The 57671-nt window shown below is 48.2% G+C and carries 58 protein-coding genes, 1 tRNA gene and 1 other annotated feature (1 of these 60 running past the window's edge); of the genes, 19 read left to right on the top strand and 40 right to left on the bottom strand.

Annotation, left to right across the window (positions count from 1 at the left end):
* Both N836_RS51100 and N836_RS74575 read left to right on the top strand, forming a co-directional pair.
* A protein-coding gene (locus tag N836_RS51100; protein ID WP_235071086.1) for a pentapeptide repeat-containing protein crosses the window boundary here: on the top strand, positions 1-1831 show its 3' portion. The gene continues 323 nt to the left of window position 1, outside the view; 1831 of the gene's 2154 nt are visible here — the last part of the coding sequence; its start codon lies beyond the left edge, outside the window; it ends in the stop codon at positions 1829-1831.
* 3 nt (positions 1832-1834) lie between these two features.
* A complete protein-coding gene (locus tag N836_RS74575; protein WP_071789043.1) occupies positions 1835-2167 on the top strand; it encodes a DUF565 domain-containing protein in 333 nt (110 codons plus the stop codon).
* Here the strand turns inward: N836_RS74575 and N836_RS51095 are convergent.
* The 3 genes from N836_RS51095 to N836_RS51085 form a co-directional block, all read right to left on the bottom strand.
* Positions 2108-2851 carry a bifunctional 4-hydroxy-2-oxoglutarate aldolase/2-dehydro-3-deoxy-phosphogluconate aldolase gene (locus N836_RS51095; protein WP_023072542.1) on the bottom strand — a complete coding sequence of 248 codons (744 nt, stop codon included), beginning with the start codon at positions 2849-2851 and terminating at the stop codon, positions 2108-2110. The genes N836_RS74575 and N836_RS51095 overlap by 60 nt on opposite strands.
* A 252-nt stretch (positions 2852-3103) precedes the next feature.
* Positions 3104-4948, bottom strand: a complete 1845-nt coding sequence (ftsH3, locus tag N836_RS51090; RefSeq protein WP_023072541.1) for an ATP-dependent zinc metalloprotease FtsH3 — start codon at positions 4946-4948, stop codon at positions 3104-3106.
* Between the two features lie 118 nt (positions 4949-5066).
* The gene (locus N836_RS51085) at positions 5067-5882 is read right to left on the bottom strand and encodes an aminotransferase class IV (RefSeq protein WP_023072540.1); all 816 of its coding nucleotides are present in this window, start codon (positions 5880-5882) and stop codon (positions 5067-5069) included.
* 123 nt (positions 5883-6005) lie between these two features.
* Between N836_RS51085 and N836_RS51080 the strand changes: the two genes are divergently transcribed.
* The gene (locus tag N836_RS51080) at positions 6006-6860 is read left to right on the top strand and encodes an alpha/beta fold hydrolase (RefSeq protein WP_023072539.1); all 855 of its coding nucleotides are present in this window, start codon (positions 6006-6008) and stop codon (positions 6858-6860) included.
* On the opposite strand, the gene cax is transcribed toward N836_RS51080, so the two are convergent.
* A complete protein-coding gene (gene cax, locus N836_RS51075) occupies positions 6811-7908 on the bottom strand; it encodes a calcium/proton exchanger (protein ID WP_023072538.1) in 1098 nt (365 codons plus the stop codon). The two genes, N836_RS51080 and cax, sit on opposite strands and share 50 nt — an antisense overlap.
* A gap of 268 nt (positions 7909-8176) precedes the next feature.
* On the opposite strand from cax, the gene N836_RS51070 reads away from it, so the two are divergent.
* The 3 genes from N836_RS51070 to tsaB all read left to right on the top strand — a co-directional run bounded on the left by N836_RS51070 (position 8177) and on the right by tsaB (position 10676).
* The gene (locus N836_RS51070; protein WP_031292621.1) at positions 8177-9163 is read left to right on the top strand and encodes an endonuclease/exonuclease/phosphatase family protein; all 987 of its coding nucleotides are present in this window, start codon (positions 8177-8179) and stop codon (positions 9161-9163) included.
* A 71-nt stretch (positions 9164-9234) separates the two neighbouring features.
* Positions 9235-9945, top strand: coding sequence for a hypothetical protein (locus N836_RS51065; protein WP_023072536.1), 711 nt, complete (start codon positions 9235-9237; stop codon positions 9943-9945).
* A gap of 59 nt (positions 9946-10004) precedes the next feature.
* On the top strand, positions 10005-10676 hold the full coding sequence (tsaB, locus tag N836_RS51060) for a tRNA (adenosine(37)-N6)-threonylcarbamoyltransferase complex dimerization subunit type 1 TsaB (protein WP_235071085.1): 672 nt from the start codon (positions 10005-10007) through the stop codon (positions 10674-10676).
* Between the two features lie 15 nt (positions 10677-10691).
* On the opposite strand, the gene N836_RS51055 is transcribed toward tsaB, so the two are convergent.
* Positions 10692-11021: a hypothetical protein gene (locus tag N836_RS51055; protein WP_023072534.1), complete on the bottom strand. Its 330-nt coding sequence runs from the start codon at positions 11019-11021 to the stop codon at positions 10692-10694.
* Positions 11022-11197: 176 nt separating this feature from the next.
* Positions 11198-11788: a L,D-transpeptidase gene (locus tag N836_RS51050; RefSeq protein WP_023072533.1), complete on the bottom strand. Its 591-nt coding sequence runs from the start codon at positions 11786-11788 to the stop codon at positions 11198-11200.
* 212 nt (positions 11789-12000) lie between these two features.
* Between N836_RS51050 and lipA the strand changes: the two genes are divergently transcribed.
* Entirely contained in the window at positions 12001-12888 is an 888-nt protein-coding gene (gene lipA, locus N836_RS51045; RefSeq protein ID WP_023072532.1) for a lipoyl synthase, read from the top strand.
* On the opposite strand, the gene mdh is transcribed toward lipA, so the two are convergent.
* From mdh to N836_RS51010, 7 genes are all read right to left on the bottom strand, one after another.
* Complete coding sequence (mdh, locus tag N836_RS51040; protein WP_023072531.1) at positions 12885-13877, bottom strand: malate dehydrogenase; 993 nt, start codon at positions 13875-13877, stop codon at positions 12885-12887. The two genes, lipA and mdh, sit on opposite strands and share 4 nt — an antisense overlap.
* A 240-nt stretch (positions 13878-14117) precedes the next feature.
* Positions 14118-14333, bottom strand: a complete 216-nt coding sequence (locus tag N836_RS51035; protein ID WP_023072530.1) for an NAD(P)H-quinone oxidoreductase subunit O — start codon at positions 14331-14333, stop codon at positions 14118-14120.
* Positions 14334-14379: 46 nt separating this feature from the next.
* On the bottom strand, positions 14380-15225 hold the full coding sequence (locus N836_RS51030) for a DNA-formamidopyrimidine glycosylase (protein ID WP_023072529.1): 846 nt from the start codon (positions 15223-15225) through the stop codon (positions 14380-14382).
* A gap of 59 nt (positions 15226-15284) precedes the next feature.
* A complete protein-coding gene (locus N836_RS51025) occupies positions 15285-15470 on the bottom strand; it encodes a photosystem I reaction center subunit IV (protein ID WP_023072528.1) in 186 nt (61 codons plus the stop codon).
* Between the two features lie 273 nt (positions 15471-15743).
* Positions 15744-16565 carry a hypothetical protein gene (locus N836_RS51020; RefSeq protein ID WP_023072527.1) on the bottom strand — a complete coding sequence of 274 codons (822 nt, stop codon included), beginning with the start codon at positions 16563-16565 and terminating at the stop codon, positions 15744-15746.
* 65 nt (positions 16566-16630) lie between these two features.
* Positions 16631-17425, bottom strand: coding sequence for an RNA polymerase sigma factor SigF (locus tag N836_RS51015; protein WP_023072526.1), 795 nt, complete (start codon positions 17423-17425; stop codon positions 16631-16633).
* A gap of 427 nt (positions 17426-17852) precedes the next feature.
* A complete protein-coding gene (locus N836_RS51010; protein WP_031292620.1) occupies positions 17853-18686 on the bottom strand; it encodes a photosystem II manganese-stabilizing polypeptide in 834 nt (277 codons plus the stop codon).
* Between the two features lie 354 nt (positions 18687-19040).
* Between N836_RS51010 and N836_RS51005 the strand changes: the two genes are divergently transcribed.
* Together N836_RS51005 and N836_RS51000 are read left to right on the top strand one after the other, a co-directional pair.
* A complete protein-coding gene (locus N836_RS51005; protein ID WP_023072522.1) occupies positions 19041-19361 on the top strand; it encodes a hypothetical protein in 321 nt (106 codons plus the stop codon).
* Between the two features lie 239 nt (positions 19362-19600).
* Positions 19601-21112, top strand: a complete 1512-nt coding sequence (locus N836_RS51000; RefSeq protein WP_023072521.1) for a hypothetical protein — start codon at positions 19601-19603, stop codon at positions 21110-21112.
* Positions 21113-21706: 594 nt separating this feature from the next.
* Here the strand turns inward: N836_RS51000 and N836_RS50995 are convergent.
* Positions 21707-25702 carry a magnesium chelatase subunit H gene (locus N836_RS50995; RefSeq protein WP_023072520.1) on the bottom strand — a complete coding sequence of 1332 codons (3996 nt, stop codon included), beginning with the start codon at positions 25700-25702 and terminating at the stop codon, positions 21707-21709.
* Between the two features lie 523 nt (positions 25703-26225).
* Between N836_RS50995 and N836_RS50990 the strand changes: the two genes are divergently transcribed.
* The 3 genes from N836_RS50990 to N836_RS77870 all read left to right on the top strand — a co-directional run bounded on the left by N836_RS50990 (position 26226) and on the right by N836_RS77870 (position 29480).
* Entirely contained in the window at positions 26226-27143 is a 918-nt protein-coding gene (locus N836_RS50990; protein WP_023072519.1) for an NAD-dependent epimerase/dehydratase family protein, read from the top strand.
* 145 nt (positions 27144-27288) lie between these two features.
* Positions 27289-29199, top strand: a complete 1911-nt coding sequence (gene dnaK, locus N836_RS50985; protein ID WP_023072518.1) for a molecular chaperone DnaK — start codon at positions 27289-27291, stop codon at positions 29197-29199.
* Between the two features lie 146 nt (positions 29200-29345).
* A complete protein-coding gene (locus tag N836_RS77870; protein WP_268744308.1) occupies positions 29346-29480 on the top strand; it encodes a hypothetical protein in 135 nt (44 codons plus the stop codon).
* 26 nt (positions 29481-29506) lie between these two features.
* On the opposite strand, the gene N836_RS50980 is transcribed toward N836_RS77870, so the two are convergent.
* Positions 29507-29731, bottom strand: a complete 225-nt coding sequence (locus N836_RS50980) for a hypothetical protein (RefSeq protein ID WP_023072517.1) — start codon at positions 29729-29731, stop codon at positions 29507-29509.
* Between the two features lie 59 nt (positions 29732-29790).
* A complete protein-coding gene (locus N836_RS77025; RefSeq protein WP_023072516.1) occupies positions 29791-29940 on the bottom strand; it encodes a cab elip hlip-related protein in 150 nt (49 codons plus the stop codon).
* A 224-nt stretch (positions 29941-30164) separates the two neighbouring features.
* Between N836_RS77025 and ald the strand changes: the two genes are divergently transcribed.
* The gene (gene ald, locus N836_RS50970) at positions 30165-31244 is read left to right on the top strand and encodes an alanine dehydrogenase (RefSeq protein ID WP_023072515.1); all 1080 of its coding nucleotides are present in this window, start codon (positions 30165-30167) and stop codon (positions 31242-31244) included.
* A gap of 10 nt (positions 31245-31254) precedes the next feature.
* Here ald and N836_RS50965 read toward each other — a convergent pair whose 3' ends face one another.
* Complete coding sequence (locus tag N836_RS50965; RefSeq protein ID WP_023072514.1) at positions 31255-31947, bottom strand: lysophospholipid acyltransferase family protein; 693 nt, start codon at positions 31945-31947, stop codon at positions 31255-31257.
* A 172-nt stretch (positions 31948-32119) separates the two neighbouring features.
* On the opposite strand from N836_RS50965, the gene N836_RS50960 reads away from it, so the two are divergent.
* Both N836_RS50960 and N836_RS50955 read left to right on the top strand, forming a co-directional pair.
* Positions 32120-32800 (top strand): HEAT repeat domain-containing protein, encoded by a 681-nt coding sequence (locus N836_RS50960; protein ID WP_023072513.1) that lies wholly within the window; start codon positions 32120-32122, stop codon positions 32798-32800.
* Positions 32801-32915: 115 nt separating this feature from the next.
* The gene (locus N836_RS50955) at positions 32916-33773 is read left to right on the top strand and encodes an inositol monophosphatase family protein (protein ID WP_023072512.1); all 858 of its coding nucleotides are present in this window, start codon (positions 32916-32918) and stop codon (positions 33771-33773) included.
* A 475-nt stretch (positions 33774-34248) separates the two neighbouring features.
* Here the strand turns inward: N836_RS50955 and N836_RS50950 are convergent, their stop codons facing one another.
* A complete protein-coding gene (locus tag N836_RS50950) occupies positions 34249-35238 on the bottom strand; it encodes an aldo/keto reductase (RefSeq protein WP_023072511.1) in 990 nt (329 codons plus the stop codon).
* A gap of 208 nt (positions 35239-35446) precedes the next feature.
* On the opposite strand from N836_RS50950, the gene N836_RS50945 reads away from it, so the two are divergent.
* Positions 35447-36370, top strand: a complete 924-nt coding sequence (locus N836_RS50945) for a ChaN family lipoprotein (protein WP_023072510.1) — start codon at positions 35447-35449, stop codon at positions 36368-36370.
* Positions 36371-36403: 33 nt separating this feature from the next.
* Here N836_RS50945 and N836_RS50940 read toward each other — a convergent pair whose 3' ends face one another.
* The 9 genes from N836_RS50940 to rplS all read right to left on the bottom strand — a co-directional run bounded on the left by N836_RS50940 (position 36404) and on the right by rplS (position 42204).
* The gene (locus N836_RS50940) at positions 36404-37831 is read right to left on the bottom strand and encodes an ABC transporter substrate-binding protein (RefSeq protein ID WP_023072509.1); all 1428 of its coding nucleotides are present in this window, start codon (positions 37829-37831) and stop codon (positions 36404-36406) included.
* Between the two features lie 338 nt (positions 37832-38169).
* Positions 38170-38559, bottom strand: a complete 390-nt coding sequence (gene rplL / locus N836_RS50935; RefSeq protein WP_023072508.1) for a 50S ribosomal protein L7/L12 — start codon at positions 38557-38559, stop codon at positions 38170-38172.
* 54 nt (positions 38560-38613) lie between these two features.
* On the bottom strand, positions 38614-39153 hold the full coding sequence (gene rplJ, locus N836_RS50930; protein ID WP_023072507.1) for a 50S ribosomal protein L10: 540 nt from the start codon (positions 39151-39153) through the stop codon (positions 38614-38616).
* Positions 39154-39220: 67 nt separating this feature from the next.
* Positions 39221-39351: a sequence feature (ribosomal protein L10 leader region), on the bottom strand.
* Positions 39352-39418: 67 nt separating this feature from the next.
* Entirely contained in the window at positions 39419-40138 is a 720-nt protein-coding gene (gene rplA / locus N836_RS50925; RefSeq protein ID WP_023072506.1) for a 50S ribosomal protein L1, read from the bottom strand.
* Between the two features lie 85 nt (positions 40139-40223).
* The gene (rplK, locus tag N836_RS50920; RefSeq protein ID WP_023072505.1) at positions 40224-40649 is read right to left on the bottom strand and encodes a 50S ribosomal protein L11; all 426 of its coding nucleotides are present in this window, start codon (positions 40647-40649) and stop codon (positions 40224-40226) included.
* A 3-nt stretch (positions 40650-40652) separates the two neighbouring features.
* Positions 40653-41285 carry a transcription termination/antitermination protein NusG gene (gene nusG / locus N836_RS50915; RefSeq protein ID WP_023072504.1) on the bottom strand — a complete coding sequence of 211 codons (633 nt, stop codon included), beginning with the start codon at positions 41283-41285 and terminating at the stop codon, positions 40653-40655.
* Positions 41285-41521 carry a preprotein translocase subunit SecE gene (secE, locus tag N836_RS50910; RefSeq protein ID WP_023072503.1) on the bottom strand — a complete coding sequence of 79 codons (237 nt, stop codon included), beginning with the start codon at positions 41519-41521 and terminating at the stop codon, positions 41285-41287. The genes nusG and secE overlap by 1 nt, the downstream gene beginning before the upstream one ends.
* A gap of 169 nt (positions 41522-41690) precedes the next feature.
* Positions 41691-41763, bottom strand: a tRNA-Trp gene (locus N836_RS50905).
* Between the two features lie 60 nt (positions 41764-41823).
* Positions 41824-42204, bottom strand: a complete 381-nt coding sequence (rplS, locus tag N836_RS50900; protein ID WP_023072502.1) for a 50S ribosomal protein L19 — start codon at positions 42202-42204, stop codon at positions 41824-41826.
* Between the two features lie 226 nt (positions 42205-42430).
* On the opposite strand from rplS, the gene map reads away from it, so the two are divergent.
* Positions 42431-43264, top strand: a complete 834-nt coding sequence (map, locus tag N836_RS50895; protein WP_023072501.1) for a type I methionyl aminopeptidase — start codon at positions 42431-42433, stop codon at positions 43262-43264.
* 54 nt (positions 43265-43318) lie between these two features.
* On the opposite strand, the gene N836_RS50890 is transcribed toward map, so the two are convergent.
* The 6 genes from N836_RS50890 to N836_RS50865 all read right to left on the bottom strand — a co-directional run bounded on the left by N836_RS50890 (position 43319) and on the right by N836_RS50865 (position 49270).
* Positions 43319-44317, bottom strand: coding sequence for a hypothetical protein (locus N836_RS50890; RefSeq protein ID WP_023072500.1), 999 nt, complete (start codon positions 44315-44317; stop codon positions 43319-43321).
* Between the two features lie 240 nt (positions 44318-44557).
* Complete coding sequence (locus N836_RS73235) at positions 44558-45514, bottom strand: hypothetical protein (RefSeq protein WP_023072498.1); 957 nt, start codon at positions 45512-45514, stop codon at positions 44558-44560.
* Positions 45515-45676: 162 nt separating this feature from the next.
* On the bottom strand, positions 45677-46630 hold the full coding sequence (locus N836_RS50880) for a PstS family phosphate ABC transporter substrate-binding protein (RefSeq protein WP_023072497.1): 954 nt from the start codon (positions 46628-46630) through the stop codon (positions 45677-45679).
* A 349-nt stretch (positions 46631-46979) separates the two neighbouring features.
* A complete protein-coding gene (locus N836_RS50875) occupies positions 46980-47240 on the bottom strand; it encodes a hypothetical protein (RefSeq protein ID WP_023072496.1) in 261 nt (86 codons plus the stop codon).
* Between the two features lie 30 nt (positions 47241-47270).
* Positions 47271-47852 carry a pentapeptide repeat-containing protein gene (locus tag N836_RS50870; RefSeq protein ID WP_023072495.1) on the bottom strand — a complete coding sequence of 194 codons (582 nt, stop codon included), beginning with the start codon at positions 47850-47852 and terminating at the stop codon, positions 47271-47273.
* Entirely contained in the window at positions 47849-49270 is a 1422-nt protein-coding gene (locus tag N836_RS50865; RefSeq protein ID WP_023072494.1) for an HD domain-containing phosphohydrolase, read from the bottom strand. The genes N836_RS50870 and N836_RS50865 overlap by 4 nt, the downstream gene beginning before the upstream one ends.
* 353 nt (positions 49271-49623) lie before the next feature.
* Here N836_RS50865 and N836_RS50860 point away from each other — a divergent pair, with 353 nt between their 5' ends.
* A complete protein-coding gene (locus N836_RS50860) occupies positions 49624-49851 on the top strand; it encodes a hypothetical protein (protein WP_023072493.1) in 228 nt (75 codons plus the stop codon).
* A gap of 85 nt (positions 49852-49936) precedes the next feature.
* Here the strand turns inward: N836_RS50860 and N836_RS50855 are convergent, their stop codons facing one another.
* From N836_RS50855 to N836_RS50840, 4 genes are all read right to left on the bottom strand, one after another.
* Complete coding sequence (locus N836_RS50855; RefSeq protein ID WP_023072492.1) at positions 49937-50377, bottom strand: SRPBCC family protein; 441 nt, start codon at positions 50375-50377, stop codon at positions 49937-49939.
* Between the two features lie 79 nt (positions 50378-50456).
* Positions 50457-51671 carry a ferrochelatase gene (locus tag N836_RS50850; RefSeq protein ID WP_023072491.1) on the bottom strand — a complete coding sequence of 405 codons (1215 nt, stop codon included), beginning with the start codon at positions 51669-51671 and terminating at the stop codon, positions 50457-50459.
* 155 nt (positions 51672-51826) lie between these two features.
* Entirely contained in the window at positions 51827-52933 is a 1107-nt protein-coding gene (locus N836_RS50845; RefSeq protein ID WP_023072490.1) for an aldo/keto reductase, read from the bottom strand.
* A 30-nt stretch (positions 52934-52963) separates the two neighbouring features.
* Positions 52964-53461: a bifunctional nuclease family protein gene (locus N836_RS50840; protein ID WP_023072489.1), complete on the bottom strand. Its 498-nt coding sequence runs from the start codon at positions 53459-53461 to the stop codon at positions 52964-52966.
* A 365-nt stretch (positions 53462-53826) separates the two neighbouring features.
* Here N836_RS50840 and N836_RS50835 point away from each other — a divergent pair, with 365 nt between their 5' ends.
* Positions 53827-54483 (top strand): riboflavin synthase, encoded by a 657-nt coding sequence (locus tag N836_RS50835; RefSeq protein WP_023072488.1) that lies wholly within the window; start codon positions 53827-53829, stop codon positions 54481-54483.
* A gap of 91 nt (positions 54484-54574) precedes the next feature.
* On the opposite strand, the gene N836_RS50830 is transcribed toward N836_RS50835, so the two are convergent.
* From N836_RS50830 to psbD, 3 genes are all read right to left on the bottom strand, one after another.
* Positions 54575-55009, bottom strand: coding sequence for a pentapeptide repeat-containing protein (locus N836_RS50830; RefSeq protein WP_023072487.1), 435 nt, complete (start codon positions 55007-55009; stop codon positions 54575-54577).
* A gap of 228 nt (positions 55010-55237) precedes the next feature.
* On the bottom strand, positions 55238-56617 hold the full coding sequence (psbC, locus tag N836_RS50825; RefSeq protein WP_023072486.1) for a photosystem II reaction center protein CP43: 1380 nt from the start codon (positions 56615-56617) through the stop codon (positions 55238-55240).
* Positions 56601-57659, bottom strand: a complete 1059-nt coding sequence (psbD, locus tag N836_RS50820) for a photosystem II D2 protein (photosystem q(a) protein) (protein ID WP_031292578.1) — start codon at positions 57657-57659, stop codon at positions 56601-56603. The genes psbC and psbD overlap by 17 nt, the downstream gene beginning before the upstream one ends.
* Between the last annotated feature and the right edge of the window lie 12 nt (positions 57660-57671).

Here is a 57671-nt window from a genome sequence, read left to right as displayed (position 1 = left end):
AGGAATTCAGGTGATTTCAACCGTTGGTGGTCAGCTGAGCCTGCTGCAAGTTGTGACCCGTGAGACTGTGCGTTGGGGGTTGCCTGTGGCAGTGGTTGGGGGCGGCACTATGGTCACCGGCATTTCTTTAGGAGTTTGGACTCCGGTGGCAGTTAGCTTTTTCGCGTTAGTTGAAAGCGCAACGATGCTCACATCTGCTCGGCGGGCCTGGCACGATCGCATTGCTAAGACCCAGGTGACGATAATACCTGCCGGATATTTACCTATTTCTGGTGAGTCTCTGCGTTATTCTTTGCCCATGAGTAGTGCACCTATGTCAGAGGAAATCAGTTCGATTCAACTTTATGGTGAAACTGCTAATGATGATGATGATTGGTGGTTGACCGAGGCCGAGGGAAATTTGACCTCATTGGTGCTACCCCCGCGCTCACTGCAGAATGGCGGCAGTCTGACACTGTCGCCGCTGGCGAATCGCTCCTCTAATACGAATAGATCACTATGGCTGGTGACGAGTGGTTTGGTGCTTGCTTGCCTAGTTGGTTTTGGTATGGGGCGTGTATTTCAGCCCCGTGCGGCGGCTCAGTCTGAGAATGATGCTTTTTTGCAGACGGCTCAGGCTTTGATGGCTAAGACACAGGCCGGTGGAGATTATAGAGCGGCCATCTTAATGTTGGCTCAGGTCGATGATCCTCGTATGGCTGATTATTTGGCAGATCTTTTGAGTCAAAGTTCGCAGCCAGAAATGTTGGCGACCATCCAGCAGGCGTTGGTTAGTCAAGGGTTGGATAGTTTGCCATCTTTGTTGACATTGAGTCGTGTCCTAGAGAATGATCTGCAACAGTCGCTAGATGGTGACACTCGCCATATGCGATTAGAGCAGCGTCATGTAGTGCAAGGTGCGATCGCAAAAATACTCACGACCCACAGCAACGGGTTAGCCGGTATTAACCTGGACCGCGTCAACCTAGGTCGGCATCATGATGCTGACCGTTCTTTTCGTTTGATTCAGCCCGGATTATTAGCAGCCGGTACCAGCTGGCAAGGTGCAAACTTAAGTCAGGCGAATCTAGCAGGTGCTAGTTTCTTTGATGTGGGTGCCGATGGTAAACCTGATTCCTATGACGATATTATTAGCGATCTCAGCGGCGTAACCCTGGTTGCTGCCAGTTTAGAGGACGCCAATTTACAGGGAATACAGTTAAGTCACGCTAATCTAAGACGTGCCGATCTAAGGGATGCAAATTTAACCTACGGCAATTTGGCCAGAACCCAGTTAACCAATGCCCGACTAGTGCATGTCAATGCGCCCCAGAGTCAGTGGCAGGGAAGTAATTTAGTTGGTGCTGATCTGACTCAGGCAATATTTGAGCAAGCCGATCTGAGTCGAGCCAGGCTCAATCGCATTGAAGCGGCCCATAGTCGTTGGACCAAAGCGACGCTTCCCCAAACGGAGTGGGTGGGGGCTAATTTAATTGGTGCTGATTTTAGTCACGCTAATTTAACAGCTGCAGATTTTCAAGATGCACAGCTAGATGGTGTCGATTTTACTCAAGCTGATTTGCGGCAGGTTAATTTGCGAGATGCCGACTTGAGACAGGCAACCTTGACTGGCAGCACCCTGACCGATGCTGATCTGGCGGGGGCCATTTTTGATGATGGTATGGGTGTTACTGGCAGTTTTATTACTCCGAATGCCCAATTAAATGCGGTCAATCATCTCCAGGGGGTCAATTTCAGCCGCGTGCGTAACTTGGATGGTCGCCAGTTAAACTACATTTGTGCCCAAGGAGGAATTCATCCTGCCTGTCAGCAAGTGCTGGATGCTGAGTAAGCCATGCAACGGACTCGATTAAGTACATTAGTAGAACAAGCCGGTCAACGCTTTAGTCAGTGGGTATTCAATCCTTGGCGGCGGATTTCTTTGGCGGTTATTAGTTTATTGTTCGGGAGTTTCTTTGCTACAGCCATTTCGGCTACAGCCGGACAAACCGCAGAGATTGATATTTTGATTGCAGCCATCCTATTAGTGATGGTAGAAGCCATCAGCTGGCTATATTACCGGTCTCGCTCTAACGAACGGCGTACGGTGTTACTGGAATTACTTAACTCATTTAAACTGGGCATGGTTTACGGGTTGTTTGTTGAGGCCTTTAAACTCGGTAGCTAAAGGCATGGATTCAATCCCTTGCATCAATCGGGTAGCTCGCTGCGTAATGGCTGACCAGTTTTGATGTCGTACGTGTTCATGGCTAAATAATCCGCTGGAAATTCCTATTGCCGTTGCACCAGCTGCTAATAAAGCGGTCGCGTTCTTAGGAGTGACGCCTCCAGAGGGAATCAGGGGAATATGCTCCAAAGGACCTTGTAAACATTCAAGATAGGTGGCTCCACCCAGGGCTTTAATTGGGAATACCTTTACACTGCTTGCCCCGGCTTCCCAAGCGGTTAATATTTCTGTCGGTGTCATTGCTCCTGCCACTGTGGGAATGTGTACGGTACGACCATGGCGTAGCAATGCCATCGAAGTATGGGGGCTAAAGCAAAATTGAGCACCGGTTGCGATCGCAACCCGCAAATCCTCTTCCATCAAAATTGTCCCAACACCTACGGTGCAGTGGGTTAACGCCTGTTGAATTGCTTGCAACAAGGCCACGGGCTGATAACTATTCCAGGTAACCTCAATCAGCTGGATACCTCCTTCAGCCGCAGCTAGAGCCATATTTAGTCCACTCTCTACTGTTTCAGCCCTAATGACAGCAATCACCCGATGGCGGCGCAATGTTTGCAGCCATCGTTGTTGATATTCCAAAGAGTGTTGTAAATGATGATGGGCTGAATGTATCACTGTCATAACTTGGTCATAATCTGAAGGGGCGGCCTAGTGCTACGCCTATTGTGCAGGCGTAATCGTATCTGTTTTCAGCTCTTAGGCTTTTAGACCAATTTGCGATACAGAAGATGTTGCTTTTGTAAGCCCTGCTAACAATTTGCCAAACCTTGTAACAAAAACTCAATCGTTAATCAAACAAAAAGCCGCCGGAATTCCGGCGGCTTTGAGTACCAAACTCTTCAGGAACAAGTCTGGGAAACGCTTGCTATAGCTTTAAGCAATGCTTGCCATACTGACATTATTGTCAATCAACAAGCGTTGCAGTTCATCAGAATCAACCGTTTCCTTGTCTACTAGCATCTCAGCTAGCTGATCAAGGACCTTACGATTTTCAACTAAAACCTGCTTAGCCCGGCTGTAAGCAACATCCACAAGGCCCCGAACTTCTGCATCAATTACAGCAGCCGTTTCCTCAGAGAAATCACGCTCAGTGGCAATATCACGTCCCAAGAAGGGGTTACCTTGTTGACGACCCAGAGCAACTGGACCTAGCTTTTCGCTCATCCCAAAGCGAGTAATCATTTGGCGAGCTACTCGGGCGACCTGTTGCAGGTCGTTAGAAGCCCCTGTTGTAACTTCCTCGTCGCCAAAGACAATCTCTTCAGCCAAACGACCGCCCAGAGCCACAGCCATCTGATTTTTCAGATAAGAGCGAGAGTATAGGCCAGACTCTAAACGCTCTTCACTGGGAGTAAACCAGGTCAATCCGCCTGCTTGACCACGGGGAATGATGCTGATTTTCTGTACAGGGTCGTAATCTGGCATTAATGCACCCACGAGGGCATGACCCGCTTCGTGGTAAGCCACAAGAGACTTGCGCTTTTCGCTCATGACCCGATCTTTCTTTTCGGGGCCTGCCAAGACACGGTCAATAGCATCATTGACCTCATCCATGGAAATTTCAGTCAGATTGCGACGAGCAGCCAGAATAGCCGCTTCATTCAACAAGTTGGAAAGGTCAGCACCAGTAAAACCAGGGGTACGACGGGCAATCTTCTCAAGATCAACGTCCTTGCTAAAGGTCTTGCCGCGTGAGTGAACCTTCAGAATTTCCAGGCGACCGGAGTAGTCGGGACGGTCGACCACGACCTGACGGTCAAAACGACCAGGACGTAGCAGGGCAGCATCTAACACATCAGGGCGGTTAGTTGCTGCAATGATAATGATGCCGGTATTGCCCTCAAAACCATCCATCTCGGTGAGCAGCTGGTTTAAAGTTTGCTCTCGCTCATCGTTACCACCGCCGAGGCCAGCACCTCGCTGTCGACCAACGGCATCAATCTCGTCGATAAAGACAATGCAGGGAGCATTGCTCTTAGCTTGCTCAAACAGATCACGGACTCGGGAAGCACCGACACCGACAAACATTTCAACAAACTCAGAACCGGAGATTGAGAAGAATGGCACGCCAGCTTCTCCTGCAACGGCCTTAGCCAATAAGGTCTTACCAGTACCTGGAGGACCCACCAGCAACACACCCTTGGGAATTTTGGCTCCAACAGCAGTAAAGCGGTCGGCATTTTTCAAGAAATCAACCACTTCGGTCAGCTCTAGCTTGGCTTGATCAATACCAGCCACATCACCAAAAGTGACTTGAGTTTGGGGCTCCATCTGCACACGAGCCTTGGACTTACCAAAGTTCATGGCCTGACTGCCAGGACCATTTTGGGCGCGTCGTAGAACAAAAAACAGTACGACTAGCAGCAAGATAGGAATCAGTAGCGTACTGAGTACCTGCAGCAGTCGGTTTTCTTCAGCCTGACGCTGGACTTCGATATCTACAGAGTTTTCGGTGAGAATATCAACAAGACCAGGGTCGCTGGGTAGGTTAACGACAACCCGACGCTCTTCACCACTCGGATCGGGAAAACGAGCCTGGGTGCGATCAGCGCTAATATAAACTTTTTCAATGGCACGGCTTTCAACTTGGTTGATAAAGCGGCTGTAACGCCATGTTTCAGTTTCAATTCGGGGCTGTTCAAAGAATGCGGTAGCCAGTGCGATAACGACAACTACCAGAAGTACATAGAGTCCTGCGTTTCTCCAGCGCTTATTCACAGGGAGTAAGCCTCCTAAAGTTCTTAATTGTCAGCATTTTTAGCGAGTTCGCCGATGCTGAACTGAGATTTATTAACTTATGTTAACGCATTTCAGGATTCTGCATGGCCTACTCCGCTTAGCAGTTGGGGTCGTAAAGCGAAGGCCTGTAAAACATTTGCCTGAGGGCAGTTAGACCTTCATGGGTAGAACTATAGTTTAGTTTAATATTCTCAAGCAGAACTGTGTGAATTGGGAGCAGCTCAATCACGCAGTTGCTGTAGGCTAAACATTCGAATTGTGTGACGATGTCACTGGTCCAGCAAACATCAGTTATGGCCTGATGTTTCAGGTTTTTGATTAATCTGGAGCGGCTGATACCTGGCAGCAATCCTGAGGTTAGAGGTGGTGTCCACCAACGGTCATCGCGATATCCCCACAGATTGCCAGTACTAGTTTCTAGCCATTCTCCAGTCGCTGTGGTCAAAATGGCATCGCGGGCTCCGTGGGTTTTAGCGGTTTGCATGGCTAACCAGCATGGCAGATAGTTGCTGGTTTTGTGGCCAGGTAAACTGCGCTGATATGTGGGGGCTGCAGCAACCCAGGCTGTGACTCCTTGCTGTTGTTGCTGTTCTAGATTTTGAGGTAGCGGTCGGCCGGTAATCAGTTCACGACCATCGGCCAGAATCGTTAGTCTGAGAACTGGATATTGGTTGAGCAATGCTTGACAGCCTGTGATGGTGCGCTGCCAGTTGGGTGAGGACCAAGCGAAGTAATGCAGAGATTGGGAAATGCGATCGCGATGCCAGTCCCAGGCGGTAAGCGGATGCGTCAGACTATTCTCATAAATCCGCATTGTGGTAAACACACTGGCCCCGTACGCTATAGCCGGATCATTCGCTGCTATCGTTACTTGCTCGCCTTGATATAACTGGCCTGCAAACCAATACGTCATATTTTGCTCTTACCCAAAAAAACTAGGAGTCAATCAGTATTTTCTGACCTGAATCTTCTGACCTGAACTCCAAAGTGGGCTGCGATCTTAGAAGATGAGAACAGTTATACCAGGAGACGAGGGGTGCAAAAATCAACGGTTCAGCTTAGTCAATATCAAGCGGCCTACCTAGACTTTGGGACCGAATCTGGCACACAGGAGTCCCCTGTCTTACTGTTTCTTCATGGTTTTCTGGGGGAAAGCAGTCTGTGGCGTTCCTTGATGACAAGGCTAGCTGAGCGCTATCGCTGTATTGCTCTAGACTTGCTAGGGTTTGGCGGCTCCTCTAAGCCCAAGCTCAAATACACCATCTGGCATCAAACTGCATTTTTAAGCGAGTTTATTGCTGCATTAGGACTCACCAATGTGGCGCTAATAGGGCATTCCTATGGGGGGTGGACCAGTGCTGCCTTTGCTATTGAGCAGGCTGATGTAAATCCATCCGTGCTCAGCCAGCTGATTTTGATCGCCCCGGCCGGGATTCGTGATGACAGTTTTGTGGGACGCTACAACTATATGCGGCCAATTTTGTGGGAAACCCCTGTGGTGGATTGGGTGCTCACTGGTATTAAACCCATTGCTCAAGTCACGGGTCAGCAAAAGACTTATGAACAGGTGGCCATGGCCCGACGGGAGTTTGGCAAACAGCCCGTCGCCAAATCCTTTATCGTTGATCGGCTACGCCCCGAGGATGCCATTGACACGGTTGAGAAAGATATTCACAAAATCAATAGGCCTGCTTTGGTAATTGCCGGTGCCCAGGATACGACCATTCCGCTATGGCATTGTGAAACCTATGGTCAAGGGATACCAGGTGCAAAGTTTGAGGTGCTCCCTGAGGCCGATCATGACTTAACTCAGACGGAATGCGATCTCATTGCCACCTTAATCAACCAATTCCTTCAATCATGGGATGGAAAAAGAAGGCCAGACCAATAATGGTGTAGGTTGCTAGCAATAATGTCCCCTCTAACCAATTGGAACTACCATCGCTGCTAATGGAATTGGCAATCAAAATTGAAACGGCCACGGCGATTAGCTGAAAATTATTAAAGTCAAGGTCCATGGGTTTACCCATTAACCAGCCAGCAATGACCAGCACTGGAGCCACAAACAAGGCAATCTGCATACTGGACCCAACTGCAACAGATAGAGATAGGTCCATCTTGTTTTTCAAAGCTACGGTGATAGCCGTGGCATGCTCTGCTGCGTTACCAATGATGGGCAGCAGAATCACCCCGGTGAATAGTTCCGATAGTCCCAGCTGCTCAGTGGCCACTTCTAAAGAACCCACTAGCCACTCGGACTCCACGGCCACAACCAGGGTGGCTGCCAAAAGCACCCCAATCCAAAGGGGAAGGTTAGGCTGTTCATGATGTTCTTCTTCTGCTAACCCTTCCTCTTCAGCGGTGCCCACATCGTAGAGATAGGCGTGGGTTTTCATCGAAAACAGCAGTGTGAGACCGTAAACCAGAATTAAAACGATAGCTACGGCTACAGATAGGCGCTGTAGTGTGGGCTCAGTGATGGAGGGTGAAGTAAAGTCTACCGCCGTCGGTAATAAAATCGCGATGACCGCTAAATTCATAGAAGATGCGTTCATGCGGGCAATCACTGGCTGGAAGGCCTGCTCCTTAAACTTGATGCCTCCCAGCAGCATCGATAGGCCCATCACTAGCAGTAAGTTACCGATAATTGAGCCAGTGATGCTGGATTTAACTACATTGATCAGCCCGGCATTGAGTGCAATCAGGGCAATAATCAATTCTGTAGCGTTGCCGAAGGTGGCGTTGAGTAGCCCCCCCAAGGAAGGGCCTACAACCACAGCAATTTCCTCTGTAGCTTGGCCCATCCAGCCTGCTAGCGGAATGATTGCGATCGCAGCTGTAACAAAAACGGTCAGTTCACCCCAGCCAAGGAAATGGGCAGCGGCAGAAATCGGCACAAATATCAGTAGACCGAAGAAAATTAGGTTTTTTACAGACATGAAGGCCTTAAATCATTGTTTGAACCGCGCAGCAGACAAAAGCGCCCGTTAAATTTGGAAAATGCTTGAATTTAGAAGACATTTGCCCCAATTAAATTAGCCCATTGTCTTGATAGCATCATCAGATTACCCAAAGGTGCATCAAGTTCGGGAATATTGCCATCTATTCTTGGGGTGAACTTAACAAGTTATTCAGGTATCTGAAGACCCGAACGTTCGGGTCTTAGATTGAGTACGGGCATTAAGTACTAAATCCGGTGAGGATGAAATGATGTTGAAGTTAGTTTTGGCGATTTTAGGTTCTTTAGCGCTGGCACTAGTGGTGTTTTATGTCTGGGCTACTGCCGGTAGCTATCCCCGTGAGCAATATACAGATATCCTCACCTATGATGTCGATAGTTCTGAAGCTGACAGTAGTACGTTTTCCTTGGTGTCCTACAACATTGGGTACTTGTCGGGGTTGACTAATCAGGAAGCTGTGGAACGACCTCAGGATTTATTTGAGGGGCATTTGAAAGATGCGATCGCAGCTCTCCGCCCCCTCAATCCCGATATCATCGCTTTTCAAGAAATCGATATCGACTCCAAACGCTCTTACAACGTCAATCAGCTAGATGCTCTAGCCAATGCCCTGGCGCTACCCTATGCCGGGTTAGCCATCAACTGGGACAAAAACTATGTGCCATTTCCCTATTGGCCCATATCAGCCCACTTTGGCAAAATCGTCTCCGGTCAGGCGGTACTGAGTCGCCACCCAATCGTAAAAAATGAGCGTGTCGTGTTGGAAAAAGTAGCTAGCCGTCCATTTTTTTACAACGCTGTCTATTTAGACCGTCTGGCTCAGGTGACTCAAGTCGACATCAATGATCGGCCGCTGATTATTATTAATGTTCACCTGGAAGCCTTTGATAACCCTACTCGATTTAATCAAACCCGTGCCGTACGGGAAATGGCTGAAACCTATGCTCAAGACTATCCGGTATTGCTAGTGGGGGATTTTAACAGTGCCCTCAATCGCCCGGAGGAAGGGGAGCGGTCGATTGAAATTATGGCGGAGTCCGCACTGTTTACATCGGCTGTATCCAGAGACCAATGGACTGAACAGCCCACATTTCCCTCTGAACCCCTTGAACACAAGCTGGATTACTTGTTCTACACGCCAGCAACGATTGAACTGAACGATACCCGCGTGGTGACAGAGGTGGGGACGGCATCAGATCATCTGCCTCTGGTGATGACGTTTACCTTTAAGTGAGGTTAACTGCCTGATTTTGTGGAAAATCAGTTTGATTTGCTGAAGAACCGTGCAGATCGGTATTGCATCCTATGGAACAGCTGAAGTATTCCCTTGGTCCCTTTGAACTATTTGCCGCAATTGTCGGAGGTGCGCCATTCGTTTTGGCGGGGTTTTTGATTTATAACCCGGTGGCTAGCCTGACGGATTTGGTGCCGGTGATTAAGAGTAGTGGAACGCTAGCGATCTCGCTAACGATTCTGTTTCTCAGCTATATCATTGGTGGCACTATTCAGGGACTCAGTTGGAAGTATTTTCTTCGTCTATGCAAGCTTTTCAGATGTGACTACATGTATTTTGGCACTCAGCTAACAGACAGAGACCAAGCACTGCAAAAAATGAAGCCAGATCAGTCCTACTCTCTAGAATTCGAAGATCGACTGGTATTACAGCTACGAGAAAAAATTGGGATACCGAAAAACCTAGACTGGATGGATAGTCGCCTCAAAGCCTATCTGCGTGAGCGCAACAGTCCTTCTGTAGCAGCTGCAGATACTCTGATTGCTTCACACATTATGTATCGCAATCTATCCCTAGGCTGTCTGCTCCTAACGATAGTCAGTCTGGTGAATGCCGTTCGTCTAAGTTCCCTGGAATTGTTATTGATTGCTCCTTTGATTGGCTACCTTGCCTATCTGATGTTTTTCAGGGCTGTGAGCTTTAAAAAATGGCAAAACCGGACATTGCTCTTAGGTTTCTATTTTGCGGCGACTCAATCATCTAGTGCTGAAGCCAGTCCCTAGAGTCTGGTAACGTTGATGGGCAGAGTCGCAGCCATAGGGCTGAGGATTCGCTATCAACTGTGCGGTATGACTTAAAAATGTTTGGCTTGGCGCTTCACACATCCACACCTGAACTAGGATTAGCCATCAGCAATTTTGACCAGATGCATCGTTACCAATCCTGGGATTTGGGTCGCGATTTATCCAGTCAGCTCCATGCTCTACTGCAAGAGTTTTTAGCCCCTCAATGCTGGCAGGACTTGAAATTTATTGCCGTATGCATTGGCCCCGGCGGGTTTACCGGCACGCGTATAGGCGTTGCCACCGCCCGTACCCTGGCACAGCAGTTAGACATTCCTCTTTTCGGTATCTCTGCGTTAGCGGCTTTTGCCCACCACTACCTGGCAACGTCCGCCCCAAAATCTGAGTCTGAGATCGCTCAATCATCAGCCACAGATATTGCCATTACTATGCCTGCTAAACGAGGCGCAGTTTATGGTGCGGTCTACCACTGGACTGGAAAAACCTTACTCTCAAAGCTAGAAGATACAGTTTTAGCCGCTGAGGACTGGCAGCTAAAACAGAGCCAATGGTCCCACCCGCTGGTTCAATTATCACTGGAATCAGGTGTAGGCCTAGCTACCACTACATCATCGCTATTGCAACTTGGCTATGAGCAATGGAAAACAAATGAATATCCCAACTGGCGCGAGGTGATTCCGTTTTATGGTCAACATCCCGTCACGTCCTAAATGAGTAGCTGCGCTCTAGTCTTGATTTGCTTGCCCATCACGGCGGCCCAATTCATAAACGCCACTGCCGATGCAGCTAATGATGCCAACACTCAAAGTCCAGCTGCGTCCCATACTGATATCCAAGAGGTAGTTGCAAAGGCCCCCCGCCAAGATAAAGGGCACAATACTCATAACCGACGCGTAAAGCTCTGCTAAGTCAGACGCATTTTTTCTGGATGCTAGCCAGCCCCCTGCCTGCTGTTCCAAAGCACCAACTAGTCGCAGGGCCAGGGGTGAAAACATTAGGTAGAGCGCTAGAGCCCATAAAAACACGCCGGAAATCCAAACTGGATCAAAAGTCATTAGATAAAGAAAAATTGCTGGATATAGGACGCTGCTACTGCAGGTAAGCCCGATTGCCGACTTTAAGAATTTTTATGGATCTTAAAAATCATTCACTATAAATAGGCTAAATGATTTGCTGCGTTCTGTCCCATAGGTCACCTAAATCGTGATCGGTCGCAGCCCTTGAACCTTTTTTATCGCTTCACCATGACTATAGTGCCGAGCTCAACGTAGGTGTACAGATCTTCAATGTCTTCATTTAGCATGCGTATACAGCCGTGAGATATGGCTTCACCAATCAAACTTTCTTCATTAGTTCCATGAAAGCCAATTTCACCATCAGGGCTTGATAAAAAGCCAATCCAGCGTGAGCCTAAGGGGTTATCCTTTCCTGCTGGTACGATTTCCCCGGTAATTGGGTGTTGCCATATAGGGTATTCGTCCTTTTGAATCACCTTGAAACTACCTTCTGGGGTTTCCCATTCTTGCTGACCAATGGCGATGAGATATTCCTTGATGCTTTCACCCCGTCGATACACAGTGACTGTTCGTGTGTTCAACCGTACTACGATTTGAATATCTGACTGCGGCAGGTGCTGTGCTGGCTGAGGTCGGCGACCCTTCGTAATCGAGATGCGAGTGCTGAGGTTATTATTTTCTTCGGTCGGTCGAGCATCGGCGACCTTCCAGCCCAACGGATCATGCCACTCTAAAATGGACAAGGCCAGGGCTGAACCGATGCACAATAGGGCGAAACTGCGAGCTAAGGGATGAAGACCTTGCATTACAGAAAAGACGAGAAGACGTAGGGCAGTTGAGATGTCTTAATTATTGAATATCTTACCCATTTCACTGATTTTCCAGGGATAGGTTTGCACTCTGCCAGGTTTTACTTTGCGCTTTGAAACCGGCCATATCCTTGGCCTGAAGTTGTTAGAATCATTAGTGCCGTTAAATATCTGGCAATCGCAACCCTAATTTATAGAGGTAACGTAGTGTGACCGTTAAACCAGACTGGCTTAGAGTTAAAGCTCCTCAATGGGAAAGAGTTGGTAACGTTAAAGGTATTTTGCAGGATCTGGCTCTCAACACCGTGTGTGAAGAAGCTTCTTGCCCAAATATTGGTGAGTGCTTTAATGCTGGGACGGCCACATTTTTAATTATGGGACCCGCCTGTACTCGGGCCTGTCCCTATTGCGATATTGACTTTGAGAAAAAGCCTCAGGCATTAGATCCAACGGAGCCTTTACGTTTGGGCGAAGCGGTACGACGCATGGGTTTAAACCATGTGGTGATTACCTCGGTCAACCGTGATGACTTGCCTGATGGTGGTGCCAGCCAATTTGTCCGTTGCATTGAAGAGACACGGAAGCTTTCACCCAACACCACTATTGAAGTACTGATTCCTGATTTGTGTGGTAACTGGGATGCCCTTAAGACCATTCTGTCAGCAGCGCCTGAGGTGATGAACCACAATACAGAAACTGTGCTGCGGCTCTATCGGCGTGTGCGTCCCCAGGGTGACTATCAGCGTAGCCTTGAACTACTGAAGCGTACCCGTGAGCTTGCGCCCTGGATTTACACCAAGTCAGGCATTATGGTGGGGTTAGGGGAAACCGATGAAGAAGTCCGTCAAGTAATGGCCGACTTGCGAGCTGTAGACTGCGACATCCTGACGATTGGGCAATATTTGCAGCCCACTCAAAAGCACCTGGGTGTACAAGATTTTATTACGCCTGAGCAGTTCGATCAGTGGCAACGGATTGGTGAGGCTATGGGCTTTTTACAGGTTGTATCTTCTCCGCTGACACGTAGCTCCTACCATGCTGAGGAAGTGCGACGGCTGATGATTGAGTATCCGCGTCTTCGTCCCCAGGCTGTTTAAACTGAAAACATGGGTAGTGCCTTGTCCAGGGTTTTTCGGACTGAGTCAGCCGAGGTCTGAAGTCCCTGCTGCTCATTAGCGGTTATGGACAGTTCGACAACAGAAGCTACACCCTTGCTATTGAGACGGCAGGGAACGCCTAGGTAGATATCTTTGAGCCCATATTGGCCATCCAGATAGGCGGAAACGGGTAGTATGGATGACTGGTTTTGCAGAATGGCTGCAACCATACTAGCTGTAGCGGCTGCAGGTGCATAAAAAGCTCCACCCGTTTTGAGATAGTTCACAATTTCGGCTCCGCCCTGACGGGTGCGTTCTACCAGTTGCTCGATTTCTGCGGCTGGTAGTAGTTCAGTCAGGGGAATCCCGTTGACAGTGGTATAGCTGATTAATGGCACCATCAAATCACCGTGGCCACCCAGCACCATGGTGGCTACGTCCTGGGGTGGAACCTTTAAAGCTTGCGCGATAAATGTACGGAACCTGGCGGAATCGAGTACGCCTGCCTGCCCAAGCACACGGCTGTGGGGCAGGCCACTACTCCTCCAGGCGAGATAGGTCATCACATCCAATGGATTAGTGACCAAAATAAAATAGGCGTTGGGGGAGTGAGGAAGAGCTTTTGCCATTACGTCTAGGATGATACTGCCGTTAACTTTGAGCAGGTCATCTCTAGACATTCCGGGTTTGCGAGGCAGCCCGGCGGTAATCACAATCACTTGTGATCCGGCTGTATCTTGATAGTTGTTGGTTCCAGTAATGTTGTAGCTATACCCTTCTAAGGGCTGTGCCTCTGCCATATCGAGGGCTAGACCCTGAGGACGGCCTTCGATGATATCTAACAGCACAACATGGCCTAAATTTTGGGAAAGCAGGCATCGAGCCAGGCTGGCACCGACATTACCTGCTCCAATGACGGTAATTTTGGGAATTGAGATCGCAGCCTTATTTATAACTGCGGTTTGAAGCGATGGACTGGCGACTACCATAGGACTCCTAACAGACCGCTTCAGGGCATCTGAACAAGCCTGTCAGTTACCCTGAAAACGGTTCACTAAATGGATTAACCGAGTCCAAACCTGCCTTTCTCTATTGTCAAATATTGTCAAACGACCATTCTAGACGTGGACAAGGTTTCTATCTCCATTGTGTCGAGAGCGGCTGAGCCTTGGCAGTATCCCATCAGGATTCTTAATATGTGCCTAATGTAATATGTGCCTAATGTGTGTTTATTTAAACTCTTCAAGCTGAGCTATCTGTAGCCAAATGTTGGGAGTAGGGACTCGACCAAATTTAACCAGGGCGTAGTCGTCACGCATTTCGAGAATCTCGCCTGGGGTCTCAAAAATATAGGGAGGAAACCGAGTATCACTAGCAGTGGCTTCTACGCTGTTTTCTAGTTTTTCGCGCACGGCGCGGACAAAAGTACCTTTTTTGATAGCCATTACTAAGAAGAATTAACTGCTCGTTATATTATCGCGCTTAATCAGATTATTTCTGGCAGCTTGGGCAGTAGTGAGCTGAACGTCCGGCTAGCTTAATGCGCTGAATGGGAGTGCTACAGACACGACAGGGCTCATCTTCGCGGTCATAGACCCAGGCAACACCGCCATAATTGCCATTGATGCCATGGATATCGCGAAAGTCGCTAAAGGTGGTGCCACCGGCCTCAATACTGTCAGTGAGCACTTTGCGGATAGCCGTGTGGAGTCGCTTGAGTTGTGGTTGAGAAATGCGATCGCACCTCATCGTGGGTCGAATGCCGCTCAAAAACAGCGCCTCATCAGCATAGATATTGCCAATCCCTGCCACCAGCGCTTGGTCAAGCAATGCGTTTTTCACAGGCCGCTGCCGACGCCCAAACCAATTCTTGAGATATACCAGAGAAAACTCATCGGCAAAAGGCTCTGGGCCTAACCGCTGCAGTCCCGTCATAATTTGCTCAGGCCGTGTCTCCGGAGGCACCCACCATAGACGCCCAAAGGTGCGCTGGTCAACGTAGCGTAGCTCTCGCCCATGCTCAAAAAAGATTCGAACACGGCAGTGGGACGATACAGGCATTGACTGTTCAACCCATAGGAGTTGCCCGGTCATCCTGAGGTGGCAGCCTAACCAGCCAGCCGGTTGTTGATGACGTGCTAAAACAGCCATCAAATACTTACCCCGACGCTGCCATGCCGTAATTTCCGCTCCCAGAATGGCTGGTAAGAAATCTTCAATAGAAACGGGATGGGCAATGCTGCGGTCTAAAAGCACATCCCCACCCCGAATAGGTTGATACAGAGTAACTCGACTGAGCCCTCGTCGGACAGTTTCTACTTCAGGAAGTTCTGGCAAGGCAAATTAGACAAACAGCTTTGCTAATTCTACCAAGCCATCCTAGAGTGCTGGAACTACTAGAGTTCCTTGACTTCCGATTCGGCAAAGTTGTTGGTATTAACGCCAGCGTAGTTAATCTTGTCAAACCGAACAACGACCGGATACTTGATACCGCTTTGGTCAACAGAAGCAACCGTGCCAATATCTTGAAACCAATAAGAATCCTTTCGTAGGATACGTACTTTGGATCCACGCTTAACCATGAATAGTCCTCTCTTGTTCAAAGACGAGTAATAAATGCAAGCAGCAAGCTACCTGTTCACCAGGTTACTACTCCTCTGAACAGAACTTACATTCACGGCATTTAAGAATTGTTGCATATCGCAGATTTTAGAAATAATTCTTTAGAAAGAGGCGCAATATCCAAAATAGCTTTGTTGCTTTGAAACAAAATCAAAGTTAAAGTAAACGCCGCTAGTATCAAAACTAGCGGCGTTGATTAAATCGTTATTGAGATTCAACTAATTAACGTTGTCTCAAAGACCGGGGCGAGGCAATGTTGGCAAAGTCCCAATTGCAGAAACGGCTTCTGTGGCAGGAGATGTGTCTTCTTCCTCTTCGACGACTTCGTCGGCTGTAACGAAACGCTCCACTTCAATACCGTTCTCAACCAAAATCACCCGTGGTTCGATAGAACCCGTATCGATGCGCTTGACGACAACGCTACCACCAGCGATTCTCTCTCCCTGTCTGACATAGCGCTCTATCTCATTTGGCGCTTTGACAATAGCGTAAGGAGAACCCCCAATTTGGATGACACCGGATACCCTTACAGCTCTTGCTGTTGTCGGCTGCGGAATTTCAGGTAAAGCGGCTATTTCAGGTCGACCTAACTCGACCTGGCGGTCTGATATTACGGGACTTCCCTGTGCATTACCAGCATTATTGTTAGTGCCTGCTTGAGCAGTAGCGCCTGTAGCCGCAGTAGCAGGTTGGCCAGTATTAGATTCTGGAACTTCAATCGGTTCGGGAGGAATCAGAGGAATCGTTAATTCCGCAAAGGGATCATTACGAGTACGCTCGACGCCAATAGTCCTCTCATTTGGATTAGTAGACTGAATTAGATCACGGGCAATAACTGTAGGAGAATTTTCGGTAACCGCAACTACACTGTCTGAATCTTCACCCTCGGGGATATCAGGAAGGTCACCTTCTGCGGTTTCCACTGATTGAGTGGCGGCTTCTTCCGTTGGGGTAGTTGGCTCTTCAGCAACATCACTGTTGCGATTAAAGAACCCACAACCGCTCAGGGAAATTGCCCCAGTCGTTATTAGCAATACCAAGAGCAGACGCTGCATCTTTACCTCCTCCAAGGACTTTTGTTCGCAAAGTATAAAGCAAGATTCGCCAAATGCATAGCCTATTAGGCAAAATCCTTTTCGTCCTCTTCGTGGGGAGCCATAAGATCTCTCAGACGCTTAAGCCCACTTTTAACTCGACGAGAAACGGTGACAGCACTAATGCCCAGGCGTTCAGCGGTTTCTTTTTGCGTTAAATCGTGTAAAAAGACGAATTCCAATACTTCTTGTGTCCTACGCTCTAGCTGTGCTAATCCCTGCTGAAGACGAATACGGTCTTCTTGAGCTAGTTGAAAGCTACGATATTTGGGGTCAGGTAATAAATCACTGAGGGAGGCTGAGCCACTCCCTTCATCCTGAATGGGGGCGTCTAAACTCAGTAGTGAGCGGTTCCGACTTGCTAACTTAACGTCTTGCCATTCCTGAACCGTGATTTTTAGTTGATCCGCGATTTCTTGATCGGTGGGTTTACGATCTAATTGCTCTTGTAGCTGACGGATGATCCGAGCGGACTGATGCTGCAACGACTGCCAACGTCTTGGAATGCGAACGATGGCACTTCGATCTCTTAAGTAGTGCTGAATTTCGCCACGAATGTAGGGGATAGCGAAGGAACTAAAGGCATAGCCTTTAGACATATCAAAACGCTCAATGGCGCGAATCAGGCCTAGACTGCCAACCTGCATCAAATCGTCAAAGGTTTCGTTGGAGTGGTACAGCCAGTGATGAGCTTCTCGACGTACTAAACCAAGATTCATTTGGACTAGCTTGTTGCGTAGCTCAGGTGAACTATTTTTCTGATAGTTATTCAGCAGCTCTAGAGTTTCGCTTTTGAGTGCTTTGTTGAGTTTGGACGACATGGGGAACCCCTTTAACATGTACAGGCTCAACTCTATGCCCGCTGGGATAGATGCAGTATTGAGCTACGAGAGACAAGAACTTAAGTCATTACCGATGCGTAATGACTTAATAGTGGAGATCAAAGATAAACAGCACAGTGACTGAAATCACAATAGCTTGCTGCAGACTACTCGATAGATTACACGCCGCTATCATTCCCGAACAACGACGCATATACGGAAATTTGTGCTCGCAAGCGATCGCAAGCTCATTGTTGGGGGCAAAGTTGGGGGCAAAATCTTCATGATGATTTTACGTAAGATGCTGAGTTCTTCATTAAAAAGGGTGGATGGTTCTCCGGAGAACCATCCACCCTTTAATCATTAGGGGCTACATGCCAAAAGGTAGCTCCAATAAGTTGTATATAGCCGAATACTTAGGCTGATTCTAAGCGTCAAGTGTTTCAACACGACCATAGAATAGGCCTTGAACCTTGACTTCTGAGGGCTCTGATGTACCCATATCAGTGTCAGAAGGCTGATCGGCCTCAAACGTACCGGCAATTTCTCCTGTGACGCTATCAACTTTCTCAACTTGAAGAGAAATAGTACCCTCGCCAACCTTGAAAGCCTTCATATTCTCTTTGATCAGCTCTTCCTTGTCACCACCAGCCGGTAAAGCGACTGCTGTATCGTAACCTGTTGTCAAACCACGACCTTTTGGATCCAGGAAATTAGAGGTGCGGTATGAAGGCACACGGTAGTCACCGATAAAGTCAGTCGATGATGTAATGGCATTTAGACCAGCCTGAGTCTTAGCAACCAGTCCCTTGACAGTGAATAGAAAAGGAACTTCTTCGCCGCCTGGAAGCAGAACTGTAACAGCCTGGAAATCAATACCATCCTTCTCACGGAAAATTAGGCTACCATCCGTATCTAACTCTAATGCACCGCGAACTTGATCCAAACTAGAGGTGTAACGAGTTAGGGACTTACCGGGAACAAACTCAGCTTCCCTACGCTTGTTGGTGGGCTCTTCTTTAACAAAATAGCTAGTCGGCTCTAAGCATAGACCTGCGATCTGATAAGACTTGCCGTTTTCGATGGCGATTTCCCCGCGACGAACGCTAGAAATTTGAGGACAGCTATTGGCCAATCCTGTATTTCTAATCTGATCGTAGGTTAGGGGGGTGTCACTGTCAGCACTGGGAGCATCGCTACATGCTGTTAAAACACTCATGCAGAGTGCTAAAAATGCAACGATTAGGGCACGATACCTCATGGTTAACCTCAAACAAAAAAGATTTATGCAAGAAAATTTGTCAGTGGCTATAGAACCGACTAGGGGCTTATGATGTTGCCTATGCCTAAAGCTTTCTGTTTCAAAAAGCCCTTTCCCTAGGCTTGCCGAAGACACCCCCAGGATAGTCAACTAACCTTCCCGAAAGTATTTTACACGGACGAGTCCCCGGTGAATGCTGAAAATTCCCAAATCTATGGCTCTGATTGACAAGCTCGACCGTCGTATCAAGACAAGGGCGTGATGAAAGTTGGACTAAATTGTCCACATCGTCAGGCTTCGGTCATATCACGGGTGACAATCAAATTTAAATGAACTCATATTTCTAGAATTCAAATGAATCTTTACTCTTCAGATGCTCCTAATCAGGTAACGGCTGATATTGAGGAAATTCGATTGGCAGTGCAGGTCGCGGCTCGCAAGAGGGCTAATGATTGTGCGGCTCTTTTGACTCTCTTGCGAGAGTTGGAAGACTTGCATCGAGATATCTGTGAGACCCTTTTTCAAGAATCATTGCCTAACAACCGACAGCATCTGTACCACTTACTCAGGGATATTGAATTGAATGGTGGATGGCCTTATATTCAGCGAGTGAAGCTTAAGGAATTACTCAATACGCTGGAAATGGAGACTGCCCCGGATACGTCTGATGAGTGAATCTGTTTGATTGATATTGAGGCCAGAGCCATCACTAGAGAGCAGATTAGTGCTTTTCTAAGGGGTGAAATTAAGGGATCTAAGGAAATTCACATATAACCGTAAGCGTTTAGGCAAAGGGTGTTACAATCTGCCAGCTTTTAGTATCTGGGTTTGAGTATTCACTTAGTTACTGACAGTGGTCTTAATGTTCTGTGTGTTTTGATCACAGCTTTTTTTTGTTAATGCTCGTTTAGTGCATGGCTATGGTAAATCTTTGGCATTTGAGCAAGCGCTATTGTTTGTTGGTCAGTTTGTTGGCATTGCTGAGTGTGGTGATGCTCCATCGTCCGACGCCTGGATTTGCTCAAGCTGCTGAGCTGAATCGGTATTGTCAGCTGTCTCAGGTTGAGGTTGATGCTAAAGAGAGTCTACGTCAACAGGCGGCAAGTGGTGATGCAGTTGCGATCGCACAGTACAGCGATCTGCTCAAACGTCATACTGATATGTTGCGGTCTTGTCGTCAGCGTCAATGGCCTCGCCAGCAGGCGATTTGGCTGCGACTGTATCCTTGTGATTTACGACCAGGAGTATTGGACGCTCTGATGGATCGGGTGGTGAATCTGGGGTACACCGAAGTTTATGCGGAAGCGTTTTACAACGGTCAGGTGCTGCTTCCCCAGCGGGATAATCGGACTGTCTGGCCGAGTGTGGTGCAGCAACAGGGCTATGAAAATCGGGATTTGTTGGCAGATGCGATCGCAGTAGGCCACAAGCGTGGCCTCAAGGTATACGCCTGGATGTTCACGATGAATTTCGGCTACTCCTATGGCCAACGTCGCGATCGCCAGCAGGTGCTTGCCCGTAATGGTCGTGGTGAGACCACCTCAGAGTTTGCTAGTCGTGGTGGTAGCAATAATCCTGAAGAAATTTTTATCGATCCCTACAACTATCAGGCTCAGAGCGACTATCTTCGCATGCTGGAGCTGATACTTCAGCGTAAACCAGACGGTGTGCTCTTCGACTATATTCGCTACCCGCGAGGGACTGGTGGTAATTCTGTTGTCGGTCAGGTTGGTGATCTATGGATTTACGGTAACGCCGCCCAAAACTCACTAATACAAAGAGCCCTAAACAATAAAGGCAGAGGACTTATTCGACAGTTTCTCGATCGTGGCTATCTGACAGATGGAGATATTGAGCGAGTCGATCAGCAGTTTCCCGGTGAAATCGAACCCCTCTGGCAAAGTCGCCGACAAAATGGCAGCACCAGTGATGTTTCAGCGTCGGTGCGTCGACCTGTTTTGCAGCTAGAACTATGGCGATTAAGTGTGGCCCATGCCGTGCAAGGTGTAATTGACTTTCTCAACACTGCTACACAATCCGTAAAGCAACAAAATATTCCTGCCGGTGCTGTCTTTTTTCCGAGTGCTAACCAGCCTGTAGGTACCCAGGGCTATGACTCCCGATTGCAGCATTGGAATCGTTTTCCCTCTTCCATAAGTTGGCATCCAATGGCCTACAGCATTTGTGGCAATACCCGCTGCATTGTCCAAGAGGTGCAAATGGTTCTACGTCAGGGTAATGCCAGTAACGTTCGCCCTGCTTTAGCGGGGGTGTGGGGTAAGTCCATCAATAATCGCCCCTCCCTGGAAGCACAGATGGCAGCTATTCAGCAAGCTGCTCCAAATATTCAATCAATTAGTCACTTTGCCTATTCTTGGCAAGATCCAGAGTTTGACCGAGTGAGAAAATTTTGCGCATTGCCCTAGCACCGTCTATCCTTCACATTAGCAGTCGTGCCAGCATTTCATGAAAACCATTATTGGGTTGCGCTTGTTTTAAGGACGGATTTCCGTCAAGGGATTGAAACCCGAATAGCAGATAGAGACCAATGGTGATAACCAGAGCATGCCATAGACGCTGTATCACTTTAGTTACCTCACACAGTCACCTCACACACCTATGGCTACTTAGCTTATGGGCAGGCTTTTAGCTCTGTGACTGATCATGGTACGTAAATGAAAGTGGCACATTGATAAAACTGCCTATTTGGCGCTCATCTCAGCCGATACATAGCGGTTGAGGGATGGCTCAGGACAATTTAGAGGCCTGAAATTTTCCTACTGCGATATTGGCCTTATTCCGTCCTCGTGCTGCTGTCATTCGTTGGCAATCTCCTTCCTGAGAACACTGCTTAAAAGCAAGTCTATGTGCAAAACGCCCTGCATGTCTCTAGGGCATGCAGGGCGTCTTTAGATGTAAGTATTTGTTCTCTATCTTTAGAAGAGACTTTTGTTTTGCACGGCAATAGATGTGCTGTCACCACTGTGAGTGACAGAGAACTAAATCAAGAAAGATTTAACCTATTCCACACCTTCAATGCGATTTTCTACTTCCTCATAGAGTTCCTGTAACCGCTCAAGGTTTTCATCATTGGTTTCCCAGTAGCCTCGGCCATTAACTTCTAGCAAAGTAGTAACCATGCGGCGGAAAGAGTTGGGATTGAGATCCATCAGACGCTTACACATCTCCTCATCTGCGATAAAGGTAGTGTTAGCATCCTCATAAACCCAGTTGTCAACCGCGTCAGCTGTTGCCGACCAACCCATAGTGTTAACTAGACGATTGGATAGCTCACGCACGCCCTCGTAGCCATTGGCTAACATGCCCTCATACCATTTTGGATTGAGCAGTTTAGTGCGAGAATCTAGTCGAACTGTTTCTGAAAGCGTTCGCACTTGAGCATTGGCAGTGGTAGTGTCTGCTACAAACGAAGTAGGCTTTTTGCCATCACCCCGTAACTGGCCAATAACTTTGGTCGGGTCAGAATCAAAGTAGTGAGAAACGTCAGTCAAAGAGATTTCAGACGAGTCGAGATTCTGGAAAGTCACATCAGCTGTTTTTAGAGACGCTTCAAACAGGTCACGCGATTGGTCCATCACGCCCGGATTATCCGAATTGAAGGCAAAGGACTTCCGCTTAAGATACATTTCCTGAAGCTCAGATTCTTCTTCCCAACTGCTGTTTTCAACTGCCAGGTTGACGTTAGCGGCATAGGAACCCGATGCGTTAGAGAAGATGCGAGTGGCTGCTTCGCGGACTGACAGCCCCATCTCCTCAGCCTGTTTGAGAGCGTGCTTACGAACAAAGTTCATTTCCAATGGCTCATCAGCTTCAGCTGCCATCTTCACAGCTCGGTCAAGCAGTGCCATCTGGTTAACAAATAGGTCGCGGAAAACACCGGAACAGTTGATAACAACATCAATCCGAGGACGACCCAATTCCTCTAGGGGAACAATCTCCAGCTTATTGACACGACCCAAGGCATCAGGAACTGGCTTAACCCCAACAAACCAGAGCATTTGAGCCAATGACTCACCATAGGTCTTGATATTGTCGGTTCCCCAAAGTACAGAGGCAATGGTCTCAGGATACTGGCCACCATTGTCCTGGCGCTGACGTTCCAACAGGCGATCAACTACCACCTTGGCAGATTGAACTGCTGCTGTTGTAGGAATTGACTGAGGATCAAGGGCGTGAATATTTTTGCCAGTGGGCAAGACATCTGGGTTACGGATGGGGTCGCCACCAGGACCCGGCAATATATATTCGCCATCTAAAGCTCTGAGTAAAGAAGATAGCTCATTGTCCGCAACCACCTGCTTTAAGCAGAATTGCAAATATTCAAACAACGGTTTGAGAGCTTCTTCGTCCACATTCTTATAACCAAGATTGTGTAGAGCTTCTAACCAGGGATCTTTCTGCTTACCAAAGTTAAAGAACTTCAGCATGGTTTTGAGAGACACTCGTCCCTCATCATCCAACTGTTCATTAACAATTGCACCAACAGCAGCGCGGGTAGCCTCATTAATTTCGTACAACAGTTGTACGTCATCTAAAACACCCAGATCACTGTTGTTATAGATTTCATCAATGTTGCGACCAATGCTTTCAGCAATAATCCGCTGAAGACTCTTGAACCCTTCCTCCTCACGGTCGAGGCCCGCAATATTAACCAATGTGGCAACGGCCTCCTCAGCAGTGGGGGGCTTACCAATCACATGAAGACCACAGGGTAACAAACGAGACTCGATCTCCATCAGCTTGATGTAGATCTTACCTACCAGGGTGTCTCGATCCTCTTTGCTGATCTCGCTGGAGTCTTCCACATCAGGTAAAACAACATCTCGGTCTAGGTTGACCTGACGAGCTTTTTCGATGATGGCGTTGACAATGGAGATGGCGCGACCACCTTCCTTCAGCCCCTGATAAGACCCAATTAGTTCACTGAGTTCTTTGAGACCCTTGTAAAGACCAGCATTTTCAGCAGGCGGCGTGAGATAGCTGATGGTTTCAGCGTAGCCACGGCGTTTGGCAATAGTGGCCTCGGAGGGATTGTTGGCGGCGTAATAATAGAGATTAGGTGTACTCCCAATCAAATTGTCGGGGTAGCACTGACCTGACATCCCCATTTGCTTGCCAGGCATAAACTCTAGAGAGCCGTGGGTGCCAAAGTGCAACACAGCATCCGCTTTCCAAATTTTCTCTAGGAACGTGTAGTAAGCAGCAAATCCGTGATGTGGGCTAGCGGAACGGGAGAACAATAGCCGCATGGGGTCGCCTTCGTAACCAAAGGTGGGTTGTACACCAATAAATAGGTTGCCGTAGGTTTTCCCGTATACCAGTAGGTTTTGACCGTCAGTATTCAGGTTTCCTGGCGGTGGTCCCCAGTTTTCTTCCAGGCGCTCAGAGTAGGGTGTGAGCTGCTCATATTCAGCCACTGACATGCGATAGGCAATGTTCAACTCAGGACTGTTGTATTGAGCTTGAGCGTCGTTGATCACCTCTAGCATTAGGGCTTCTGCCGATTCGGGCATGTTCTCAATGGTGTATCCCTGCTCCTTCATCTCCACCATGGCTTCGTATATGGAGCCAAAGACGTTCAGGTAGGCAGCGGTACCAACATTGCCTTTATCGGGGGGGAAACTAAAGACGGTAACGGCTAGCTTTTTGTGAGCACGCTCAACACGGCGCAGATTGGCCCACTTGAGGGCCCGCTTGGAGATGATTTCTACTCGATCTTGAAGAGTAATGGCGCGACCGGTCATGCCATCACGACCGGACACTACAATCGGATCGATAGCACCGTCCAGTTCAGGAATGGCCATTTGCAAAGCAACCTGGATAGGGTGCAAACCTAGATCGCTATTTTCCCATTCTTCAGTGGTTTGGAAGACCAAGGGGAGCGCAACCATGTAGGGGCGATTAAGCTTTTGGAGTGACTCAATAGCTTTGGGATGGTCTTGACGAGCAGGACCTCCTACAAGAGCAAAGCCGGTCAACGAAACAACAGCATCAACAATGGGTTCTTGGCTAACCGGTTCATAGAAAAACTGTTCTACTGGTTTAGAGAAATCTAAGCCGCCTGCAAACACAGGAATGACCTGAGCGCCCAGGTACTCAAGTTCTTGCACCATTGAGACATAGTGGGCTTCGTCACCAGTGACCAAGTGTGTCCGTTGCAGGACTAGACCCACGCAGGGAGCTTGCTCTCGTTTATGTGACGCCGGTAGATCCTGACGTGACCCATACCAGTTCAGGTACTCCTTAATATCTTCATACATGCAAGGCGCGAGAGGGTGCCAAATACCTGTATCGGGATAGGTGACCGGCTCCTCGTAGTCCATATTCTCGGGAGCGCCCTCAATGTCCTTGTCGCCAAACATGTAGCGATCTGCCAGCATTAGCATGAAGTTCTCCAAGTTTTCGGGAGAACCACCCAGCCAGTACTGGAAGCTGAGCATGAAGTTACGAGCATCCTGTGCCTTGTCAACAGGCAAATACTTTAAGACCTTTGGTAGGGTACGCAATAGCTTGAGCATCGCGTCTTCGAAGCTGCCGCCTTGTTTCTGACGGCGCTTCTTCATGAATTCACCAATAGCGCTCTTGGATTGTCCCAATTGAGCCATGGAGAAACTGCCCATCTTATTAAGGCGCATCACCTGAGGCATAGATGGGAAAACTACGGCTACATCAAGACTGTCACGATAAGGCTGAACGGCAGTGACAACTTTCTCAGCGAGTTCTTCAATAAAAATTAAGGAGGCTACAAAGACGTTAGCTTCAGAAACGTCTTGCTTGAAGGCTTCATAATTATCATTGTCCCGAAGTTCTTCGATTAAATAGCCGCTAACCTCTACGGCAATGTGGGGATTGTTAGCGTTTATCGATTTAACAGCTGCTGATAGAGCACTTTGGTACTGTGGTTCTAGAACGACATAAACCACCTTCATTAAAGACCGTTCGCCAAGGTTCTCGGGTGAGATATGTCTCACAGTGGGCTTGACGTTGGTGAACATGCAGTTTGACTCCTTGCTCAGTGTGTTGTCTCTTTTTGTCAGAGGTGATGACTGCCGGTCGGGGATGATGCTATTTCAGAAGAATGATGCATTATCACCCGTTTGACTCATTAGTTGGTGCAGATCGACCAGGTAATCAAAAAAGCATTTGCAAAAAATACTTTACAAAACTCTAGTGATTACTGTAATGAGCAATATTCCATAACATCTAAACAGGTTTTTTAAAACCTACTGTGTTTGTATCAGAAAATCCCTATCGACTAGGGATGCAGCCGCAGATGCGATACAAATTTACATATTGGCCCTCACTTTTTGTAACGAATTCGTTATAAAAAGTGAGAGAGTTACTAATACTTATACTTCAAATAAAGTAAAAAAATAAATATTGACAAAACACCGCTGGTGGCAATTGCAGGTGTTCTGGATCATCTCTAGTGAGATTCTGCTCGGTAATGCTTTGCCAACGTAACAATCTTCCATAAGATTTGAGAGCAGATAATCTCTTGGATTGTTGGGGCTGGCTATGAGAATTTTAGTGATGGGTGGGACACGGTTTATTGGGGTATACCTAACTCGATTACTGTTGGCTGCAGGGCATACTGTGACGTTATTAAATCGTGGTAATCGGTCTGTGCCTCAGGGTGTGGAGGTGGTGAGGTGCGATCGCAAATCTCCCGACGACCTCAAAACTGCCCTTGCTGGCAAAACCTTCGATGCCATCTACGACAACAACGGACGCGAACTCAGCGACACCCAGCCCTTGGTTGAGTTGTTTGACGGTACCGTCCAGCACTTTATCTATGTCAGCTCGGCTGGTGTATATCTCAAAAGTGAGCAAATGCCCCATGTGGAAGGCGACCCTGTTGACCCCAATAGCCGTCACAAAGGCAAGCATCACACTGAAGACTACCTGATTCAGCAAGGAGTCCCCTTCACCTCAATTCGACCTGTCTACATATATGGACCTCAGAACTATAACCCCCTGGAAAAATGGTTCTTTGATCGCATCAGCCATGACCGACCACTGCCCATACCCGGTAACGGCAAAGCAATTACCCAACTGGGCCATTGCGAAGACCTCGCTCAAGCCATGGTGGCCGTTTTAGGTAACCCCAAAGCCATTGGACAGATTTACAACATCTCAGGTGAACGCTACGTAACCTTTGACGGCCTGGCTCAGGCCTGTGCTAAAGCTATGGATAAACCTGCGCCAGACATCCGCCACTATGACCCGAGTCAGTTTGACTTTGGCAAACGTAAAGCGTTTCCTATGCGAGTTCAGCATTTCTTCGCATCTATTGATAAAGCTAAAAATGACCTGGATTGGCTGCCGCGATATAGCTTAGTCGATGGACTCAAAGATGCTTACCAAAACGACTATTCTCAGTCAGAACAAACGGTGAACTTTGAATTAGATGAGCAAATTCTGACGAAAGCCTAGTCCAATCTGCCCTATGACCGAAATCCAGGTTCGGTAACCCCCCCTTCAGAGAATTGCTTTGGATTAGCACTATAGTAATGAGCTTTTGAGAAATCAATTTCAAGGTTCTCAGTTATTAAGTGACTATTCAGCCGGAGCAATTGATATGGGAAAAGTAGTTGGAATCGACTTAGGAACCACAAACTCTGTGGTTGCCGTAATGGAAGGTGGTAAACCCACTGTAATCGCTAATGCGGAAGGTTTTCGCACCACTCCTTCTGTCGTTGCCTACGCTAAGAGTGGCGATCGTCTAGTAGGTCAAATTGCCAAGCGTCAGGCTGTGATGAACCCCATGAATACGTTTTACTCCGTGAAGCGTTTCATTGGTCGTCGCCATGATGAAGTGAACAACGAGTCTTCAGAAGTGCCATACAACGTTCTCAACGTAAATGGCAATGTCAAGATTGAGTGCACCAACGCTGACAAGCAGTTTGCCCCTGAAGAAATTTCTGCTCAGGTACTGCGTAAGCTAGCAGACGACGCTAGTAAGTACCTCGGTGACCAGGTGACTCAGGCGGTAATTACCGTTCCTGCCTATTTTAATGACTCTCAGCGTCAGGCGACTAAAGACGCTGGTAAGATTGCAGGCCTTGAAGTGCTGCGGATTATTAACGAGCCCACTGCTGCTGCACTGGCTTACGGTCTCGATAAGAAGAGTAACGAAACCATTCTTGTATTTGACTTGGGTGGTGGTACCTTCGATGTTTCCATCTTGGAAGTGGGCGATGGTGTATTTGAAGTACTGTCCACATCAGGTGACACTCACCTGGGTGGTGATGACTTTGACAAGAAGATCGTAGATCACCTGGCTGAGCAATTTATGTCTCAAGAAGGCATTGATCTACGTAAGGACAAGCAGGCGCTTCAGCGTCTGACTGAGGCAGCGGAAAAAGCCAAGATCGAACTCTCCAGTGTTACCCAAGCGGAAATCAACCTGCCGTTTATCACCGCGACTCAAGATGGTCCTAAGCACCTCGATCTAACGCTGACTCGAGCTAAGTTTGAGGAGCTATGCTCTGACCTGATTGACCGCTGCCGCATTCCTGTCGAAAATTCGATTCGTGATGCCAAGCTTTCTAAGGGCGACATCCATGAAGTAGTACTAGTAGGTGGTTCCACTCGTATCCCTGCGGTTCAAGAATTGGTTTCTAAGACCCTAGGTAAAGAGCCCAACCAGAGCGTGAACCCTGATGAAGTAGTATCTATTGGGGCTGCGATTCAGGGCGGTGTTCTGGCTGGCGAAGTGAAGGACATTCTCCTACTAGACGTTACGCCTCTGTCTTTGGGTGTAGAAACCCTGGGTGGTGTGATGACTAAGCTCATCCCCAGAAATACTACGATCCCCACCAAGAAGTCTGAAGTCTTCTCCACAGCAGTAGACGGCCAGACTAACGTTGAAATTCACGTTCTCCAAGGTGAGCGTGAGATGGCTAACGATAACAAGGATTTAGGTGTGTTCCGTCTAGATGGAATTCCTCCTGCTCCTCGGGGTGTGCCTCAGATTGAAGTGACGTTTGATATCGATGCTAACGGTATTTTGAATGTCACTGCTAAGGATAAAGGCACTGGTAAGGAGCAGTCCATCAGTATTACGGGTGCGTCCACTCTGTCTGATGATGAGGTTGATCGGATGGTTCGGGATGCTGAGGCAAACTCCACAGCTGATAAAGAGCGTCGCGAGAAGATCGATGTCAAGAATCAGGCTGATTCTCTGGTTTATCAGGCTGAGAAGCAGATGGGTGAACTGGGCGATAAGGTCTCCGAGGATGATAAGTCCAAGGTTGAAACTGAGATTGCTAGTCTGAAGGATGCGATCGCATCTGATGATACTGACAAGATCAAAGCAGGCACCGAATCCCTACAGCAAGCCTTGTTCGCGCTGAGCAGCAATATGTACGGAGGTGCTGATGCAGCGGCAGCGGCAGCTGATGCAGGCACTCCTGGTGAGGCCCCCAGTGGCGGCGGTGACGACGACGACGTCATTGATGCTGAGTTCTCAGAAGAAAGCGACAAGTAACTTTGATCAACCACGGCGGCTTCCCTTTCTGGAGATAGCCGCCGTGGCATAGCCGACAAACTTGCTCCGGCTAGCAAGGGGGTGGATGGTTTTACCATTCACCTTTTTCTGTAGCCTTGAATGCGCCACACAAACCCAGGTTGGCAATGGCCACCTCAGCCCGTCTACTAACGATAAAGTCCGGTTATGCGATCGCATCAGAAGCCACTGCTAGCGCATCGTTAACCAATTCATCGAGCCAGCGGCTAAAAGCTGGTGGCTCTTCTATATGTACGCCTTAAATTCTAGGTGTTTGAAAATCTTAACTTTAAGCTCCAAAAAGTGTTTTGGGCGTTAATTCCAAATTTGGCAATGCTGCAGAAATAATCACTTCACTGCTGCCGTACTCCATCACCAAATAGTCATTTTCTTCAGACCCGTTTGGCAATGGCATGAGTTCTCCATTACTCAGTAGGTCATAGCGAATATCTGAACCATCGTCGTTGTTCAGATATTCTGCAAACGTGAGAGGCTTGATTTTTGCCTGAGCCATAGGAAAAAGAACTTTTGGCCTATGGCTTTAGTGTATCGCTGGTAGCTAAAAGGATAAGCCTACTTTAAGCCAATTAATGAAACGATGCTTTGCCCAGTAAAATACTCAATAGCAATCAACACTAAAAAGCCCACCATAGCTGCTCGTCCATTGAGCTGCTCAGCGTATTCGTTAAACCCTTTTTTGGGTCGTTCGAGCTTGGGACTCATGGAAGGCTTGATATCAGTCACGGTGTTAATTACTACTTTATACCCATCTATTCTCACTATCAAAGGGAGAGTTCGTCAATGTGTTTTCGTGATCGGTGAATTCTGTCTGTTTGGCAAATCCGCCTTTTTAGGGGAACGTTAAGCTAGAATTAGCAGCCAGTTCTAGGGTGGTAAAGCCCTGGATTGGGCGCAATTAAAACCCTTCACCTATAGGGGAGCGACCTGTGCAGATCGGTGTGCCTAAAGAAATTAAAAACCTGGAGTTTCGCGTGGGTCTGAGTCCTAGCAGCGTTAGGGCACTGACAGAAAAGGGCCATCAGGTCGTAGTAGAAGCTGATGCTGGGGTGGGAGCTGGCTTTAGTAATACTGATTACCAGCAGGCTGGGGCTACCCTAGGGACAGCGTCTGAAGTTTGGCAGCAGGCCATGGTGGTCAAAGTCAAAGAGCCACTGCCCAAAGAATACGACTATTTACAAGAGGAACAGCTACTCTTTACCTACTTGCATTTGGCCGCTAGTCGCAGCCTGACCGAAGCGTTAATTCAAAGTGGGGCTACTGCTATCGCATATGAAACCGTTGAGAAAAATCATCAGCGTCCATTGCTGACACCGATGAGTATTATTGCCGGGCGACTGTCGATGCAGTTTGGGGTCAGGTTTTTAGAAAAGCAGCAGGGCGGTCGCGGTGTTTTGCTAGGCGGCATTCCAGGTGTCAGTCCAGGTCGGGTTGTGGTGCTGGGCGGCGGTGTTGTTGGCACTGAGGCCACCAAAATGGCGGTTGGGTTAGGGGCTCAGGTGACGCTGATCGATATCAACTTAGACCGCTTAAATCAGTTAGAAGAACTATTTGGGTCACGGGTTCAGCTGCTGTATAGCAATTCTGCCAATATTGAAATGGCTGTTTCCTGGGCTGATTTGCTCATTGGGGCTGTATTGGTACCTGGACGCCGCCCGCCCATACTGGTTTCTCAGGCGTTGGTAGAGCAGATGCCTGAAGGAGCCGTGATTGTGGATGTGGCAGTGGATCAAGGCGGTTGTGTTGAAACTGTGCGACCCACCTCCCATAGTGAACCAGTTTATGTCGAGTCCGGGGTGTTGCACTATGGTGTGCCCAATATGCCGGGCGCAGTACCCCGGACTGCAACTGAGGCTTTGAACAATAGCACCCTGCCTTATGTTCTGAAGCTAGCCAACATGGGATTAGGGGCGTTAGAAAATGATGCTGCGCTGGCTGAGGGGCTAAATGTGGTCAATCATCAGCTAGTGCATCCGGCTGTGAAGGCTACTTTTCCAGATCTGACCTGAGTCACTCAAGCTAGTTTTGTAGATTTAACATGGCTTGACGGGTTTGCATCTGCAGCCAACCAACTTGTTCGTGTTTATCAAGACGGGCTACGGTCTCTAGAGAAATGGCTTTACCAATTCTGACATCCGCCGATCGGTAGCGGACAATGGACTGAATATTTGCCAGATCGTAGTGTTTTTCAATGTGTGGTCGGACTGTGGTCGGAATTGTGATCGGCTCTAATTTCTCTGCTTGAGGTACGATCATTGCCGGAATGACGGGAACCTGAGCCATATAGGCCAGGTGAGCAAAGCCTGAGCGCAGCTGGGCGAGCGGGGCTGTAAAGTCATTGGCAAAAATATAGTCTTCGCCTTCTGGGAAGATGCCGAGTAGTTTTCCCTGCTTTAGACGGCCAAGTGCTTGTTTGATAGAAGAAGGTGTGGGTTGTCCTTCCGTTTTGACAGGTACCATGCCAGTCAGGGCCAGCAGATGTCGGGTCATCGGTATTGTGGTCATGTAATCGGCCACAATCCAGGCGATATAACGGGGTAGGGCCAATGTCATTAACAGTCCGTCCGTATCAGAACGATGATTGCAGACGATAATGGCCGCGCCTTGCTGGGGGATATGGTTGAGGCCGTGGGTTGCGATCGCAACCCCCCGCAGCAAAAAAGGACGTAACAACCACCGCAGACTGTGATAAGCCGCTATTTGAACATCCATACCATGATCAATAAGAATAGAGTGAACCCAACCATTGCTGATTTAGCCCATGACCCGGTCTAGGGTTGCTGCAATTACTCAGGATTTCTCCGATAAAGTTATCCTGATGCTCAGCAATGCCAACTTTTTATAGGCTAACGCCTCAGGGGGGCTACCCCCCACCAAAAAGTCCATGAACACTGACGAACTTAACAAGCTAGAGACAGACTTACGATCTTCTGCGCTAAATATACGCATTAATGCCTTAAATACGCTGGCACAGGTATCAACTGAGGTAGCTATACCTATTTTGCAGCGCTTATCAACAGAAAACTCGTTTTTATTGCGGCGTTTGGCAGTTATGGGGTTTGGCAATCATGCACCAGATGAGGCTGCATTCGCTAGTTTGCAGGAGTTGATCAACACTGAGACCGATGCCAATGTGCTGGCAGAAGTGGCTAACTCCCTCTATGAATTTGGAGATGTGTCCATACCGTTGCTGGTCCAACTCTTCGAAAGTAATAACAATTGGCTTTTACGACAAACTGTGTTGTCAATTTTGCAAGAAAGTAACCATCCTGATGTCTTACTTGAGATCTCACTGAAGGCGTTGGATGATCCCACCCAGACTGTTAAGGAAACCGCAATTTTGTCACTGCGACAGGTGCTGATGTCGCCACTACAAAGTCGAGCATTAGAGGCTTTGACCGGGTTAGCTAGTAGCACTATCTGGCGCGATCGCTGGCGGGCAGCAACAGCCTTAACCGGGTGTGAGCATCCCCAGGCTAGAAAGCTGTTAGTGCAATTGCAGCAAGATGAAAATCACTATGTGGTGGCAGCTGCCTTAGATGCATCGGCGGGCAGTGGGCTGTAGGCTACGTCTATTTTGATGGCCATGATGGAATATGGATGTGTAGGGGCATTGCATGTAATGCCCCTACACATCCATGACACGAGATTTCCCTACCAACCATTAATCAAAATCCCCCATGCCTACTCCACGCGAAATTTTAGACGCCTTACTCCCCCATCTCAAGATAGCGGCAGGCTACGCTCGAAAAATCCAGAGTAGTATTGCAGCTCATCCAGATAAGTTTGACTCGGAGAACTTTTTTGCAACGGCCCTTACGGATGCTGATCTGTCCATTCAAACCTTTATTGAGGTGACCCTACTGTCACTGTTCTCCAATATTCGTTTTTATGGCGAAGAGTTTGAGAAAACCTATAACACCAAGTATTTTCGCTCGATTGAACTCGGCCCTCAGGACGACTATTTGGTTACACTTGACCCCATTGACGGTACCCGGTTTTATATGGATGGTCATCCTAATTATCAGATTATTCTCACTGTTTTGAATGCCGATGGTTTTGAAGCGGTGATCGCCCTGAGCCCTGAGCTCGATCGGTTTTATTACAGTCTGCGGGGGCAGGGTACATTTTATGGCACGCTAGCCGACGATTTGGATAGCTGTCAGCCCTTAAAGATTTACACCCCTAAGGATCGGGTGTTGCTCAGTTGGGCACTGACTCATCTGACAGATTCTTTGCAGGGACAGTTTGAGGCGCTTTGCGTCAAGACTGACTATTCTCGCGAAGTGACAATTCCTAATACCAATGGTCTATTCACGGGCGATCTGACCGGCGTGATTTTAGCCGCTGGCAAGTTTATCGATGGAGGTGCCTTGAGCTGGATGGCCCAGGAGATGGGCTATATCGTGACCGACCATCAAGGCAATCCCTTACCTGAACTAAGTACCTGTGAGGATTATCAATGGCCTGGTGTGGTAGTAGGGTCATCACCAGAGGTTCATGGAAAACTCTTGAAAGCGTTAGCTAATCATGGTTAAACGGCTCGTTTTACCAATTACCAAGTCTGTTTCATGTTTAATGCTAGGTCAGCTAGTTTAAGCCGAAGCCGATGCTACAAGAATGGGATACCGTTATCAAGAGCCATAGTAGCTGTGGTTGATCAAAAACTCACTGGCTGCAGGCGAGTTCAAGGATAGTTAAAAAAAAGGATAGCCACTGGCTATCCTGACATAATCTCGATTTAACTGAAAAATGGATTGCTTCAGCCTGGCTAGCGGGGCATGGCACTGTTGAAGGCTCGGTTAAGACAAGTTTTAGAGAACTGAAATGTGACTAATTCAAGCATTTCTCGCATTCCTCCGTCCGTACTCTTCCAGCCTGCGCCATAGACACATAACCGTGAACCGTTCTTAGACCTGTGTGGTCCTTAAATTCACTTATTTCTAAAGTTCCCTCTGAACATCCTCAATCTTGTGGTGAAATATTCGGAATCTGTTGGTGAGGGAGGCTGGATTACCGAGTTTGAAAGATATTTTGCACCATTTGCTTGTCGGAGTTAGCGGCTGCTCGATCTAATTCTCCTACCTCGCTAGGACTTAATCTCCAGCCCAATGCGCCAATATTTTGCTTTGCTTGGTCTAAGTTTTTTGCGCCAGGAATTGGGGTCATGCCTTTGCAAATGCACCAGTTCAGGGATGTTTGGGCCATGGTCTTGCCCCGTTCTGTTGCCACTTCTCTCAAACAGTCGAGTAAGGGTTGAATGCCTGGTAATAACTGTCGAAATAAAATCCCCCGTAATCCTTTAGGCTTAGGAGTATTTTCTCCGTACTTCCCAGTGAGAAGTCCTAATCCGAGCGGACTATAGGCAATCATTTGGATGCCGAGTTCGTCACAGACGTCCTTTAACCCTAACTCTGTGACTGGATAGGTGGACAATAGTGAATACTGCACCTGTAGCGATGTAATCGGTACGCCGCGTTCTGCAAATCGCTTCTGTACCCAGCGTAAACGCTTAGGACCATAGTTGGATAGACCGACACCTTTGACTAAACCTTGCTCATAGAGATCGGCTAGGCCGTCTAACAGAGGTCCTTCTTGCCAGGGAAAATAGTTAGCGGTGGGCCAGTGCATTTGGGCAATATCCAGACGACCCATGCGTGCTTTTGATGCTCGTCCAGCGTTGGCCATCATGTTGCGGGTAAGTCGCCATGGATAGGCGGCCAGTTTGGTCGCTAGACAAATTTTTTCTTGATTAGGACCTTGATATGTCTGGCTAAACTGCCCTAACAGTTTTTCACTTTGACCGTTGAGTTTTCCTGTTCCGTAAGAATCACCTGTATCAAAGAGAGTGACTCCGTTTTCTACGCAATAGTTAAATACCTGCTGCAGACCAGCATCCATACTTTCATCGTAGTCCCAGAGCAAGCGATTACCCCAAGCCCAGGTGCCACAGCCCATTTCAGGCAGGGTAATTGTAGTGGCGGCAGCATTGGTAACGGTCATGAATTAAGTGACTTTGGAGGCAGCATTAGTAACCTATCTGTTGGTAGTAAACCCTGGCAAGAGATGCTCAATCCTACCGCGCAATTTTTCACAGCATATATAACTTATTGCTCTGCTGCTCTAATGCTTTATCTGTGCCCCATCCAAAACCGTCGTTAGAAAATCTAGGTTAGACTACGTCTAAATATTTTTTGATGGAGTTTGGCCTGTGCGACTTTCCTGGCTCTTGGGCGGTGGAACAGCCTTCTTGATTATTGGATTGGGTTTGGGGCAGCGTCATTTCTTCATGAGGGTGCAATCTACTGCGGTGGAGCCTGGGGATGCGATCGCACAAACTTCTCAAACTGCTCCAGACAGTGCTCCATCCAATCAAGAAATTTTGGCTGCACTAACCGATGCCAGTGTTATCTACCTAGGTGAAACCCATACGGACGAGGCCGATCATGTCGCTCAGCTCAAAATTATTAAAGCCATGCATGAGGCTCGTGGTGAGATTGCCATTGGTCTAGAAATGTTCCAGCGTCCGTTTCAGTCAGTGCTTGATCAATATATCGCTGGCGAGATTACCGAAGCAGAGCTGATAGCACAGAGTGAATATGAAACCCGCTGGGGATTTGATTGGGAACTTTATGCCCCCATCATTCGCTATGCCCAGCGCAATCAAATTCCTTTAATTGCCCTCAATACTCCCCGAGAAATTACTCGTAAAGTAGCCCAACAGGGCTTGGCTAGCTTGACAGGAGACGATCTAACCTATATTCCTCCCATTGATGAAATTGACACCAGTGACGAAAACTACCAAGCGATGGTAGCCCAGGTATTTGGTCATCACGGTGGTCATGGCAACAGCGGTCCCAGCTTTGAAAATTTCTTTGCGGCTCAGGTACTTTGGGATGAAACTATGGCTGAATCTGTTGCTGATTATGTCATGGCTTCTCCAGACACCCAGGTGATTGTATTAGCAGGTGAGGGCCACGTTGTTTTTGATTTTGGGATTCCCAGCCGGGTGCAGCGACGTTTAGGGAATGACTTCATAGCCTACAGCGTACTGCTTAACCCAACAGCGATGACTCCAGAGTTAGCTGACTTTTTCTGGATTTCAGAAACAATGGAGTTTGAGGCCATGGATTAAATCCGAACTTGGCCAACCTGGGTTAAATTTTCATTAGTCAATTGGGATGAAGTCAAACCCAAGGCCAGAGCGTTCACCTGCTTGAATCTGTACAAGCTGAGCTGCTCGATTCCGATCGCCTGAGGGCAAAAAGTGTACTTCTCCTGTGGCTCCATCAGCTGAGAAGTCAGCTCCATATAACGTGTTACGGATACCTTCGCGGCTCGGGTCTTCTAGTAAAGCCGCTCCTAGGGCTGCGATTGCATCATAGGCCATAGCACTGCGCCAGCTCACATCACCCCCCCAAATTTGCTGAGCCTCTGTGACAAATGCAGAATTTGGATCTGATAATACATGCCACGGCACCGCGACAACTAACCCTTCTGCATCGACTCCTCCGTCTTGCAAGACGCGAGGATGGTATAGATCATCACCTCCAATCAGGGGGATTTCGTTGTTGATGGCTGCCATCACGGCTAGTGACGGATCCAGCGTATCAGTGCTAGATGCCAACATCACCACGTCGACTCCTTGCTCAAGAGCAATGGCAATCTGTGTATCGGCATCAAAAGCTGTACCGGCCAAATCATATTCGTTGATGATTTCGCCTCCATCACTAAACACTGAGGTTGTAAACTCGCTTTTTAGTGACAGGCTATAGGCGCTATTGGAATCGTAGTAAAGAACGGCTTTCTGGGCATTAAGGCCGTTAATCATGTAACGAGCCAGAGCGGCGGCGGCAAAACTGTCACTGGGCACTGTCCGAAAAATATAGGGACTTAAGCCGGAGAGTTCCACTGATGTGCTAATAGCGGAAACCATGGGCAGTTGACCCTGGTTATAAACTGGTGCTGCAGCTAAGGTAACGCCGCTGCTGTAATGGCCTAAGACCCCCAGCACCTCTGATCGGTTGACCAGTTCAGCCGCCACAGATTTGGCAATGCTGGGATCGTTATTATCATTGGCAATCAGGAGTTTAATCGGTACTCCATCGTCCCCAACAAGTTGATTTAATTCGTATTGAGCTTGACCCGCCCCCCGCAAGATCTCTAAGCCAATTTCGCTGGTATCCCCAATGGGGGCAATCACAGCCAGCGTGTGGGCTGTTTGATTACCAATACGGGCATTGTTCAAATATATAAAGGCTTCGGGGTCATTACGGTTTTCTTCTAGCGCTGTTTCTAAATTTGCGATCGCCACCGCATAATCGCCTGCCGCGTAGGCAGCAATGCCTTGCACTTTGGAGCCCGAAGGATTAGGCAGTAAGCTTTGGGTGCCCTCGCTTAATCGTTCTGATAGTGTGACTTTGGCAGCAACTTCAGCCGATTTGTCAGAACTTGGCGTACTAGCGTTTGATTTGATGGTGACATTGCTAGGTCTCGGTCTAAGCGCCCCTGAAATGCTCAGGAAAAAGATCCCTAAAATACTAAAAGTCGCTAAGAACAGAAGTATCTCAAATTTGTAATTTTTTAATGTGCGCATGGCTCAGACAAAAGCATTTTAGAAAAATCGCTTAGCAAACGATTGATGCAGCGTATTGACCCGCAATTTCGTCAAATGATTGCCTATCTGCTGAAGTCTTTGGTGCCAACACGTTATTGTCAATGACTGTCCAGACACAAATTAAGTTCTCCGGCATTCACATCACGTAATATCTCAAGGCAATGTGCTCAGTTCAGATTCAACCTAAAAGCCCTGCTACCTCACGATGACAGGGCTTTTAGAACGAAGAGCTAACTAAATAATAGATTTTCTCAGACTTGTTAAGCCTGGCTCAGGCTATCTACGTAGTCAGGATAAATCTTTGGCTCAGTAGCTGTTTACTTAACAGATACCTTAGCACCAGCTTCTTCCAGCTGCTTCTTAGCCGCTTCAGCATCATCCTTGGAAACGCCTTCTTTGATTGCTTTAGGCGCACCTTCAACGATTGCCTTAGCTTCCTTAAGACCAAGGCCGGTAAGAGCACGAACAGCTTTAAGCACAGCAATCTTATTGCCGCCGAAGTCTTCGAGAACAACGTCAAATTCAGTCTTCTCTTCAGCTTCTTCACCACCGCCACCAGCAGCGCCAGGAGCCATCATCATCATGCCACCAGCAGGAGCAGCAGCACTTACACCAAAAGTGTCTTCGATTTGTTTAACTAGCTCAGATGCTTCTAACAGTGTTAGTGTCTTCAGCTTTTCCAAAATTTCGTCAGTTGCAGCAGACATGGATTTCTCCTTGATTAATTACAAAACAGATAACTAGTGGAACAAAACTGGGAGCTATTCGCCGCCTTCGCCACCTTCTTTGTCGACATAGGCTTGAAGACCACGAGCAATAGACGACGGGACTTCTTTGACGCCCACTGCAACCTTGGTTGCCAGAGCGTTGATAGCACCTGCAATCTTGGCATAAAGCTCTTCCTTGCTAGGTAGGTCGGCCAGGGCTTCTGCTTCTGCACCAGTCAGAGCTTTGCCTTCTAGAACGCCACCACGCAATTCGGTCTTTTTAGTGTCCTTCTGGAATTTCTTGTATTCCTTGACGACACTACCAATGTCTTCTTTGGTTAGCAGTAATGCAGTGGTATCTTTCAATAATTCCTGCACAGGCTGCCAATTTTCGTCATCTTGAACCGCAATGCGGATCAGAGTGTTCTTCGCAATTTTGCAAGTGCCACCCTTTTCACGGATACGATTACGTAGGTCGCTGATTTCAGCCACCGTCAGACCTTTGTAGTCAATAACAAAAATAGATTGAGTGTCACTCAGGAGATCCTTGAGTTCGGCAACAATCTCTTTTTTGTTTTCTAGGGTTCTCCCCATTCGGATCTCACCTCCTTAATTGCGGGGATACAGTTAGAAATATTGGCCAGCTCAAACCCAAACTCAGACTTCAAAATCAAAAGGGCCTCAGCTATCCGCCAAGACCCAAAGATGAGCGCTACTCACACCCTTTCTCTGCATCTCGGCAGGCTATTAAGCAAAATGCACCTGCTGTCTTCGAATGCTTATTTAGTTATGGGTGTTTATAAGAGCAGCAATACCTCCAAAGCTTTTCGCTGTTGAATAATCAACGCTGATTGATAATTTATGCAGCTACGTCTTCAAGATTCAGATCACGTAGTGCACTAATATCTAATTTAATCGCAGGACCCATAGTAGCAGCCACTGACATTGTTCGCCAGTAGCGACCCTTAGCACCAGAGGGACGGTTACGATCAATGGTCTCCTGCAGGGCCTTTAAATTGGTTAGCAGGTCTTCAGCTGGAAAGTCGGCTTTGCCAAACATAACGTGGACAATACCAGCTTTATCAGCACGAAACTCTAACTTACCTGCTTTGAAGTCATTGATTGCCTGAGCCAAATCGAATGTGACCGAGCCGCCTTTGGGAGATGGCATTAAACCACGAGGACCTAAAATACGTCCCAGCTTCGCCACCTTAGGCATCATATCGGGGGTAGCTACCAGGATGTCAAAATCCATCATACCCTTCTGGATTTCGTCGATCAGTTCTTCAGAACCGGCAATATCTGCACCATTGTCGGTTGCCTCAGCCACTTTCTCACCACGGGCAATGACGGCAACACGCACCTCCTGACCAGTTCCTTTAGGTAAGGCTACAGTAGTTCGTAACTGCTGGTCGGTGTATTTGGGATCAATGCCCAATCGAATATGCGCTTCGATAGTTTCTGTAAACTTAGCAGTAGCCGTTTCTTTGACTAGCTGCATTGCCTCAAGCGGCTCGTAGAGTTTGTCTTGTACTTTCGCCTGCAGCTCTTTCAAGCGGCGAGACACTTTCTTTACCATGGTTACTCCTTGGGGTGATGGCGAAGCTCAGCTTCTTCCCCAGACTTTTAGTCAAATAATTAGCATGACAACCGATGTTCTGAACTTAGTCAGACACGGTGACTCCCATATTGCGGGCAGTGCCTTCGATGATATTCATGGCTGCTTCAACGTCATTGGCGTTAAGGTCAGGCATCTTCATCTCAGCAATTTCTTGCAATTGGGCGCGGGTAATCGAGCCAACTGTTACTTTATTTGGCTCACCGGAACCCTTCTCAATCTTTGCCGCCTTTTTGATTAGCACAGAGGCTGGCGGTGTTTTGAGAATAAAGGTGAAGCTTCTGTCTTCAAAAACAGAAATTTCAACCGGAACAATCAGTCCTGCTTTGTCAGAGGTCTTGGCGTTGTACTCTTTGCAAAACGCCATAATGTTGACCCCGTGCTGACCCAAGGCGGGACCAATTGGCGGTGCAGGGTTCGCTTTTCCAGCTGGGATTGCCAGCTTAATAATCGCAACTACCTTCTTCGCCATTGATTAACTCTCTTTTTGCACTTGGTTAAATTCCAGCTCAACGGGGGTATCACGGCCAAAAATCGATAGCAATGCCTTAAGCTTGCTCCGCTCGGGACTAACTTCAATGACCTCGCCACTAAAGTCCTTAAACGGACCGGAAAGCACCAAGATCTTGTCACCCTCAGCCATGTCAACTTTGACTACGGGTGCTTGCTCTTGGGTCTGCTTAAAGATACGTTCGACTTCGGCTCTACTCAAAGGCATGGGTTTAACATGCCCTCGCCCACGTCCAGTGGCACGGCGCTGCTCAGCGCCGACAAAGTTAATGACATGGGGGGTGTTTTTGACCACCTGCCAAACGTCGTCATCCAGAATCATGCGGATGAGAACATACCCAGGAAAAACTTTTTCCTCGATATTCTGACGACTGCCGTCCTTACGTAGCTTTACCGCAGGGGTTTGCGGGATTTCGATCTGAAAGATACGGCTGGCAACATCCAATGTGATGGATCGCTGCTCAAGATTCATCTTGACGCGTTTCTCACATCCGGAGGCTACCTGAACTGCATACCAGCGTGATTGTGACTTTTTCGGTTCTTCAGAAACCTCATCACTATCAGCTCCATAATTTGGATCGTCAGAAGCGTAAGTCATTAGAACACCTGCCTAGAAGCCCAACCAAAGAGTCTGTCCACTAAGTAAATTAGCGTCGCAGATACACCCACCATCAAAATGACAGCTAGAGATTCGCTGATCAGCTGCTGCCTGGAGGGCCAAACTACTTTACTCAACTCTTCGCGCGTACTTTTTACAAAAGATCCGGCGTCAAACGAGTCAGCAGAGTCGCTTGGCTGCTTTTTAACTACTTCCTTAGCATCCTTTTTGACCACGTCATTAGCTTCCTTGTTTGCTAGTGGAGTCCGGCCACTGAATCATTCATTGACCTAGAGCTAACCAAACAAAAGTCCCACCTAAAGCGACTTGCTTAAGAGATCAATAAAAACCTCTTTTGAGCAACAAATCTAAAAGCTTTAGGCAGAACTTTTACTGATCGCTCAGCGCGCCCTGGAGGACTCGAACCCCCGACATTCGGTTTTGGAGACCGACGTTCTACCAACTGAACTAAGGACGCACGACTCTTTGAACTTGTCCCATTGTAAAGCTTAAGCTGTGGGCTTTAGACGCCCTACAGCTATTTTTTGCCTGATTTTTCAATGGGACGATCAAAGCGCTGCTTCAAGCGAGTTGCCTTACCGACGCGATCGCGAAGGTAATACAACTTAGCACGACGCGCTTTACCTCTGCGTAAAACCTTAATATTGGCTACGCGAGGCGCGTGTAGCAAGAAAACACGTTCCACACCGACACCTTGAAAGATGCGACGTACGGTAATAGTCTCGTTGATACCGCCATTGCGCATGGCAATCACAGTACCCTCGTAGGGCTGCACACGTTCCTTACCACCTTCAACAATTCGGACACCGACCCGAACTGTATCCCCAACATAGATCTTGGGAATATCTTCTTTGATATGTTCCGCTTCTATAGAGCGGATAATCTCCTCAGCGTTCATAAGCCCTGAAAAGCGCACGGTCTTTAATATTAGGCCAACATGGTCATAAACACCAAGGATTTTTTTAGGAAATATAGAACGGGTAATCGACCATGGCTGATTTCGCTGATGGGGGAATAGGCAGTGGGGAATGGGGTGAAGAATCCTGCATACTATATGTAGTGCGAGCTAAATAATTCTCAATCACTACACGTTTACCCCAGTTCAAAATATCAATCACCCACTTATGAATGTTTTAGGTAATTTGCTGTCGCGAGCCCTGGCTGTACCGGTTATGGTAGGACCTCGCAAACATCAGGGGATTGAGTTAAAGTCTATGCCTGAACAGGACACCATGCGTCAGGCTGGTCGCATCGTTGCAACGGTTTTGAAGGAAATTTCTGAGCTGGTGCAGTCAGGTATGACCACAGCGGATCTAGATGACTATGCAGAGCGTCGCATTCGTGAGATGGGGGCTACACCCAGTTTCAAGGGCTACCATGGGTTTCCAGGGTCTATTTGTGCCAGTATCAACGATGAAGTTGTCCATGGGATTCCACGAAAACGCAAGGTGATTAAGACCGGGGATTTGCTGAAAGTGGACACCGGAGCTTATTTTGAAGGGTTTCACGGTGATTCCTGTATAACGATCGCTGTTGGCAAGATTAATAGCAGAGCCCAGGGGCTGATGCAGGCTGCTGAAGCGGCATTGTATGCAGGCGTTGCCCAAGCTTTACCAGGGAAAACGCTGCTGGATATTGCTGGTGCGATTGAAGATAGCATTCAGGCTAGCGGCTATACAGTGGTTGAAGACTTTACAGGCCATGGTGTAGGCCGTAACCTACACGAGCCGCCATCGGTGTTTAACTTTCGGACTAAGGAGTTGCCCAATGTCACGCTAAAGCCGGGGATGGCTTTAGCGATTGAGCCCATTGTGAATGAAGGGTCTAAGGTGACGCGAACGCTGCGCGATCGCTGGACGGTGGTAACGTGCGATCGCAAGCTATCGGCCCAATTTGAGCATACGGTGCTGATTACCGAAGACGGTCAAGAAATTCTGACTGACCGTTCTCAGGTCTAATAAGTTTTGGCCTTGCTGCAGCCTTCAGCACGTTAAGTTTGTAAACGGCTTCAACTATTTTTTGAGGTCGCTCAGCTCTATACAAGCATCTTGGTCGTAGTCCACCTCGATATCTACTGTGTAGAGTTTCTGGGTGTTTGCTTCGGGGAAGTCAGTGTAGTCCTGGAGTTTGGCTAGAGCAATGTCGTTGAGAAATTCATAGCCAGAGCTGCGTAATAGGGTCGGTTCAGTTGCGATCGCGCCGCCAGGATTAATTACCACACCCACTAATCCTTTTTCCGGTGCAGGGGTGAGACAGCTCAGATAACGACGAGGACTGCCCCCATCCGTAATTGGATAACTGATTGCCAATCCCTGATCTAATGCTTGAGGCTCTGAGACTTGTATGGCTGGTTGCTCGCGCAGGTTTTCTAACCACGCCTGCTTTGCCTCTTCAACCTCCGGTTCTGTGGTTATCAACACACTGTGCCGCAGACGCGCTAGGAAATCTCGCAGCAGCTTGGGCACTTCCTGAGTTTGCGCCCCATCTTTGAGCGCTACCAGGGTCGGAGCTGCCTGCTCTGTAGGTGTTCTGGAGGCAGCGTTTCCAGCACTGTTATTAGTGTCACTGTTATTAGCGGGCAGCACCGCAACTTCGTTAGCGCTGTCTTGGGTGGCCTCACGATTTGGCCGATTTTCCGTAGTGCGACTGCTAGCCTGACGACGATTATCAGCGCCCTGCCCAGTTATTGAACCCTGATTAGCCCTTTGACCAGTTTGAGGCCGACCCTGTATTTGTGCCTGTTGCTGATTAGTGCCTGAAGTTTGCGATCCCGCTGCTGCTGGTCGCAAGCTGGTTGCATCGGGTCGAGGAACGGCTGTTTGGCCACTGGGCTGTGTGGGCTGCGTTGATTTAGGTGGAATCCGAGTGACTGTAATACTTTCTCCCTCAGGATCAGGTGCAGGCACAATTTCGTCAGATGAACCCCCAGCGACTGGAATCATCAATAGCCCTGCATGCAGCCCCACTGCTAGCAAAAAAATAGGATTAAAAAGGATCTTCAAAACGTTCATGACAATGTGGGCAAAAGTTAATAGCAGGCCAACCCATGTAGCGAAGGACGGAAAAATGAGGATGACGAAACTGCTTGGAGTAGTTAAGTGTCAAGGCTCTAAACTGTCCTAACCAAACCTTCACTGCCATATCTAGCTTAAACAATTGGGCTAGCATTTTTGATGTAACCTGTTCCAGGTATCTAACTGTATTGGACTGTGTGGGTAAGACCAGGTTAAGTGACCCCTGTGTTGAATGCCTTAGCTCTGCCGAGGATCATTTGGCCAGACAAACACAAGTGTTGTCCCCTTCAAGTCAATCAATGAGATGTAATTAACTGGTTGTCCATCCGCTGCATAGACACCATAGAAAGGATGACCACCATACAAACCCTCTTCAACCTGTGACATACCAGCACTTTCCAGAGCTTTCCCTAATCCCTCACGCCTGACAAGATCAATATTTCTAGCAATTTGTTTGAATGTCACCTGGGGAAAAGGTAAATACGTGCCAGCGTTGATGCTATCAGGTGTAAAAAAAGCAGAGGGTTCGACGACATTGGCAATATCTTTTGTTCTAAATCTGATATCTATGGGATCGGTTGGATCAATCCCTAACCATTCGGTAGTCACGTCAAAGTTACTTGTGCCTTCGTTGGAAGCTCCTAGAAACTGGCTCAAACTATTGCTCAAGGATGATTGCTGAGCAGGATCAAAGGCAAAGGCTTGAGCGCTGTCGTCATCCTCAAATTCATTGTCGAATATGCCCTCAACCTCGTCTTCGAATTCGTCTGGCGGCTCTTCAATAATCTCTTCAAGCTGCTCAGGGACTTCTGTAAGTACAGGCGGTGCAGCTGTCACAGTAGCCGGTGCTTCAGGTGGTGGTGCCTGCGGTTCTGCCAGCGGCGGCACCGGTTCGGTGGGAGCCAAAATATCGCTGAGGCTAACGGCTTCAATGGTGATCTCTTCTGACGATTCCGGTTCCACAATTTCTTCCTGCTGTGGTGCTGATAGGTCAACAGCTGGCAAGATCAACAGTGCGCCATGTACCCCTAGAGCCATCCATACCACTGGACGTTTGAGAAAACTGATGCCATAGGCTGATAGCTGCGCTGTGACATAGGGCAATGCCTGAATAAACAAAATCGGTTGCATCGCCAGGGTTCTGCCCATTTTGGCTAAACGCTTACGAGATTCAGAGGGAGCAACACTAACCATGCTCTAGCAAGGAGAACAATAAACACCAAGGAAACCTTGGAGGCGCGAACTTCCTCCAAGGTGAAAGGATTGATGCACACTGAACGTGTGAAAGTTGAAAAGCTAATAAACCCCTTCCTCAGGGAAGACCCCCCAAGGAAGAAATCGAATGCTAATCAATGACTAGTTGAAAATAGTGTTAGCTTCTGTGTCGTAAGCTTCGAGAGTAGCGTCGGTGGCATCTTCAGGCAGAGGAACATAACCGACATCAAGAATGAGTTCGCCTGCATCGGCTTGCTCAATGTAGTACTCAACAAAGTCAGCAACACCAGTGCTGGTATCAGCCAAAGCTGCAGTGTTTACGTAAATGAAGATGGGACGGCCCAGCGGCTGGTAAATGTCAGCTTCAACATTTTCTACAGTGGGTTCAACAAACTCACCGAGCTCTTCATTGAAGATGCTGACGGCCTTCAGAATGTCAGCGTTCTCAGCAAAGTAAGCTAAACCGAAGTAACCGATAGCATAGGGATCGCCAGCAACACCCCGTACCAGGATGTTGTCATCTTCACTAGCAGTGTAGTCAGCACGGCTAACACCCCCGTCACCGTTGATTTCATCGGTGAAGTAGTCAAATGTACCTGAATCAGTACCAGGGCCATATAGACCGATTTCTTCATCGGGCCAGGAGGAATCAAGCTGATTCCAGCGAGTAATGGTGCCTTCGGCTTCAGGACGCCACATTGCGTTCAGTTGCTCAACGGTCATTTCAGTTGCCCAATCGTTGGCAGGATTGACCACAATAGTTAGAGCATCATAGGCAACAGGAATAGCAATGTAATCAATGTTATTTGTGGCACAAAGCTCTTTCTCTATGTCTTTGATCGGACGAGATGCGTTAGAGATAACAGTCTCACCAGCACAGAATTTTTTGAAACCACCGCCAGTGCCGGAAACGCCAACAGTAATCTCTGCAGAGTTACCGCTGAGGGCATACTCTTCAGCCATCGCTTCAGTGATGGGAAAAACGGTACTAGAACCGTCAATGGCGATAGTTTGGGCAATTGCAGACGTAGCCGTTAGGACACCTGCCAAAGCTACAGCAGCTGCCGTGCCAAAAAATTGAGCGAACTTAACCATAACTACACACTCCGTGGCTATTTGTTCAGGCCACGAAGCAATGTAGCGATATCAAGTTAAGACGAACTAATTGATGAATTAAGAAAACTTCCCTTTATGTTTAAAGAGAGGTAAAGAATGGAACAAGCTCAACGTGGAGAAAAGCTGCCTGTCCTTTTTACCATACAAACAAACTAAGCGAGCAATTTGTCAACTGAATTTCAGCTTAATCCTAGGCCACATTGCTGTAGTTAACATTACTTTCGATTAAATTCTTATATAAATTTATAAACAAGCCAGAGAACTCTCTTGGACTTGATAGTGAATTCAAGTTCAATGTTCCCCAACTCCTCAGCTTTAAGGCCTTCTGCTAAGTCTGGTTTTCAAAATATCTATACCAGACGGCATTGCCAATGATAGTACAGATAAGAATGCTGCCTCCACCGGCCAAAGCGAGTATGGGGTTATATCCTCCCCGCGTCAGGTTTTCCATCCACAAATGGGTGGTATCAGAAGGAGCTATCTGATTGGCTAGAAATGGAGTGAGATAAATTAAAGCTCCTCCACTAAGGAGCCAACCCACCATCGATGCCAATAAAAAAACGGTTTTGCCTCTTGTTTGAGTGCTCATCTCTCTGCGATATCCTTCCTGGAAGGATGATTAGGTATCTAACGGTGTCCCGGTTAAGCAAGCACCTGCTAGGACCACGCCGTCAAAATTGGCATTGTTGACATGGGCACATAAGAGATTGGCTTGGCTTAAATTAGCCCCTCGTAACACAGCTCCACTCAAATTGGCTTCTTCTAAATCGGACCCAGATAAATCGGCTCCTGATAGATTGGCGTTACCCAGGTCAGCATTGCGAAGGTTGCAGCCAGAAAGGTTTGCTCCTCGTAAGTCGGCTCCTCGCAGATCGACTGCCATCAGGTTAAGGTTGCTTAAAACGGCACCAGCTAGAAACGCCCCAGCGAAACTGCTATCAGTGGTATCTGCTTCTAGTAGCACGGCTCCTCGTAAATCGGCATTACGAAGGTCTGCCGCAGTTAGGTTAGCCCCCATTAAGTCAGCTCCGCGCAGGTTAGCGCGGAGATCTGCCTGTTTGAGGATGGTGCCGTTCAGGTTGGCCCCCTTTAGATTGGCTTGGGATAGGTCTAAACCACTGAGGTCCATGCCAGCTAACTCAGCACCCATCAGATCCTTTTTAGTTCCCTGCAGAACTGCCTTAATTTCTGATGGGGTCATGAGGTGACTTCCTGCATTGTGGAGGGATGCCTGTGTTCTGCTGCTCCAGGTTTAAGATCTTCAAGCCAAACAATGGGCTGCTGGCTAGGACGTTTCGGCAGCTGTAGCATGCCAATTTCAGCCAGTCGAATAACAGTGCTTAAAGACTCAACTAGCCTGGGATCAAAGCGACGACCGCTATGTTGTTCGCAGACGGCTAAGGCCTCCCCTGGAGACATCGCTTTTCGTTCACCTCTTGATTCTGTCAGTTCTTGAAAATAGGCGACCAAACCCAAAATTCTTGACTCGATCGGGATGGCCTCGGCTTTGAGGCCGTCTGGGGTACCGCTACCATCCCAGTATTCTAATTGGTGGGTCACAATGCGGCTGATGGGGGCTAGTTCTGGCATGGACGAGAGCAGCTGACCACCCAGGGCAGCGCGATCGCGCCAAAAAACTAAACTAGCTTCATCCAGTTGGTCTGCCGTTTGCTGAAAAATTTCTTTAGGGGCTTCAGCCAGGCCGATACGAAATAGTAGCCCCGCAAGCCGCAGGCGGCGTAGTTTTAATGTGGGCAAGTCAAGCAGCTGCCCCAGGGTCTCTGCCAAAGCTGAAACTTGTAGGGAAGCGGCAGGATTGGCAGAGTCGCGTTCATCAATTTTTTGCACCATGCGCAGGAACGCCTGGAGCTTATTGGCAGCCAAGTTGCGGTTCAGCTTTGAGGCTTGACCTTCTAGCTCCCAAAGCTCGCGGGTTTGGCGGCTGACGGTAACCAGCTGCTGCTGACTGCTCTGCAAATAGTTAACGATGCGAGAGACAACACCGCTGAGATCAGTTGCGGTCCCGGACGGATTACTTTTGATCGTGTTGTAGTGTTCTGTTAGTTGCTGGGCCAGGGTTGGATTATAGGGCCGCATGCGCTCAATCAAGATTTTGGCAGCGGCTTCCACAGGTCCACGCTCAAAAGTCCAAAGTCCGTAAAATTTGCGTTCAACGTCTACATTGGGGATGCTGTCGCTACGATATTCGTCTTCTGATAGCTCGTGGCAAAGCACCATGGAGGCATAGCCTGGGGCTAGAATAATCAGATTCCATTCTTCGGTGAGGCTGTCATTTGGCTGTAGATCCACCATATCTACATTCGCCAGCTGACTGGTGGCATGGTCACCAAAACCACTGTCGGGGACAGCTGCGATCGCAACACGCTGTGAACAATTGGCAATATTTAGGTAGCGATCGGCTTCCTGTAGGTACCACTTTCCCTGTTGAAAGGTCACCAGTACTAGGGGCTGATCGCTCTCTGGTTGTTCGAGAATGTGATCCTCCAAGGCATGACAAAGGGCCACCAGTGTGTTTTTAAAGTAAACACCATAGCTGGAGGGCATTTGCCCCTCGGGCAAAAGGGTTTTGAGTTGATTAAGGGTAGCCTCAGAGTTCATAGGAAGACTCTTAACGAACCAGATATTGGTCTGATCCCAGAATAGGAAGTTAGTCTGCCCAAGCTCCAAAATCTTGCTAGATGAAGCTTAGCTATGCAGCTAGGTATTCTCTATGATTTCACATTTTGCTAAAAAGCGTGGCATGTCTTAAATAAGTTGTACCGAACTTCCAAAATAGGCAATACCTGACTTAACAGAGACCTGTATGTTTGACTGCTTGAAATCGCCAATACTGAACATTTTTGTTGTCAAACGATACAAAACAGGTGGCTGAAATGAGTAAGAGTACTTAACTTAAGATAGGGAACCACCTAGTTACCATGGGTGGAGCGTATTGTAATCGAGTGAATAGCATGACTAACCCATCCCAAGAACAGACCTGTCCTGTATGCGGTGTCACCATCATTGATGATGTTGTCCAGTTTTCTAATGGCTCTAAGGGCACCCGTGCTCGACTGTATGCCAGGGTTTGCCAGTATGCCCAAAAGCCTGAGTGTATTAATCAAGATAAGGCACTGATTGGTGAGGTGCTGCAAGAAGATGGCTTTATGGAAGCACCACCCATTAATTTTGGGCAGTAGGGCATAGGAAGAACCGGACAGGGAAAGCGTGAGATGGTCTTTCCCGTAGTTTTTCTGGTCCCTTTAATCTGGCCCCTTTAATTTTTTAGCCTAATCGCTCAGCCACTTGTCTCAGGCGCTTGAGCTGAGCTTCCATGTCCTGCTTGGTCCAATTAGCAGCAAACTGATTAAATCCAAAGGCCACTAGGGGGTTGGGAATTTCAAATGCGAACCTGTTGAGTAAACGGGTTCCGGTTGCTTCTGGGATGCATTCCCACCGGTCTTTGCCGGTAAAAAAGCCGGTAAACGCCCACACGACTAGCCCCGGACGACGTTCGACCACCGTACTGATTAGGCTGGGCTGTAGTAACGGGATTTGAATGATAAATCGGGTCTGACTGTTTAACTCTGTGCTCCAGGTATCTCCCATGGGTTCACAGCGTAGGGCTGGGTTGAGCCATTGATGCATGAGGGTGCGATCGCAAATGCACCGTTCAACCGTCGTAGCGCTGGCCCGAATCAAGATTGACTGTTCGAAGACACCCATACTAAATGCAAAAAATGATCGATAGCGATTAAGTGCTACCGATCATTGTTACTTATTTTTTTATTTGAAACAGACAGCCCTAATGGTGGTGGGCATGGTGGCTATGGTGGTGACTGTGGCCATGGTCGCTATGATGATGTCCGTCATGGTGGTGCCCGTTGTGAGCACTGTCATGGTGATGTCCTGAGAAATCCTCTGTAAGCTGCGCGCGCTGATTGACAACGATGCCCTGCTCACCCAGAAGATCTGAAATCAGGCCATCAACCCAGCCAGCCGCCATTGCTGTAAAGCTCTCGTTGTCATTGACGCAAGGCATTTGCACATAGGTAACATCAGGCCGTTTACGGCGTAAGTGGCCAATGATGTGCTCCACATCCAATAGGGTTTCGTGATTTTCGGTAACGAAGCCAATGGGCATAAATACGAGCGCTGTAGCTCCTAGATCCATCAGATTTTGCGCGGCTAGAGTGACATTGGGCTGCGTCCACTCAATCATGGGTGTGTCATGGTTCAGCCAGCCAATCGAAATCAAGGGATAGTTATAGACCAACCGTTCTCGGACTGCATCGTAGAGTAGCTGACTCTCCGTAATACCTGAGGTAAATCCTTTTGCTTTATGGGGGCAACCGTGGTTCATCAGCACGATGCCAGTTTGTGAGGGGAGATGAGCAACTGCCAAATGCTGCTGAATTTTGTCCTCCACCTGACGGGCTAGCAGCTCAATGTAATCTGGCTGGTTATAGAAGGACGGTATATAGCGTGTGCTTTTGAGCCAATGGTCTTCTCCCCCCGTAAAGGTCTTGGCTAACGCACTGTTAACCTGTTCCACAGCAATGCCACTGGTGAAAATCGAATCCACGACTAGCAGCGGGTAGATCAATAGCTTGGTAAAGCCCTGGGCTTGAATTTCCTCGAGTACCTGCCCAGGTAAAAATGGAGCACAAAAGTTAAACGCTTTAAAAACGCTAACCCGCTGCCCCCACTTGGCCTGAAGGTGATTTTCAATTCCCGCTCGCTGACGTTCAAAAATGCCATTGTGGGGCGAAATGAAGTGATCGTGCTGGTGATCCCACTCGTGGCGATCAAAGAGTGCTAGGAGCTTAGCTAGGGGAGGATAAATCCAGGTTGGTACAGGCGCAAATTTAGCCGTCAGTAAATTCAGTGCTTGTTCGTTGTAGTTGGCAAAGTCTTCATAACTTTCTACTTCGCCATAGCCCATAAGCAAAACTGCCACACGCTCGTCAGTATTGCTTTGATCTGGGGTAGATAAATGTGCGTGCGGAATCGCAACCATAAAAAATAAGCCTCGAAGGTGATTTAGGCGTTACTGTCACACTGGACAGGCCCTAAAGTTAACGCACCTCATCTGATATCCCTGCGGCCATTGTAAGAATTTAAGACTCCTGAGATTAATTGATACGCAGCTGTTACTGTCTGTTAAGTCTTAATTCAATCGCTCCACAATCGTCTGCGCTCAGGTCCCTTTAGTCGCTGGTGGGTATCGCGTAATAGCGTCGGGATATCTAGCTGCTCCGGACAGCGAGGCAGACAGTCATCGCAGTCGGTGCAGCGGTTGCCTTTGCGTCCTGGAAACCAGTGACCAGCACGCTCAAACATGCCATAGCGATATTGGCCAAATTTTGTCATGTCATAGGCCAGAGCCAGGTTACGCAGCCGTAAAACTTCTGGAATATGAATTGCTTCTGGACAAGGAAGACACTCGTAGCACTGGCGGCAGTGCTCAGTTCCTAAAGCATCAGCCTGTGTCTGGTGCAGACGTGCTAAGGTTTCCTGTTCTGGCTTGGTCAGGGAGTCAGTCTTATCGGCTATCTGCAGTGGCCAATTAAGTTCAGCTGGCAGTGCAGGTCCCACACTGAGGGTGGTAATACGCGGGTCACTCAGCAGCCATCGATAGGTAAGCAGCAGCGGATCAAATGGAGCACATAGTTGCCGAAGTCGGTCAGAAGGGGTGTAGAGTTGTCCCCCTTTATCGCCTGGGGAAATGATAAAAATCCCTAAATCTCTTTGGTGCGCTAGCTTGATAGCAGCGGCATTGCGTTGGTTAAAAAAGTAATAGTGCAGGTTGATAAAGCTGATGATGGGCAGTGCGATCGCACCCATCACCACGTCCAGTGACCCATGGCTAGACGCCCCTACGTGACGTACCCGACCATCGGCTACCACCTGTGTTAACCCTGGCAGCATTGCTTTAACCTGCTGCAAATGCTCCGGTGTATTCACCCCATGCACTGCCAGGCAGTCAATATAGCCCGTGTTTAAACGCGCTAACGACTCATCCACCAGCCGATCAACATCGCTATCTGGCAGCAACTTGGTCGTCAAAATTAACTTAGACCGCTCAAAACTACTTAGCGCCTGACCAATGTAGCGTTCACTTTGACCATAGCCCCGTGCTGTCTCAATGTGATTAATGCCTCGGCCAATTGCGTCAGCCAAAACCTGGTGCAAAGACTCTGCATTTTCTAAACAGCGCATTGTACCCAGAGAAAATACAGACAGGTTTAATTCAGTTTTACCAAAGCGCCGATAGTGCATGGGGTTAGCAGTTGCCTCAACCCGCAGAACCTACTGGTTAGATGAGCGGCCCTGCTGAGCAAAATCTGATGGACTTAAGTTAGAAACAAAATCGCGAAATGCTTCTTTCTCCGCTTCGTCAGCCTCTCGATCAACTGGAATTGAAGCGTCGGCCACAACCTCTTCCATAACCCAAATGGGAGCTCCCATCCGCAGCGCAATTGAGATAGCATCACTGGGACGAGAATCCAGTTCTTTGGTCACCTCTCCCTGTTTTAGAGTCATCGTGGCATAGAACGTGTTGTCCTTTAAGGAATGAATCACCACACGCTCAAGTTCTAATTCCCAATCGTCTAGCAAATTGGCAAATAGATCATGGGTCATAGGCCGCACAGACTCTTCATTTTCCAAGGCGACGATAATTGCGCGGGCCTGCTCATTGGAAATAAAAATAGGCAGTGCTCGTCGTTCGGATGCGTCACGCAGCAAAATCACAGGATTTCGTGAGACTGCATCCAGTGCAATGCCAGCAACTTTCATTTCGATCATGGATATTAATCCTCTTGGCTCCGCAGGAATCTAACCCAATAACTAGACTTTATCACCTGAAATTTACCCAAACTGTGTCAGACTATCTCGAAAATATAATGGCTGCGGGTCAAAAATCATCGGTGATAAATAGTATGTGCTAATCAGTTTTATATAGCCTTCCACTTCTAAGCTAAGAGAGCTCTCCCTAACTTGTTGACCATTGCATAAAAATCTTTAGCTAAATTCTAGAAATCTTCATTTAGGATTCGATTTCTATGGCTGGTATACGTACCATTATGCAAATCTGACTGCAACAATTGTACTGCTATTAAATAGCTCGGGTACCAGCGTTACGTTTTTATTCCCCAATTCATCATAAGAAGGTGTTTACCGGACTAATTCAAGCTTTAGGAAAGCTTCAAACCCTAGACAACGATCGCTTACAGATCAGTGGCCTTGATGGTTCTAGTCCTATCATGGCAGACATTGCTTTAGGTGATAGTATCGCCGTAGACGGTGTTTGTCTGACCGTTGCGACTATTTTGCCGAAAGGATTTATTGTGACTGCGTCCCCTGAAACCCTAGAACGCTCGACGTTAGGACATATTCCTCCGGATCGTCCTGTCAATCTGGAGTCGTCTTTGCGGGTAGGGTCCAAAATTGGTGGCCATTTTGTAACTGGCCATGTTGATGGCCAGGGTTATGTAGGCGATATTATTAAAACTGATAGCGCCTGGGAAATTAGCTTTACAGTTCCCAAAAGTCCAGTGGCACGCTATGTCGTCCCCAAGGGCAGCATTGGTGTTAATGGTATTAGCCTGACGATCGCAGACTGTAGTCCACCAGGTGACTGGTTTAAGGTGGCTGTTATTCCAGTCACCTATGATGAAACGAATCTGCAGTATCTCCAGCCTGGTGATGCCGTCAATTTAGAAGGAGATATTTTGGGCAAGTATGTAGAGCGGTTTACCCAGCCAGCCAGCACAGTAGGTCAGCCAGACATTTCTCTCGATTTCTTAGCTGAACATGGTTACGGCTAATCCCCTCAGGTCAGGACTCCGGTTTATATGAATTGTGGGCTAACTAGTAAGTCGTAAGCGCTCAAAGAAACTGTGGTTCTCAAGCTAAAAGTTAAGGACAATACAGCGTATCTTTTGTTGTTCGTCCGGTTACCGGATTTACGCCTGTTGCAACTTCACAGAGCATGTCATTCGTTTTGACATCAAGATCAACGTCTGTAAAATCCGCACCTTCTATATTCGCTTTACGAAAATCGGTGCTAAATGCGTAAGCACCCTCAAGAATTGCGTTTTTAAGATTAGCTCTAATAAACCGGGCTCCATCTAGGGTAGCGCCAGTCATATCGGCATTTTCTAGGTTTGCTTTGGTCAGGTTGGTGTCGAACAGACGCACACCACGCAAGTCTGTATTGCTCAGGTCTGCTTCTGCCATATCGGTGCTGGTGTAGTTATTACCGCGTAAGTCTTGACCGGCAAAACTTTGTTGCCGCAGACTCTGCCGATCATAGTTTTTTGCCTGGGCTGTATTGGGCCAGCTTAAACACATTACACCTACCAACAAACAGCTCAGCAGCCAGCGTCTCCAACAAACAGAGCTTAGATACCTCATAGAACTATAGCGATCGCAACATTAATCATTCTTGCATTTAAAAACCCTTTAAATACCTGTGGTTATTGGCTTAGATACTTGACAACGAAGTGGACAATCAGCCCACAAATCAAAAAGCCTCCACCAGCAGGTAGAGGCTTTTTCAAACGATACTGAGACTAAGCCTTAGTCTAGATCGTCCATTGCCAATACTGGCTCGTTCTCACGGTCAAGACCCTTCTCGAAACCACCAGCAGCAGCACGAGCGCGGCCCGCATGCCATAGGTGACCAACCAAGAAGAAGAAGCCCAGAACGAAGTGAGAAGTCGACAGCCACTGACGGGGGTTCACAAAGTTAACAGAGTTAATCTCAGTGATAACGCCACCTACAGAGTTCAGAGACGCGTTAGGAGCGTGAGTCATGTACTCAGCAGCACGACGTACCTGCCAAGGCTGAATATCGTTCTTAAGCTTGTCAAGGTCAAGGCCATTAGTACCACGCAGGGGAGCTAGCCAAGGACCATCAAAGTCCCAGAAACGCATAGTCTCACCACCGAAGATGATCTCACCAGTAGGAGAGCGCATCAGGTACTTACCAAGACCAGTAGGACCTTGAGCTGCACCAATGTTGGCACCCAAGCGCTGGTCACGAACCAAGAAGGTCATGGCCTGTGCCTGAGAAGACTCAGCATTGGTAGGACCGTAGAATTCACTGGGGTAAGCAGTGTTGTTGAACCACACAAAGCAGGATGCAATGAAGCCCATCATGGACAACGCACCCAAACTGTAGGAAAGATAAGCTTCACCAGACCAGATGAAGGCACGACGAACCCAGCCAAAAGGCTTGGTTAGGATGTGCCAGATACCACCGGAAATACAGATCAGACCAATCCAAATGTGGCCACCGATGATGTCTTCCATGCTGTTAACACCAACAATCCAGCCGTCGCCACCAAAGGGAGCGCCAACTACATAGCCCCAAATAACAGCAGGGTCAAGGGTGGGGTTAGTAATGACACGAACGTCACCACCACCAGGAGCCCACGTGTCGTAGACACCGCCAAACAGGGTGGCTTTGAATACGAGCAATAGAGCACCAATACCCAAAAGAATCAGGTGATAACCAATAATGTTGGTCATCTGATTCTTGTCCTTCCAATCTTGCTGGAAGAAGCTGGAATACTCTTCAAGTGTCTCAGGACCACGAACAGCGTGATATACACCGCCTAGACCGAGAACCGCAGAAGAAATTAGGTGTAGAACACCAACGATAAAGTAGGGAAATGTATCAACAATTTCACCACCAGGACCTACACCCCAACCCAAAGTCGCTAGGTGAGGTAACAGGATGAAGCCTTGCTCATAAAGAGGCTTCTCAGGCACAAAGTGAGAGACCTCAAACAAGGTCATCGCACCAGTCCATAGAACGATAAGACCAGCGTGGGCTACATGTGCACCCAGCAGCTTACCAGACAGATCAATCAGACGAGCGTTACCAGACCACCAGGCAAAACCGGTAGATTGCTGGTCACGACCCGAAATGTAATTACTAGAGAGCGTTACCACGTGGCAGTACCTCTTCGGGGAATACAAACTTCTCGTGGGGCTGGTCCTGAGGAGCCATCCACGCACGAATACCTTCGTTAAGCAGAATGTTCTTGGTGTAGAACGTTTCGAATTCAGGGTCTTCCGCAGCGCGGGTTTCCTGAGAGACAAAGTCGTAAGCTCGCAGGTTGAGTGCGAGACCGACAATGCCAATGGCACTCATCCATAGCCCGGTCACGGGGACGAAGAGCATGAAGAAATGCAACCACCGCTTGTTGGAGAAGGCGATACCAAAAATCTGAGACCAGAAGCGGTTTGCCGTCACCATGGAGTAGGTTTCTTCGGCCTGAGTGGGTTCGAAGGCACGGAAGGTGTTAGCCCCTTCGCCATCTTCAAACAGTGTGTTTTCCACGGTAGCTCCGTGGATGGCACACAAGAGTGCGCCGCCCAGGACACCGGCAACGCCCATCATGTGGAAGGGGTTGAGGGTCCAGTTGTGGAAGCCCTGCAAAAAGAGCAGGAATCGGAAGATGGCGGCCACACCGAAGCTGGGTGCAAAGAACCAGCTGGATTGGCCCAAGGGGTACATCAAGAACACCGACACGAACACGGCGATGGGTGCCGAGAAAGCGATGGCGTTGTAAGGACGCAGGCCGACGAGCCGAGCGACCTCGAACTGCCGGAGCATGAATCCAATCAAGGCGAAGGCACCATGGAGTGCGACAAACGCCCAGAGGCCGCCGATTTGACACCAGCGAACGAAGTCACCTTGAGCCTCAGGCCCCCAGAGCAGGAGCAGGGAGTGGCCCATGCTGTCAGCGGGAGAGGAGACAGCAACTGTCAGAAAGTTAGCGCCTTCGAGATAGGAAGACGCGAGTCCATGGGTATACCAGGACGTAACGAAGGTGGTGCCAGTGAGCCAGCCGCCAATGGCCAAGAAGGCGCAGGGGAACAGCAGCAAACCGGACCAGCCGACGAAGACAAATCTATCGCGCTTGAGCCAGTCATCGACGACGTCGAAGACGCCTCGATTAGCTCCAGCACGGCCCATTGCAATGGTCATCTCAAATCCTCT

Source organism: Leptolyngbya sp. Heron Island J (genome assembly GCF_000482245.1).
In the GTDB taxonomy this organism is placed as follows: domain Bacteria; phylum Cyanobacteriota; class Cyanobacteriia; order Phormidesmidales; family Phormidesmidaceae; genus Leptothoe.
Note: the sequence above shows the minus strand (reverse complement) of the source record. Positions and strands in the feature narration are given on the sequence as shown.

Bases quoted from the DNA above. Each gene is read 5' to 3' on its own strand.
- N836_RS73235 (WP_023072498.1), bottom strand. From the start codon at position 45,514: ATGGTTAGTGTTGCTCCCTCTGAATCTCGTAAGCGTTTAGCCAAAATG.
- N836_RS51015 (WP_023072526.1), bottom strand. From the start codon at position 17,425: ATGTCGTCCAAACTCAACAAAGCACTCAAAAGCGAAACTCTAGAGCTG.
- N836_RS51010 (WP_031292620.1), bottom strand. From the start codon at position 18,686: ATGAGGTATCGTGCCCTAATCGTTGCATTTTTAGCACTCTGCATGAGT.
- N836_RS51055 (WP_023072534.1), bottom strand. From the start codon at position 11,021: ATGACTTTTGATCCAGTTTGGATTTCCGGCGTGTTTTTATGGGCTCTA.
- rplJ (WP_023072507.1), bottom strand. From the start codon at position 39,153: ATGGGGAGAACCCTAGAAAACAAAAAAGAGATTGTTGCCGAACTCAAG.
- nusG (WP_023072504.1), bottom strand. From the start codon at position 41,285: ATGACTTACGCTTCTGACGATCCAAATTATGGAGCTGATAGTGATGAG.
- N836_RS50855 (WP_023072492.1), bottom strand. From the start codon at position 50,377: ATGGGTGTCTTCGAACAGTCAATCTTGATTCGGGCCAGCGCTACGACG.
- N836_RS51005 (WP_023072522.1), top strand. From the start codon at position 19,041: ATGAATCTTTACTCTTCAGATGCTCCTAATCAGGTAACGGCTGATATT.
- N836_RS50990 (WP_023072519.1), top strand. From the start codon at position 26,226: ATGAGAATTTTAGTGATGGGTGGGACACGGTTTATTGGGGTATACCTA.
- N836_RS51085 (WP_023072540.1), bottom strand. From the start codon at position 5,882: ATGACGTATTGGTTTGCAGGCCAGTTATATCAAGGCGAGCAAGTAACG.
- N836_RS50840 (WP_023072489.1), bottom strand. From the start codon at position 53,461: ATGATCGAAATGAAAGTTGCTGGCATTGCACTGGATGCAGTCTCACGA.
- N836_RS50870 (WP_023072495.1), bottom strand. From the start codon at position 47,852: ATGACCCCATCAGAAATTAAGGCAGTTCTGCAGGGAACTAAAAAGGAT.
- N836_RS50875 (WP_023072496.1), bottom strand. From the start codon at position 47,240: ATGAGCACTCAAACAAGAGGCAAAACCGTTTTTTTATTGGCATCGATG.
- N836_RS50850 (WP_023072491.1), bottom strand. From the start codon at position 51,671: ATGGTTGCGATTCCGCACGCACATTTATCTACCCCAGATCAAAGCAAT.
- N836_RS50960 (WP_023072513.1), top strand. From the start codon at position 32,120: ATGAACACTGACGAACTTAACAAGCTAGAGACAGACTTACGATCTTCT.
- rplL (WP_023072508.1), bottom strand. From the start codon at position 38,559: ATGTCTGCTGCAACTGACGAAATTTTGGAAAAGCTGAAGACACTAACA.
- rplA (WP_023072506.1), bottom strand. From the start codon at position 40,138: ATGGTAAAGAAAGTGTCTCGCCGCTTGAAAGAGCTGCAGGCGAAAGTA.
- N836_RS77870 (WP_268744308.1), top strand. From the start codon at position 29,346: ATGGCCACCTCAGCCCGTCTACTAACGATAAAGTCCGGTTATGCGATC.
- N836_RS50950 (WP_023072511.1), bottom strand. From the start codon at position 35,238: ATGACCGTTACCAATGCTGCCGCCACTACAATTACCCTGCCTGAAATG.
- N836_RS51095 (WP_023072542.1), bottom strand. From the start codon at position 2,851: ATGACAGTGATACATTCAGCCCATCATCATTTACAACACTCTTTGGAA.
- N836_RS50955 (WP_023072512.1), top strand. From the start codon at position 32,916: ATGCCTACTCCACGCGAAATTTTAGACGCCTTACTCCCCCATCTCAAG.
- cax (WP_023072538.1), bottom strand. From the start codon at position 7,908: ATGTCTGTAAAAAACCTAATTTTCTTCGGTCTACTGATATTTGTGCCG.
- mdh (WP_023072531.1), bottom strand. From the start codon at position 13,877: ATGGTAGTCGCCAGTCCATCGCTTCAAACCGCAGTTATAAATAAGGCT.
- N836_RS74575 (WP_071789043.1), top strand. From the start codon at position 1,835: ATGCAACGGACTCGATTAAGTACATTAGTAGAACAAGCCGGTCAACGC.
- N836_RS51065 (WP_023072536.1), top strand. From the start codon at position 9,235: ATGGAACAGCTGAAGTATTCCCTTGGTCCCTTTGAACTATTTGCCGCA.
- N836_RS50995 (WP_023072520.1), bottom strand. From the start codon at position 25,702: ATGTTCACCAACGTCAAGCCCACTGTGAGACATATCTCACCCGAGAAC.
- N836_RS50860 (WP_023072493.1), top strand. From the start codon at position 49,624: ATGACTAACCCATCCCAAGAACAGACCTGTCCTGTATGCGGTGTCACC.
- N836_RS51020 (WP_023072527.1), bottom strand. From the start codon at position 16,565: ATGCAGCGTCTGCTCTTGGTATTGCTAATAACGACTGGGGCAATTTCC.
- psbD (WP_031292578.1), bottom strand. From the start codon at position 57,659: ATGACCATTGCAATGGGCCGTGCTGGAGCTAATCGAGGCGTCTTCGAC.
- N836_RS51000 (WP_023072521.1), top strand. From the start codon at position 19,601: ATGGCTATGGTAAATCTTTGGCATTTGAGCAAGCGCTATTGTTTGTTG.
- N836_RS50880 (WP_023072497.1), bottom strand. From the start codon at position 46,630: ATGGTTAAGTTCGCTCAATTTTTTGGCACGGCAGCTGCTGTAGCTTTG.
- rplS (WP_023072502.1), bottom strand. From the start codon at position 42,204: ATGAACGCTGAGGAGATTATCCGCTCTATAGAAGCGGAACATATCAAA.
- rplK (WP_023072505.1), bottom strand. From the start codon at position 40,649: ATGGCGAAGAAGGTAGTTGCGATTATTAAGCTGGCAATCCCAGCTGGA.
- N836_RS50980 (WP_023072517.1), bottom strand. From the start codon at position 29,731: ATGGCTCAGGCAAAAATCAAGCCTCTCACGTTTGCAGAATATCTGAAC.
- N836_RS51025 (WP_023072528.1), bottom strand. From the start codon at position 15,470: ATGGTTAAGCGTGGATCCAAAGTACGTATCCTACGAAAGGATTCTTAT.
- map (WP_023072501.1), top strand. From the start codon at position 42,431: ATGAATGTTTTAGGTAATTTGCTGTCGCGAGCCCTGGCTGTACCGGTT.
- N836_RS51035 (WP_023072530.1), bottom strand. From the start codon at position 14,333: ATGGCTATCAAAAAAGGTACTTTTGTCCGCGCCGTGCGCGAAAAACTA.
- N836_RS51050 (WP_023072533.1), bottom strand. From the start codon at position 11,788: ATGCAAGGTCTTCATCCCTTAGCTCGCAGTTTCGCCCTATTGTGCATC.
- N836_RS50830 (WP_023072487.1), bottom strand. From the start codon at position 55,009: ATGTGTTTAAGCTGGCCCAATACAGCCCAGGCAAAAAACTATGATCGG.
- N836_RS51070 (WP_031292621.1), top strand. From the start codon at position 8,177: ATGATGTTGAAGTTAGTTTTGGCGATTTTAGGTTCTTTAGCGCTGGCA.
- N836_RS50865 (WP_023072494.1), bottom strand. From the start codon at position 49,270: ATGAACTCTGAGGCTACCCTTAATCAACTCAAAACCCTTTTGCCCGAG.
- N836_RS50890 (WP_023072500.1), bottom strand. From the start codon at position 44,317: ATGAACGTTTTGAAGATCCTTTTTAATCCTATTTTTTTGCTAGCAGTG.
- dnaK (WP_023072518.1), top strand. From the start codon at position 27,289: ATGGGAAAAGTAGTTGGAATCGACTTAGGAACCACAAACTCTGTGGTT.
- N836_RS77025 (WP_023072516.1), bottom strand. From the start codon at position 29,940: ATGAGTCCCAAGCTCGAACGACCCAAAAAAGGGTTTAACGAATACGCT.
- N836_RS50845 (WP_023072490.1), bottom strand. From the start codon at position 52,933: ATGCACTATCGGCGCTTTGGTAAAACTGAATTAAACCTGTCTGTATTT.
- N836_RS50940 (WP_023072509.1), bottom strand. From the start codon at position 37,831: ATGCGCACATTAAAAAATTACAAATTTGAGATACTTCTGTTCTTAGCG.
- N836_RS50965 (WP_023072514.1), bottom strand. From the start codon at position 31,947: ATGGATGTTCAAATAGCGGCTTATCACAGTCTGCGGTGGTTGTTACGT.